46 protein-coding genes and 2 tRNA genes (1 of these 48 running past the window's edge) are annotated in these 57671 nt (G+C 69.1%); 37 read left to right on the plus strand and 11 right to left on the minus strand.

What is annotated here, in order from left to right; all coding sequences use genetic code 11:
- The first annotated feature begins 192 nt into the window (after nt 1-192).
- A complete protein-coding gene (locus tag ADL12_RS25180) occupies nt 193-657 on the plus strand; it encodes an HD domain-containing protein (RefSeq protein ID WP_062705420.1) in 465 nt (154 codons plus the stop codon).
- Between the two features lie 49 nt (nt 658-706).
- Here ADL12_RS25180 and ADL12_RS25185 read toward each other — a convergent pair whose 3' ends face one another.
- Nucleotides 707-1924 carry an acyltransferase family protein gene (locus tag ADL12_RS25185; RefSeq protein WP_062705423.1) on the minus strand — a complete coding sequence of 406 codons (1218 nt, stop codon included), beginning with the start codon at nt 1922-1924 and terminating at the stop codon, nt 707-709.
- 539 nt (nt 1925-2463) lie between these two features.
- Here ADL12_RS25185 and ADL12_RS25190 point away from each other — a divergent pair.
- Both ADL12_RS25190 and ADL12_RS25195 read left to right on the plus strand, forming a co-directional pair.
- The gene (locus ADL12_RS25190) at nt 2464-2658 is read left to right on the plus strand and encodes a hypothetical protein (protein WP_062705425.1); all 195 of its coding nucleotides are present in this window, start codon (nt 2464-2466) and stop codon (nt 2656-2658) included.
- A 79-nt stretch (nt 2659-2737) separates the two neighbouring features.
- Nucleotides 2738-4882: a protein kinase domain-containing protein gene (locus ADL12_RS25195; RefSeq protein WP_062705427.1), complete on the plus strand. Its 2145-nt coding sequence runs from the start codon at nt 2738-2740 to the stop codon at nt 4880-4882.
- Nucleotides 4883-4985: 103 nt separating this feature from the next.
- Here the strand turns inward: ADL12_RS25195 and ADL12_RS25200 are convergent.
- Nucleotides 4986-5056: transfer RNA gene (locus ADL12_RS25200), tRNA-Gly, on the minus strand.
- A gap of 164 nt (nt 5057-5220) precedes the next feature.
- Between ADL12_RS25200 and ADL12_RS25205 the strand changes: the two genes are divergently transcribed.
- The 5 genes from ADL12_RS25205 (at nt 5221) to clpX (ending at nt 10065) form a co-directional block, all read left to right on the plus strand.
- Nucleotides 5221-5297, plus strand: a tRNA-Pro gene (locus ADL12_RS25205).
- 210 nt (nt 5298-5507) lie between these two features.
- Entirely contained in the window at nt 5508-6902 is a 1395-nt protein-coding gene (gene tig, locus ADL12_RS25210; RefSeq protein ID WP_062705429.1) for a trigger factor, read from the plus strand.
- A gap of 363 nt (nt 6903-7265) precedes the next feature.
- Nucleotides 7266-7871, plus strand: coding sequence for an ATP-dependent Clp protease proteolytic subunit (locus ADL12_RS25215; RefSeq protein ID WP_062705518.1), 606 nt, complete (start codon nt 7266-7268; stop codon nt 7869-7871).
- Nucleotides 7872-7920: 49 nt separating this feature from the next.
- Nucleotides 7921-8601: an ATP-dependent Clp protease proteolytic subunit gene (locus tag ADL12_RS25220; RefSeq protein WP_055623850.1), complete on the plus strand. Its 681-nt coding sequence runs from the start codon at nt 7921-7923 to the stop codon at nt 8599-8601.
- A 180-nt stretch (nt 8602-8781) separates the two neighbouring features.
- Complete coding sequence (clpX, locus tag ADL12_RS25225; protein ID WP_062705431.1) at nt 8782-10065, plus strand: ATP-dependent Clp protease ATP-binding subunit ClpX; 1284 nt, start codon at nt 8782-8784, stop codon at nt 10063-10065.
- Between the two features lie 71 nt (nt 10066-10136).
- Here the strand turns inward: clpX and ADL12_RS25230 are convergent, their stop codons facing one another.
- Nucleotides 10137-11105: a hypothetical protein gene (locus tag ADL12_RS25230; RefSeq protein ID WP_062705433.1), complete on the minus strand. Its 969-nt coding sequence runs from the start codon at nt 11103-11105 to the stop codon at nt 10137-10139.
- A 136-nt stretch (nt 11106-11241) separates the two neighbouring features.
- Between ADL12_RS25230 and ADL12_RS25235 the strand changes: the two genes are divergently transcribed.
- From ADL12_RS25235 to ADL12_RS25315, 17 genes are all read left to right on the plus strand, one after another.
- Nucleotides 11242-13893: a valine--tRNA ligase gene (locus ADL12_RS25235; RefSeq protein ID WP_062705435.1), complete on the plus strand. Its 2652-nt coding sequence runs from the start codon at nt 11242-11244 to the stop codon at nt 13891-13893.
- Between the two features lie 196 nt (nt 13894-14089).
- On the plus strand, nt 14090-15592 hold the full coding sequence (folC, locus tag ADL12_RS25240) for a bifunctional tetrahydrofolate synthase/dihydrofolate synthase (RefSeq protein WP_062705436.1): 1503 nt from the start codon (nt 14090-14092) through the stop codon (nt 15590-15592).
- A 9-nt stretch (nt 15593-15601) separates the two neighbouring features.
- Nucleotides 15602-15958, plus strand: a complete 357-nt coding sequence (locus ADL12_RS25245; RefSeq protein WP_062705438.1) for a DUF4233 domain-containing protein — start codon at nt 15602-15604, stop codon at nt 15956-15958.
- 115 nt (nt 15959-16073) lie between these two features.
- Entirely contained in the window at nt 16074-16487 is a 414-nt protein-coding gene (ndk, locus tag ADL12_RS25250) for a nucleoside-diphosphate kinase (protein WP_004001296.1), read from the plus strand.
- Nucleotides 16488-16752: 265 nt separating this feature from the next.
- Nucleotides 16753-17772 carry a rod shape-determining protein gene (locus ADL12_RS25255; RefSeq protein WP_062705440.1) on the plus strand — a complete coding sequence of 340 codons (1020 nt, stop codon included), beginning with the start codon at nt 16753-16755 and terminating at the stop codon, nt 17770-17772.
- Between the two features lie 217 nt (nt 17773-17989).
- Entirely contained in the window at nt 17990-18943 is a 954-nt protein-coding gene (mreC, locus tag ADL12_RS25260; protein WP_062705442.1) for a rod shape-determining protein MreC, read from the plus strand.
- A 13-nt stretch (nt 18944-18956) separates the two neighbouring features.
- Entirely contained in the window at nt 18957-19649 is a 693-nt protein-coding gene (gene mreD / locus ADL12_RS25265; RefSeq protein WP_062705444.1) for a rod shape-determining protein MreD, read from the plus strand.
- 128 nt (nt 19650-19777) lie between these two features.
- Nucleotides 19778-22039: a penicillin-binding protein 2 gene (gene mrdA / locus ADL12_RS25270; protein WP_062705446.1), complete on the plus strand. Its 2262-nt coding sequence runs from the start codon at nt 19778-19780 to the stop codon at nt 22037-22039.
- Nucleotides 22036-23235 (plus strand): rod shape-determining protein RodA, encoded by a 1200-nt coding sequence (gene rodA / locus ADL12_RS25275; protein ID WP_062705453.1) that lies wholly within the window; start codon nt 22036-22038, stop codon nt 23233-23235. The genes mrdA and rodA overlap by 4 nt, the downstream gene beginning before the upstream one ends.
- 156 nt (nt 23236-23391) lie before the next feature.
- The gene (locus ADL12_RS25280) at nt 23392-24897 is read left to right on the plus strand and encodes a CYTH and CHAD domain-containing protein (RefSeq protein WP_062705454.1); all 1506 of its coding nucleotides are present in this window, start codon (nt 23392-23394) and stop codon (nt 24895-24897) included.
- An 88-nt stretch (nt 24898-24985) separates the two neighbouring features.
- The gene (locus ADL12_RS25285) at nt 24986-26920 is read left to right on the plus strand and encodes a TIGR03960 family B12-binding radical SAM protein (protein ID WP_062705456.1); all 1935 of its coding nucleotides are present in this window, start codon (nt 24986-24988) and stop codon (nt 26918-26920) included.
- 29 nt (nt 26921-26949) lie between these two features.
- Nucleotides 26950-27111, plus strand: coding sequence for a hypothetical protein (locus tag ADL12_RS25290; protein WP_159053292.1), 162 nt, complete (start codon nt 26950-26952; stop codon nt 27109-27111).
- Nucleotides 27112-27279: 168 nt separating this feature from the next.
- The gene (locus ADL12_RS25295; RefSeq protein ID WP_062705460.1) at nt 27280-27489 is read left to right on the plus strand and encodes a hypothetical protein; all 210 of its coding nucleotides are present in this window, start codon (nt 27280-27282) and stop codon (nt 27487-27489) included.
- Entirely contained in the window at nt 27473-27970 is a 498-nt protein-coding gene (locus ADL12_RS25300) for a DUF6879 family protein (protein ID WP_062705462.1), read from the plus strand. The genes ADL12_RS25295 and ADL12_RS25300 overlap by 17 nt, the downstream gene beginning before the upstream one ends.
- Nucleotides 27967-28797, plus strand: coding sequence for a helix-turn-helix domain-containing protein (locus ADL12_RS25305; RefSeq protein ID WP_062705463.1), 831 nt, complete (start codon nt 27967-27969; stop codon nt 28795-28797). Before ADL12_RS25300 ends, ADL12_RS25305 begins: the two co-directional genes overlap by 4 nt.
- A gap of 93 nt (nt 28798-28890) precedes the next feature.
- The gene (locus ADL12_RS25310) at nt 28891-29079 is read left to right on the plus strand and encodes a hypothetical protein (RefSeq protein ID WP_062705465.1); all 189 of its coding nucleotides are present in this window, start codon (nt 28891-28893) and stop codon (nt 29077-29079) included.
- Nucleotides 29079-29282 carry a hypothetical protein gene (locus tag ADL12_RS25315; protein WP_079052273.1) on the plus strand — a complete coding sequence of 68 codons (204 nt, stop codon included), beginning with the start codon at nt 29079-29081 and terminating at the stop codon, nt 29280-29282. Before ADL12_RS25310 ends, ADL12_RS25315 begins: the two co-directional genes overlap by 1 nt.
- Nucleotides 29283-29455: 173 nt before the next feature.
- Here ADL12_RS25315 and ADL12_RS25320 read toward each other — a convergent pair whose 3' ends face one another.
- Nucleotides 29456-30040 (minus strand): recombinase family protein, encoded by a 585-nt coding sequence (locus tag ADL12_RS25320; RefSeq protein ID WP_062705469.1) that lies wholly within the window; start codon nt 30038-30040, stop codon nt 29456-29458.
- Nucleotides 30041-30433: 393 nt separating this feature from the next.
- Here ADL12_RS25320 and ADL12_RS25325 point away from each other — a divergent pair, with 393 nt between their 5' ends.
- Together ADL12_RS25325 and ADL12_RS25330 are read left to right on the plus strand one after the other, a co-directional pair.
- Nucleotides 30434-31399, plus strand: coding sequence for a hypothetical protein (locus ADL12_RS25325; protein WP_159053293.1), 966 nt, complete (start codon nt 30434-30436; stop codon nt 31397-31399).
- A gap of 238 nt (nt 31400-31637) precedes the next feature.
- Nucleotides 31638-32576 (plus strand): hypothetical protein, encoded by a 939-nt coding sequence (locus ADL12_RS25330; RefSeq protein ID WP_062705473.1) that lies wholly within the window; start codon nt 31638-31640, stop codon nt 32574-32576.
- Nucleotides 32577-33569: 993 nt separating this feature from the next.
- On the opposite strand, the gene ADL12_RS25340 is transcribed toward ADL12_RS25330, so the two are convergent.
- From ADL12_RS25340 to ADL12_RS25365, 6 genes are all read right to left on the minus strand, one after another.
- Nucleotides 33570-35144: a recombinase family protein gene (locus ADL12_RS25340; RefSeq protein WP_107120021.1), complete on the minus strand. Its 1575-nt coding sequence runs from the start codon at nt 35142-35144 to the stop codon at nt 33570-33572.
- Between the two features lie 232 nt (nt 35145-35376).
- Complete coding sequence (locus ADL12_RS25345) at nt 35377-36849, minus strand: glycoside hydrolase family 32 protein (protein WP_341846379.1); 1473 nt, start codon at nt 36847-36849, stop codon at nt 35377-35379.
- 47 nt (nt 36850-36896) lie between these two features.
- A complete protein-coding gene (locus ADL12_RS25350; protein WP_062705479.1) occupies nt 36897-37769 on the minus strand; it encodes a carbohydrate ABC transporter permease in 873 nt (290 codons plus the stop codon).
- 1 nt (nt 37770) lies between these two features.
- The gene (locus ADL12_RS25355) at nt 37771-38697 is read right to left on the minus strand and encodes a carbohydrate ABC transporter permease (protein WP_244188051.1); all 927 of its coding nucleotides are present in this window, start codon (nt 38695-38697) and stop codon (nt 37771-37773) included.
- Between the two features lie 94 nt (nt 38698-38791).
- On the minus strand, nt 38792-40069 hold the full coding sequence (locus ADL12_RS25360) for an ABC transporter substrate-binding protein (RefSeq protein WP_244188052.1): 1278 nt from the start codon (nt 40067-40069) through the stop codon (nt 38792-38794).
- A 171-nt stretch (nt 40070-40240) separates the two neighbouring features.
- The gene (locus ADL12_RS25365; RefSeq protein ID WP_062705484.1) at nt 40241-41275 is read right to left on the minus strand and encodes a LacI family DNA-binding transcriptional regulator; all 1035 of its coding nucleotides are present in this window, start codon (nt 41273-41275) and stop codon (nt 40241-40243) included.
- A gap of 266 nt (nt 41276-41541) precedes the next feature.
- Here ADL12_RS25365 and ADL12_RS25370 point away from each other — a divergent pair, with 266 nt between their 5' ends.
- Nucleotides 41542-44475, plus strand: coding sequence for a GH32 C-terminal domain-containing protein (locus tag ADL12_RS25370; protein ID WP_079052269.1), 2934 nt, complete (start codon nt 41542-41544; stop codon nt 44473-44475).
- Here the strand turns inward: ADL12_RS25370 and arsM are convergent.
- Nucleotides 44450-45247 carry an arsenite methyltransferase gene (gene arsM / locus ADL12_RS25375; RefSeq protein ID WP_062705487.1) on the minus strand — a complete coding sequence of 266 codons (798 nt, stop codon included), beginning with the start codon at nt 45245-45247 and terminating at the stop codon, nt 44450-44452. The genes ADL12_RS25370 and arsM overlap by 26 nt on opposite strands.
- Nucleotides 45248-45388: 141 nt before the next feature.
- Between arsM and ADL12_RS25380 the strand changes: the two genes are divergently transcribed.
- The 9 genes from ADL12_RS25380 to ADL12_RS25420 form a co-directional block, all read left to right on the plus strand.
- Nucleotides 45389-46501 carry a hypothetical protein gene (locus ADL12_RS25380; protein ID WP_062705489.1) on the plus strand — a complete coding sequence of 371 codons (1113 nt, stop codon included), beginning with the start codon at nt 45389-45391 and terminating at the stop codon, nt 46499-46501.
- Between the two features lie 48 nt (nt 46502-46549).
- Nucleotides 46550-47332 (plus strand): TIGR03936 family radical SAM-associated protein, encoded by a 783-nt coding sequence (locus ADL12_RS25385; protein WP_062705491.1) that lies wholly within the window; start codon nt 46550-46552, stop codon nt 47330-47332.
- Nucleotides 47333-47594: 262 nt separating this feature from the next.
- Nucleotides 47595-51746: an Rne/Rng family ribonuclease gene (locus ADL12_RS25390; RefSeq protein WP_062705493.1), complete on the plus strand. Its 4152-nt coding sequence runs from the start codon at nt 47595-47597 to the stop codon at nt 51744-51746.
- A gap of 257 nt (nt 51747-52003) precedes the next feature.
- Nucleotides 52004-52324 carry a 50S ribosomal protein L21 gene (gene rplU / locus ADL12_RS25395; protein WP_007381993.1) on the plus strand — a complete coding sequence of 107 codons (321 nt, stop codon included), beginning with the start codon at nt 52004-52006 and terminating at the stop codon, nt 52322-52324.
- 14 nt (nt 52325-52338) lie between these two features.
- Complete coding sequence (rpmA, locus tag ADL12_RS25400; protein WP_030961848.1) at nt 52339-52593, plus strand: 50S ribosomal protein L27; 255 nt, start codon at nt 52339-52341, stop codon at nt 52591-52593.
- 117 nt (nt 52594-52710) lie between these two features.
- The gene (gene obgE / locus ADL12_RS25405) at nt 52711-54156 is read left to right on the plus strand and encodes a GTPase ObgE (protein WP_062705495.1); all 1446 of its coding nucleotides are present in this window, start codon (nt 52711-52713) and stop codon (nt 54154-54156) included.
- Between the two features lie 220 nt (nt 54157-54376).
- The gene (locus ADL12_RS25410) at nt 54377-55855 is read left to right on the plus strand and encodes an FG-GAP and VCBS repeat-containing protein (protein WP_062705497.1); all 1479 of its coding nucleotides are present in this window, start codon (nt 54377-54379) and stop codon (nt 55853-55855) included.
- Nucleotides 55856-55987: 132 nt separating this feature from the next.
- On the plus strand, nt 55988-57469 hold the full coding sequence (locus ADL12_RS25415; RefSeq protein ID WP_062705499.1) for an FG-GAP-like repeat-containing protein: 1482 nt from the start codon (nt 55988-55990) through the stop codon (nt 57467-57469).
- A gap of 178 nt (nt 57470-57647) precedes the next feature.
- On the plus strand, nt 57648-57671 hold the beginning of the coding sequence (locus ADL12_RS25420) for an alkaline phosphatase D family protein (protein ID WP_062705501.1). Its footprint extends 1536 nt past the window's final position; only the first 24 of its 1560 coding nucleotides appear in the window; the start codon lies at nt 57648-57650; its stop codon lies off the right edge, out of view.

Here is a 57671-nt window from a genome sequence, read left to right on the forward strand (position 1 = left end):
TTTCGCCTCCCGCACCGGCCGTCGCTTCTCAGCGCCGGTCCGTGCATTTCAGCCCGTCCGGCGTTTGAGGACGAGGCCCGTTCAGGGCCGAAGCGGGGGCCTGGGGGCAGCAGGCCCCCAGGGCGGGGTCGAAGGGGCGGCAGCCCCTGGGGATGGGACGGGTAGGGGCGGCGGGGGCGAGACACTGGACGGGTGACCGAAACCGACCGAACCCCCCTGTCCCTCACAGCCGTGGAGGCCATCGCCCGCGCCGCCCACGCCACCCAGACCGACAAAGCCGGACGCCCGTACACCGAACACCTCCAGGCCGTCGCCGAAGGCGTACACGCACGCGGCGGCGACAACGACCAAATCGCCGCAGCCTGGCTGCACGACGCCGTGGAGGACGCCGCACTGACCGACCACTGGCTGGAAGAAGCCGCGCTGAGCCGTCGCACGAAGGACATCGTGCTGGCCCTCACCAAGCGTCCCGGAGAGCCGCCCGAGACCTACGCCGCCCGCATCCTCACCACTGACGGCGCGCTCCTGGTGAAGCAGGCGGACCTGGCGCACAACGCGAACCCGGCACGCCTCGCGGCCCTCGACGAGGCCACCCGTAAACGACTGACCGAGAAGTACGCACGGATGCGCGCACTTCTCGGTCTGGTAGGCGAGTGACGTCCCGCGAGGGGAACGCTCCCAGTCGGCTCAGGCGTTGACCCTCTGCTCAGGCGTTGACCTTCTCGCGCTGGGCCACGCCCTCACGCTTCTCACGCTCACGGGCCAGCTGCGCCGCGTCCCGCTTGAACGCCCAGTCCATCTTGGGCTCCATCGCGAACCGGAACACCCGCTGCACCGGCTTGGTGCACAGCAGCGTGACACCGACAGCCGCGCAGACGGTGACGAAGATCTCGCCGAGCGGCCGCTGCAGCCAGGCGTGGTCGAACCAGCCCTGGTAGTCCCCGGCCTTCACGAAGAAGCCGTGCAGCAGATAGCCGTACAGCGTCCCCGCACCGAGCGCCGTGAACCACATGTGGCGGCGCGGCACCCACGCGAAGAAGCAGGCCGTCAGCAGCAGCGAGCAGCCGAACATCGCCAGCACCATGACCGGCCCGCTCCACCACGGCGCGTGCAGCTCCTGCGCGGCGTCACGGTGGTAGAACCACGCGGTGTTCATACGCGGCACCGCCCACCAGCCGAAGGCCAGCGCCACCGCACCCACCGGCACGGACAGGATCCGCACCGTGCGCGTGCGCACCATGTGGAAGTGCTCGGGCTTCATGATCAGACCCAGCACGAAGTACGGCAGGAACTGCAGCACCCGCTGCAGATCCAGGTCGTCGCCGATCTCCGGGGCGACCGTCGCCGCCATGGCGAGGCCGAGCGCGATCGGCAGCGGCCAGCGCACCATCTTCCAGATGGGGGTGGTCATCCGCCAGATGAACAGCGCGCACAGGAACCACGTCAGGTACCACGGGTCCAGGAGACTGATGTCCTGGCCCGGGTCCTCGTCGATCCAGCGCTTGAAGAGCGGATACGCCGTTTCGAAGACGATGTACGGCACGGCGACGCCGGTGATCAGCCGCTTCATCCGGCTGGGGCTGGCGTCGAAACTGCGCGAGAAGAAGCCGGAGATGATGATGAACGCCGGCATGTGGAAGGTGTACACGACGGTGTACACGGCCTCAAGGATCCGGCTGTCGCCCTTGATCGGCTCCCAGGCGTGTCCTATGGCGACGAGCACGATCGCCAGGTACTTGGCATTGTCGAAGAACGCGTCGCGCTGCTTGGCATCGCTGGACGCTGGTCTGTTGCTCGCCTGAGCCTTCTGGTTCTGAGCCTTCTGGTTCTGCGGCGAGCGCGGACTCGGCACTCCGTCCGCCGGCGACTGGGCCGGGGGGAGTGGCGCTCTGTTGTGGCCGTGCGGTCGCAGCGAGTCCGTCACAGACCCTCCCGCCGGATGTCGGGGGAGGCGATCCAGGACCTTGCTGCGCATGCGGGGGACGAGGCAGCGTGGAACATCTGAGGCACCCTAGCGTTGTCTGTGTGATTTCGTAAAACCCGCCAGGTCATTCCTGGTTATTGGGCTCGACCACGCGTGTATGACGAACATGCACCCGCTGGCTGCCTGTTGGTCACCCGTCTTGTCCGGATTCATCCGGACTAAGCGGTGCATAGGTGCAGGAGCTGACTCCGGTGGAATGATCGGAGTGCGCAGAATTCGAAATACCCGCGAACACGTTGTGTGCCGATGGAAACGATCCCGCCGAATTCCCTGCGCGGGTGTCCCGTCGGAATGCTGTACGGGCACAACGGGAGAGGTCGCTGCGGGCGGAGGGTCCGCACAGATCCGGCACAGGTGTGGCGAACGAAACGTCACGTGCCGCATAGCGAGGCCCGGTTGGTGGCACGATGGTTCTGGCGGGGGTGCGCGGGGTGCATCCCCGGGCCGGGAGAGCGGACCGACCGAGGGTGTGATCTGTTGTGGCCATTTCGCTGTCAGTGGTGGTGCTGTTGGCGATCATTTTGGTGGTGTTGATCCGTGGCGGATCCCTGAAGGCCGGCCCCGCCGTCGTCGCCGTACTGTTCGGCTTCTTCCTTGCCTCGACCGGCATGGCCGACGACATCCAGCGGTTCCTCAACTCGATAGCCGAGACGATCAACTCCATCCAGTTCTAGGGTCCGTGGGGCGCCCCGGAAGGGGACGGATACCCTCGTTCGTGATCGTCGAACGGTACGGAACGGGGGAACGTACGGAATGGCGCTGCGCGAGACCGACCCGCCGGAGGTGGGCGGCTACCGGATCGAGGACCGCCTCGGCTCCGGTGGCATGGGTGTGGTCTACCTCGCCCGCTCCGCCTCCGGACGGCGCCTCGCCCTCAAGGTCGTCCACGCGCAGTACGCCGACGACGACGAGTTCCGCACCCGCTTCCGCCGTGAGGTTGCCGCCGCCCGCCAGGTCAGCGGCGCCTTCACGGCCCCCGTCGTGGACGCGGACGCCGACGCGCCGCGCCCCTGGATGGCCACGCTCTACATCCCGGGCGAGGACCTCGGCACCCACGTCCGCCGCCATGGCCCCCTGCCGCTGCCGAAGGTGCGTGAACTCGCCGCCGGTCTGGCCGAGGCCCTGCGGGACATCCACCGCGCCGGAATGGTCCACCGTGATCTGAAACCGGCCAATGTGATGCTCGCCGAGGACGGCCCTCGCGTCATCGACTTCGGCATCTCCCGCGCCACCGAGTTCGCGGCCCAGGAGGTCCTCACCCAGACCGGCCGCGTGATGGGCACCCCGCCCTACATGTCCCCGGAACAGTTCTCCTCCCCCCAGGACGTGGGCCCGGCCGCCGACGTCTTCTCTCTCGGCTCGGTCGTCGCGTACGCCGCCACCGGCCATGGCCCGTTCGACAGCCCGAGCCCCTACGAGACGGCCGTACGCGTCGTCGACGGTGACGCGGAACTCGACGACGTCCCGCCCGAGTTGCTCCCCTTCATCCGCCTGTGCCTGGAAAAGCACCCCAAGTCCCGACCGACGCCGGACGAGTTGCTGCTGTTGCTGCGCGACGGCCACGTCCCCGAGCCGAGGCCATTGCCCACGCCTGCGGCCGAGGAGACCCGTCCAGTACGCCGGCCGAAGCGCCGCAGGCGCCTGTGGCTGGCCACCGCACTGGGCGCCGCACTCCTCACTGCCGTCACCGCGACCACTGTCGCCGTCACAGGGGGTGACGAAACCGCCCCGGGCGACCTGCCGACCGGCTGGCAGGCCTGGCACAAGTCGTCGAAGGACCCGAGCGTCGACAAGGAGCCGGTGGGCCCCAGCAACCCGTTCAACCGCTGCGCTGCCACCGGCCGGTCCCTGGTGTGTGCCGGCGACGACGTCATGGCGACCCGCTTCGCCCTCGCCGACGGCCGCAACACCTGGGCCCGGCCCATCGACGAGACGGCGGACGACCTCGGCGCCAGCACCGGGGGCACGATCATCGCCGCCCACAGCGGCCGTGTGTACGTCTACGGCGCCGACGACCGTCCCATCGGCCATGACGGGATGAGCCTGACCCGCTACACGGTTCAGGCGCTCGAAGCCGAGAGCGGCAAGGTGATCTGGAAGACCGTCACCGGCGACGGCCCGGCGGCCTCGGAGCCGGGCACTGACTCCATCGCCATACCCGCCGGCGTCGTCGCCACGTACGGCGACGAGTCGCAGTACTACGCCCTGCTCGGCGCCGACGACGGCAAGGTCCGCTGGAAGCGCCCGCTGCCCGACCCGGACGAGCAGCCCTGCATGCTGCGCGGCGCAGCCGGGCACGCGTACCTGATCTGCACGCTCTACACCGGAAGCGACATCACCGGCACGAGCGTCACGCAACTCGCCCCGACCACCGGACGGCCCAGCTGGACCGTGAAGGCGAAGGGGGGCGATCTGGACCTCGTCGGACAGACGGACGGACGCCTCGTGCTGGTCGGTTGGACCGGCAACCACCGCACGGTGACCCTGATCAACGCCAAGTCACACGTCCTGACGACCGTACGGCTCTCCCCGGCCCAGCCCGAGGAAGCATCCGTCCACCTGGTGGACCGCACCCTGTACTTCATCCTCGAAGGCGGCAGCGTCCGGGCGGTCGACCCGAGCACGGGACGCCAGCTCTGGAAGACCGACTCCACGGTGGAGAGGTCGAGCCGCCCGACCGCTTCCGGCACCCGTCTGTACCTGGCGTCCCCCAGCGGTCGCCTCGCCGCCATCGACCTGCGCACCGGCAAGGTCGTCGCGACCAGCCCGGGCCGCGACGACGGCACCCTCCTCGACACTCCCAGCTACGTCAACGCGCCACCCGTCCTCGTCGGCGACGCCCTCTACGTGGCGTACGGCAGACGCTCCGTCTACACCGTGGACGTACGCGACCTGTGAACCCGCCCCTGGAAACGGTCAGGGAATCGTCAGATGATCGGTCAGGGAAACGATCAGGGCCAGGTCGGGGGGAAACCCTCTGACCTGGCCCTGAGCCGTACAGAGCGGGCGACGGGAATCGAACCCGCGTAGCTAGTTTGGAAGACTAGGGCTCTACCATTGAGCTACGCCCGCACAGGACGCGCCGCAGGTCAGGTGACCGCGGCACTGCAGGCATCGTAGCGGGTCAAGCCCCCTCGACGCACACTCCATTGCCACACGGTCGGCCCAGCGACCGGCTCGGCGAAATGCGGCGGCCCCACTGCCTGCGGGCATGTACCCTACGTGTCGCACCAGCACGGGGTGTGGCGCAGCTTGGTAGCGCGTCCGCTTTGGGAGCGGAAGGCCGTGGGTTCAAATCCCGCCACCCCGACCACGACCGGTCCACACCGGCCACACGCGCGACGACCTCGGGTGATCGCGTCCATTGATCGCCTTTGGGACGTGTCGCCGCTGCCGTTACTATGCAAGCTGCACGCCCGTGTGTCTCTCTGTATGAAGTCACGAAGTCCTCCGGGCGGCGAAATCCGCCGGACCAGTCTGGCTCCGGCAGAACCCAAGAAGTCAGCCACAAGGAGACCGAACCGTGAAGAGCGCCGTGGAGACCCTGAACCCGACTCGGGTTCGGCTCACTGTCGAGGTGCCCTTCGAGGAGCTCAAGGACAGCCTCGACGCGGCGTACAAGAAGATCAACCAGCAGGTCACGGTGAAGGGCTTCCGGAAGGGCAAGATCCCGGCGCGCGTCATCGACCAGCGGTTCGGCCGCGGTGCGGTCCTGGAGGAGGCGGTCAACGACGCGCTTCCGAAGTTCTACACCGAAGCGGTCAACGAGGCCGAGATCGACGTCCTCGGCCAGCCCGAGGTCGACATCACCGAGCTGAAGGACGGCGAGACGCTGAACTTCACCGCCGAGGTCGACGTCCGTCCGGCCATCGAGATCCCGGACTACTCCGGCATCGAGGTCGAGGTCGACGCCGTCGAGGTCAGCGAGGAGGACGTCGAGAAGGCCGTCTCCGACCTCCGCGAGCGCTTCGCGTCGACCTCCCCGGTCGAGCGTGCCGCCGAGGACGGCGACGTCGTCACGATCGACCTGCAGGCCAAGGTCGACGGCGAGGTCCTGGAGGACGGCGTCGCCGAGGGCGTCTCCTACACCATCGGCTCCGGCGAGCTGCTGGACGGCATCGACGACGCCGTGAAGGGCCTGGAGGCCGGTGGCGAGGCCACCTTCACCTCCGAGCTCAAGGGCGGCTCGGCGGCCGGCAAGGAGGCCGAGGTCACCGTCAAGGTCACCCAGGTCGCCGCGCGCGAACTGCCCGAGCTGGACGACGACTTCGCGCAGCTCGCCTCCGAGTTCGACACCCTCGACGAGCTCAAGGCGGACAGCCGCAAGCGCCTCGAGAACATGAAGCAGTACGACCAGGCCACGCAGGCCCAGGAGCGCGTCCTGGAGAAGCTGCTGGACCTCGTCGAGGTGCCCGTCCCCGAGAAGCTGCTCGAGGACGAGATCAACACCCGTAAGCACAACCTCGAGCACCACCAGCTCGGCCAGATGGGTCTCGACCTCGAGAAGTACCTCGAGATCCAGGGCAAGACGGTCGAGGAGTTCGACGCCGAGACCAAGGAAGCCGCGGTCAAGGGCATCAAGACGCAGTTCGTCCTCGACGAGCTCGTCAAGCAGGAGAAGCTGAACGTCAACCAGGAGGAGCTCACCGAGCACCTCATGCGCCGCGCGGCTTCCTCCGGCATGTCCCCCGACCAGTTCGCCCAGGCGGTCGTCGAGGGCGGCCAGGTTCCGCTCCTGGTCGGCGAGGTCGCCCGCGGCAAGGCCCTGGCCGTCGTGGTCGAGAAGGCCACGGTCAAGGACACCAACGGCGAGGTCATCGACCTGGACGACGAGGACGAGGTCGAGCAGGCCACCGAGACGGTGGAGGCCGCCGAGGGCACCGCCGACGAGGCCGGCGAGGAGAAGACCGAGGGCTGAGCCCACGGCACGCCTGATGGACGTATGACGGGCCCCGAAACGCGGCGAGCGTTTCGGGGCCCGTTGCCGTACGCCCCCTGAAGGGGCGCGGGGCTGTGTCGATGTGCGGCTCCGCCGCGTGGGCGCGAGCAACCACACGCAACCCGCGCTCACCCACTGACCAGCGGAGCTACGGCGAGAAATCCGCCCCACCCGGCGGAGTGCATGCGCTGACAGCGAACACCCGCAGAACCGGGATTGCAGCGCAGGGCCACCGCGTTAGGGTCCATGAATATGAGGGCAGGGGAGCCCCCGTTGCCCGCAGAACACGTAAGACGGCCCGGCGCCGTCGTAAGACGAGCAGGTGGATACGTGACGAATCTGATGCCCTCCGCCGCCGGCGAGCCTTCCATCGGCGGTGGCCTCGGCGACCATGTCTACAACCGGCTGCTCAACGAGCGGATCATCTTCCTCGGCCAGCCGGTCGACGACGACATCGCGAACAAGATCACCGCACAGCTGCTGCTCCTTGCCGCCGACCCGGACAAGGACATCTACCTCTACATCAACAGCCCCGGCGGCTCGATCACGGCCGGCATGGCGATCTACGACACCATGCAGTACATCAAGAACGACGTGGTGACGATCGCCATGGGCCTCGCCGCCTCGATGGGACAGTTCCTGCTCAGCGCGGGCACGCCGGGCAAGCGCTTCGCGCTGCCGAACGCCGAGATCCTGATCCACCAGCCCTCCGCGGGCCTGGCCGGCTCCGCCTCGGACATCAAGATCCACGCCGAGCGGCTGCTGCACACCAAGAAGCGCATGGCCGAGCTCACCTCGCAGCACACGGGCCAGACGATCGAGCAGATCACCCGGGACTCGGACCGTGACCGCTGGTTCGACGCCTTCGAGGCCAAGGACTACGGCCTCATCGACGACGTGATCGCCACGGCCGCCGGTATGCCGGGCGGCGGCGGCACCGGGGCCTGAGCCCCGTAGAGCCCCTCAGCCGACCGCCTAAGCCCCTAGGAGACAGACAGTGAACGACTTCCCCGGCAGCGGCCTCTACGCCCGCACCGAGGCCGAGTACACCGGCCCGCGGGCCGAGTCCCGGTATGTGATCCCCCGCTTCGTCGAGCGCACCTCGCAGGGCATCCGCGAGTACGACCCGTACGCGAAGCTCTTCGAGGAGCGCGTGATCTTCCTCGGCGTGCAGATCGACGACGCCTCCGCGAACGACGTCATGGCGCAGCTGCTGTGCCTGGAGTCGATGGACCCCGACCGGGACATCTCGGTCTACATCAACAGCCCGGGCGGCTCCTTCACCGCGCTCACGGCCATCTACGACACGATGCAGTTCGTGAAGCCGGACATCCAGACGGTCTGCATGGGCCAGGCGGCCTCCGCCGCCGCCATCCTGCTGGCCGCCGGTACGCCCGGCAAGCGCATGGCGCTGCCGAACGCCCGTGTGCTGATCCACCAGCCCTACAGCGAGACCGGCCGCGGTCAGGTCTCCGACCTGGAGATCGCCGCCAACGAGATCCTGCGGATGCGCGCGCAGCTGGAGGAGATGCTGGCCAAGCACTCCACCACGCCGATCGAGAAGATCCGCGAGGACATCGAGCGCGACAAGATCCTCACGGCCGAGGACGCGCTGTCGTACGGGCTGATCGACCAGATCATCTCCACCCGGAAGATGAACAACGCCGACGTTCGCTGACGCGGACCCGGTAGTGTCTGCTGCCCCTTGGCACGGTTTGGAATGGTGCACGTCAAAGTGAACCGCGCCAAGGGGGGCCCGAACGGGGGGCCAGGCAAGGTACCGTCGACATAAGGCAGCACCAGGAGCCGCTGGATTCGAAAACGTCCAGTCGTCTCCCAGGCGAAGGGGAAGCACACCGTGGCACGCATCGGTGACGGCGGCGATCTGCTCAAGTGCTCGTTCTGTGGCAAGAGCCAGAAGCAGGTCAAGAAGCTCATCGCAGGCCCTGGTGTGTACATCTGCGACGAGTGCATCGATCTCTGCAACGAGATCATCGAGGAAGAGCTCGCGGAGACCAGTGAGGTCCGCTGGGAGGAACTGCCCAAGCCGCGCGAGATCTACGAGTTCCTCGAGGGCTACGTGGTCGGCCAGGAACCAGCCAAGAAGGCTCTCTCCGTCGCCGTCTACAACCACTACAAGCGCGTCCAGGCCGGCGAGAACGGCGGCGGTCAAAGCCGCGAGGACGCCATCGAGTTGGCGAAGTCCAACATCCTGCTGCTGGGCCCCACGGGCTCCGGCAAGACGCTGCTCGCCCAGACCCTGGCGCGGATGCTGAACGTCCCGTTCGCCATCGCCGACGCGACGGCGCTGACGGAGGCGGGTTACGTCGGCGAGGACGTCGAGAACATCCTGCTGAAGCTGATCCAGGCGGCCGACTACGACGTCAAGAAGGCCGAGACCGGGATCATCTACATCGACGAGATCGACAAGGTCGCGCGGAAGAGTGAAAATCCGTCGATCACCCGGGACGTGAGCGGCGAGGGCGTCCAGCAGGCCCTGCTGAAGATCCTGGAAGGCACGACGGCCTCGGTCCCGCCCCAGGGCGGCCGCAAGCACCCGCACCAGGAGTTCATCCAGATCGACACGACGAACGTCCTGTTCATCGTGGGCGGCGCGTTCGCCGGCCTGGAGAAGATCATCGAGTCCCGGGCCGGCGCCAAGGGCATCGGCTTCGGCGCGACGATCCGCTCCAAGCGCGAGCTGGAGGCCAAGGACCAGTTCGAGGACGTCATGCCCGAGGACCTGGTCAAGTTCGGCATGATCCCGGAGTTCATCGGCCGTCTCCCCGTCATCACGAGCGTGCACAACCTGGACCGGGAAGCCCTGCTTCAGATCCTCGTCGAGCCCCGCAACGCGCTGGTGAAGCAGTACCAGCGCCTCTTCGAACTCGACGGCGTGGAACTCGACTTCGAACGCGAGGCCCTGGAGGCCATCGCCGACCAGGCCATCCTCCGCCAGACGGGCGCGCGCGGCCTGCGCGCCATCATGGAGGAGGTCCTGATGTCGGTGATGTACGAGGTGCCGTCCCGCAAGGACGTCGCCCGGGTCGTCATCACGGCAGACGTCGTTCACTCGAACGTGAACCCGACGCTGATTCCGCGGGATGCGCGCCGCGGACCGGGCGAGCAGAAGTCGGCGTAGCCGCACCGCAGACGTACGAAGGGGCCCCGGTCGTCCGACCGGGGCCCTTTGCGCTGTGGACGCGTGCGGCGTCAGGCCTTGACGCGGACCTCCGCGCGCACCTTCGTGGTGATGTCGATCGCCACGTCCTTGGCGATGCCCGTCGTGGCGTCACTCGGCGACACGAGGGCGATGGTGCTGTAGTCGGCCCAGGCGCAGAACCAGTTGGTCCTCTCCTGCTTGGTCATCAGGTCCTGGCCCTTGGTCGACTGGCACTTCATGACCGCGCCGTCGAGGTCGGCCGCCTCGGGCTCGCCGACCAGTTCGGTCTTGCCGGCGCTGCTGCTGGAGGAGGAGCTCTCCTCGGCGGACTTCTTGAAGTTCGCGAAGAACGCGTCCAGAGCCTTCTCCGGGTCTGCGATCTCGCCGTAGGCGCCCGCGTACGAGATGCCCTTGGCCTTCGCCAACTCGGCCAGATCGGGCGTGGTGCTGTTCGGGTCGCTGGGGTCGTAACTCGAAAGGTCCGCGGTCGAGTAGACACCGAACACGCTGGTGCCGTTCTTGACGCCGCTCTTCTCCAGCTCCTCCGTCGAGTCGCTGCTGGACGTGTCGCCCTCTTTGCTCATCCGCGTGTAGTCGCTGAGCAGCTTCTGCGGCGTAGCCAGCTTGTGCGCCCCGTCGTCCTCGAGGTTGCCCGCTCCGCCACCTCCGCCGCCGAGTACGAAGTACGCCCCGACGGCGATCGCGGCCACAACGGCGACCGCGCCGATGATCAGGCCGGTCTTCTTGTTGCCGCCACCCGGCGCCGGCGGCTGCGGCATCCCGTACGGGGCCTGTCCGTACGGGGGCTGCTGGCCGTACTGGTTCGGCTGCTGGGGCGGGACGCCCGGGGCCTGCTGCGGGTAGCCGTAGCCGGGCTGGGGCTGGGCCGGAGGAGCCTGCTGAGGGTAGCCGTAGCCGGGCTGGGGCGCCTGGGGCTGCTGGCCGTACGGGCCGGGCTGGCCGTACGGACCGGGCTGCTGGGGCTGCCCGCCGTACGGGCCCGGCTGGTTGTAACTCATTTCTGGGTTCCCCTCCAGATGCTTATATGTTCACGACATCCTGGCGCAATCACAGCGCAGGCATGGCATCGGGGTGCCCACCGTTACAGAACAAACGCGTTTCGGGACACGCCCGGGACACCTCTAAACTGGGCGGGTGACCGAGAACGCTCAGCAGCAGCCACCAGCGCCCGACACCGAACTGCCGACCCAGTACGCGCCGGCCGATGTAGAGGGGCCGCTGTACGAGCGCTGGGTGGAGCGGGGTTACTTCGAGGCGGACGAGAAGAGCGACAAGCCGCCGTACACCATCGTCATCCCGCCGCCGAACGTCACGGGCAGCCTGCACCTCGGGCACGCCTTCGAGCACACCCTCATCGACGCCCTCACGCGCCGTAAGCGCATGCAGGGTTACGAGACGCTGTGGCAGCCCGGCATGGACCACGCCGGCATCGCCACGCAGAACGTCGTCGAGCGCGAGCTCGGCAAGGAGGGCAAGTCCCGGCACGACCTGGGCCGTGAGGCGTTCGTCGAGCGCGTCTGGCAGTGGAAGGGCGAGTCGGGGGGGCAGATCAGCGGCCAGATGCGGCGGCTCGGCGACGGCGTCGCGTGGTCCCGTGAGCGCTTCACCATGGACGAGGGGCTGTCCCAGGCCGTCCAGACCATCTTCAAGCGGCTCTACGACGACGAGCTGATCTACCGCGCCGAGCGCATCATCAACTGGTGCCCGCGCTGTCTGACCGCCATCTCGGACATCGAGGTGGAGTACCAGGACGACGACGGCGAGCTCGTCTCCATCCGGTACGGCGACGGCGACGACTCCATCGTCGTGGCGACGACCCGCGCCGAGACGATGCTCGGTGACACCGCGGTCGCCGTCCACCCGGAGGACGAGCGGTACCGCCACCTCGTCGGCCGTGACATCGAGCTGCCGCTCACCGGCCGCCGTATCCCCGTCGTCGCCGACGAGCACGTCGACCCCGAGTTCGGCACCGGGGCCGTCAAGGTCACCCCGGCGCACGACCCGAACGACTTCGAGATCGGCCAGCGCCACGACCTGCCGTCCCTGACCATCATGGACGAGCACGCGGTCATCACGGCCCACGGTCCCTTCCAGGGCCTGGACCGCCTGGAGGCCCGCTCGGCCATCGTCGGCGCGCTGCGCGCCGAGGGCCGGATCGTCGCGGAGAAGCGGCCGTACGTCCACTCGGTCGGCCACTGCTCGCGCTGCAAGACGACCATCGAGCCGCGTCTGTCCATGCAGTGGTGGGTCAAGGTCGGCCCGCTGGCGCAGGCGGCCGGCGACGCGGTCCGCGAGGGTAAGGTCAAGATCCATCCGCAGGAGATGGAGAAGCGGTACTTCGACTGGGTCGACAACCTCCACGACTGGTGTATTTCGCGGCAGTTGTGGTGGGGTCACCGGATTCCGGTCTGGTACGGCCCGGAGGGTGAGGTCGTCTGCGTCGGTCCCGACGAGGAGCCGCCGAGCGGTGAGGGCTGGCGTCAGGACACCGACGTCCTCGACACCTGGTTCTCCTCCGGCCTGTGGCCGTTCTCCACGCTCGGCTGGCCCGAACAGACCGAGTCGCTCGCGAAGTTCTACCCGAACTCCGTCCTGGTCACCGGCTACGACATCCTCTTCTTCTGGGTCGCCCGGATGATGATGTTCGGCCTGTACGCGATGGACGGCACCCCGCCGTTCCACACCATCGCCCTGCACGGCATGGTCCGCGACCAGTTCGGCAAGAAGATGTCGAAGTCCTTCGGCAACGCGGTCAACCCGCTGGACTGGATGGACAAGTACGGCAGCGACGCGCTCCGCTTCACGCTCGCCCGCGGCGCCAACCCGGGCGTGGACGTCCCGATCGGCGAGGACTGGGTCCAGGGCTCGCGGAACTTCGCCAACAAGATCTGGAACGCCACGCGCTTCGCGCTGATGAACGGCGCGACGGTGGAGGGCCCGCTGCCGGAGCCGTCGGCGATGTCGTCGACGGACCGCTGGATCCTCTCCCGCCTGAACTCCGTCGTCGCCGAAGTCGACGCGTTCTACGACGACTTCCAGTTCGCCAAGCTGTCCGACGCGCTCTTCCACTTCGCGTGGGACGAGGTCTTCGACTGGTACGTCGAGCTGTCGAAGACGACGTTCGCCGCGGGCGGCGAGGCCGCGGAGGTCTCCAAGCGCGTCCTCGGCGAGGTCCTGGACGTCACGCTGAAGCTGCTGCACCCGGTGGTCCCGTTCGTCACGGAGACGCTGTGGACCACGCTCACGGGTGGCGAGTCGGTGGTCATCGCCGAGTGGCCGAAGGCTGTGTCTGTTCCTGGCGCTGACGCACCGGGCGGCTTCCGTGACGCGGGGGCCGAGCAGGAGATCGCCGTTCTGCAGCAGGTCATCACCGAGGTCCGCCGCTTCCGCGCCGACCAGGGGCTGCAGCCGGGCCAGCGCGTCCCGGCCCGCCTGACCCTCGACGGCACGGCACTCGCCCCGCACGAGCCGGCCATCCGCCAGCTGCTGCGCCTCCAGCCGGAGGGCGACGCGTTCACGGCCACGGCGACGCTGCCGGTGGCGGGCGCGGAGGTCGCGCTGGACCTCTCGGGCGCGATCGACGTCGCGGCCGAGCGCAAGCGCCTCGCGAAGGACCTGGCGGCGGCCGAGAAGGAGAAGGCCCAGGCCACGGCCAAGCTCGGCAACGAGGCGTTCCTGGCGAAGGCGCCGGACCAGGTGGTGGAGAAGATCCGCGGACGCCTGGCGAAGGCCGAGGAGGACATCGCGCGGATTGCTGCGCAGCTGGAGCGGCTGCCGCAGGCGTAGGCGTTTGTACGGCTATGAAGGCCCCCGGTGCTGGGTAAGCGCCGGGGGCCTTGACGTCCCCAGGGGCGCGGGGCTGTGTCGATATGCGGCTCCGCCGCGTGGGCGCGACCAGCCACAACGCACCCGCACCCGCCGGACAACACCACGCACCCCACTCCTTGGGCGCACTGTCAGTCCCCCTCCGTAGACTGGCCCCGTGAGCGACCAGAACGAGCCCGACCCCCTCGACCCCTTCGAAGAGATCATCGCGGCCGAGACCGACCGCGACCCCGACCTCGCGGTCATCGAGGCCGGCAGCCGCACCCTGCGCACCCAGGGCGGCCCGCCCAGCGCAGACGTGCCCGCGCGCCCCGAAGACCCCGAGGTCGACAAGGCGCTGCGCGAGGTCGAGGCGGAACTCGCCACCCGCTGGGGCGAGACCAAGCTGGAGCCGTCCGTCACCCGGATCGCCGCGCTCATGGACCTGTTGGGCGAGCCGCAGCGGTCGTACCCCTCGATCCACATCACCGGCACCAACGGCAAGACGTCGACCGCCCGCATGATCGAGGCCCTCCTCGGCGCCTTCGAGCTGCGCACGGGGCGTTACACCTCGCCGCACGTCCAGTCGATCACCGAGCGGATCAGCCTGGACGGCGCCGCGATCTCCGCCGAGCGCTTTATCGAGACGTACCACGACATCAAGCCGTACATCGAGATGGTCGACGCCTCGCAGGAGTACCGCCTGTCCTTCTTCGAGGTGCTCACGGGCATGGCGTACGCCGCCTTCGCCGACGCGCCCGTCGATGTCGCCGTCGTGGAAGTGGGGATGGGCGGGTCCTGGGATGCGACGAATGTCATTGACGGTGATGTCGCCGTCGTGACGCCCATAGACCTCGACCACACCGACCGCCTCGGTGCCACTCCGGGCGAGATCGCGGGCGAGAAGGCCGGCATCATCAAGCAGGACGCCACCGTGATCATGGCCCAGCAGCCGGTGGACGCGGCGCAGGTGCTGCTGAAGAAGGCCGTGGAGGTCGACGCGACCGTGGCCCGGGAGGGGCTCGAGTTCGGGGTGGTGTCGCGGCAGGTCGCCGTCGGCGGGCAGTTGGCCACCCTGCGTGGGCTGGGCGGTGAGTACCCCGAGGTGTATCTGCCGTTGCACGGCGCGCACCAGGCGCACAACGCCGCCGTCGCCCTCGCCGCCGTGGAGGCGTTCTTCGGTGTCGGCGCCGCTCGGGCCGAGCCGCTCGACATCGACACCGTCCGCAAGGCCTTCGCCGCCGTCGCCTCGCCGGGGCGGATGGAGGTCGTACGGCGCTCGCCCACCGTCGTGCTCGACGCGGCCCACAACCCGGCCGGTGCGCGCGTCACCGCCGAAGCGGTCGGGGAGGCCTTCGACTTCAGTCGGCTGATCGGGGTCGTGGGCGCGAGCGGCGACAAGAACGTGCGCGGGCTGCTGGAGGCCTTCGAGCCGATCTTCGCCGAGGTCGTCGTCACGCAGAACTCCTCGCACCGTGCGATGGACGCCGACGAACTCGCCGCCATCGCCGTCGAGGTGTTCGGCGACGAGCGCGTGCAGGTCGAGCCGCGGCTGCCGGACGCCCTGGAGGCCGCGATCACGCTGGCCGAGGAAGAGGGCGAGTTCGCGGGCGGCGGTGTGCTCGTCACCGGGTCCGTCATCACGGTCGGCGAGGCCCGGCTGCTGCTGGGGAAGGGCTGAGTCCGGAAGATGCGTACGCTCTGTTCCTCGACCCTGATCGGCGAGTTCTTCGTCATCGGTTTCGCCGGTCTGGTCGCCATGAAGGATCCCGACCTGTCCATGTCGACGGTGTGGACGGTCAGCGGCATTGCGATGTTCCTGTGCGTGCTGCTGTGCGGCCTGGTGACCCGCCCCGGCGGCGTGGCCCTCGGCTGGGCTCTGCAGATCGCCCTGATCGCCTCCGGCTTCATCGTCCCGACGATGTTCATCCTGGGCGTGATCTTCGCGGCGCTGTGGTGGGCGTCGGTGCACTTCGGCAGGAAGGTCGACGAGGCGAAGGCGCGATTCGCGGCGCAGGGTGACAAAACCAGCCCGTCCGGCGCTTGAGCACAAGAGAGCTCCAGGGACGGCACTCGCTCAAGCTGACACTCCGTAACGGACGCCCAGCTCAGCCCTGTAACCTCATCCCACCGCACTACCGGCAGTAAGAAGGAGCCCTCCCGTGACCCAGCGCACCCTCGTCCTCCTCAAGCCCGACGCCGTCCGTCGAGGCCTGACCGGCGAGATCATCAGCCGTATCGAGCGCAAGGCCGGCTGGCAGATCACCGCGCTGGAGCTGCGCACGCTGGACCAGGAGACGCTGGAGCAGCACTACGGCGAGCACAAGGGCAAGCCCTTCTACGAGCCGCTGGTGGAGTTCATGGCCTCGGGCCCGGTCGTCGCCCTGATCGTCGAGGGTGAGCGGGTCATCGAGGGGCTGCGCCAGCTCGCCGGACCGACCGACCCGATCGCCGCCGCGCCGGGCTCCATCCGCGGTGACTACGGTGTGATCGTCCGCGAGAACCTCATCCACGCCTCCGACTCCGAGGAGTCCGCCGAGCGCGAGGTGAAGATCTTCTTTCCGGGCCGCGCGTAGCGTCTGCGGCGGCTGAAAGGGTGTGGGGACCGAAGTCTCCACACCCGAGTGCATATGCGCGGCGATCGAGGGAACGAGTGCCCCCGATGGCCCGTCTCCACAAGCGGGACGACTCGCCATCTGCTGACAATGGCGAAGACCCTCCCGCAGTGTTCGCGAAGGCGCGTCTACGATAGAAGCCTTCACGTCACAGCACCCACTTCGCCGACCTGAAAAGCCATCAAAAGCTCCCAGGAAGGCCAGACGAATCCTGATGGGGAACTCAATGTCGTTCATCGGCCGTGACATGGCTGTCGACCTCGGGACCGCCAACACGCTGGTGTACGTCAGGGGTCGCGGGATCGTACTCAACGAGCCGTCCGTCGTCGCGATCAACACCAACACCGGTGGAATCCTCGCGGTCGGTGCCGAAGCGAAGAAGATGATCGGGCGCACGCCCGGCAACATCGTTGCCGTACGTCCGCTGAAGGACGGTGTGATCGCCGACTTCGAGATCACCGAGCGGATGCTCCGCTACTTCATCCTGAAGATCCACAAGCGGCGGTATCTGGCTCGTCCGCGGGTCGTCGTCTGTGTGCCCTCGGGGATCACGGGCGTCGAGCGCCGCGCCGTCATCGAGGCGTCGTCCCAGGCCGGCGCCCGCCAGGTGCACATCATCGAGGAGCCGATGGCCGCGGCCATCGGCTCCGGCCTGCCGGTCCACGAGGCCACGGGCAACATGGTGGTCGACATCGGCGGCGGCACCACGGAGGTCGCGGTCATCTCCCTCGGCGGCATCGTCACCGCCCAGTCCATCCGCGTCGCCGGCGACGAACTGGACAACGCGATCATCCAGCACATCAAGAAGGAGTACTCCCTCCTGTTGGGTGAGCGGACGGCCGAGCAGATCAAGATCACGGTCGGTTCGGCGTACGACCTCGACTCCGACGAGCACACCGAAATCCGCGGCCGGGATCTCGTCTCCGGGCTGCCGAAGACCGTCGTCATCTCCGCGGCGGAAGTACGCAAGGCGATCGAGGAGCCGGTCAACGCGATCGTCGACGCCGTGAAGACGACCCTCGACAAGTGCCCGCCGGAGCTGTCCGGCGACATCATGGACCGAGGAATCGTTCTGACCGGCGGCGGCGCCCTGCTGCGCGGCCTCGACGAGCGCCTGCGCCGCGAGACCGGCATGCCGATCCACATCGCCGAGGACCCGCTGGACAGCGTGGCGCTCGGCTCCGGCAAGTGCGTCGAGGAGTTCGAGGCGTTGCAGCAGGTGCTGGACGCCCAGCCGCGCAGATGACGTAACTCTTCGATTCCGCCGTACGGGATGATCTCCTCTCGTACGGCGGATCGTTGATATGGAGGCATAAGCTCCCCGAAGAGCCTCGAAACCTCCGCATACAAGCTCTGCATACAACCTCTGCAGACAAGCTCCGCAGACAAACTCCGTATACAGAACCCTTCGGGTTTCCCGGGGGTTTCCGCAATTCCTATGAGGAAGGGCACGGCCGCCGCACGTGAGGGACACACGAGAGAGCCGGCTGCTCCTGGTGCTGCTGGTCGCCATCGCGTTCGCGCTGATCACGGTGGACATCCGCGGCGGTGAGGATTCCCCTGTCGACGGCGCCAGGTCCGCCGCCGCCACGGTTTTCGGCCCGATCGAGAACGGCGTGTCCGCGGCGGTCGACCCGGTCGGCAACGCGGTCGCCGCGGTCCGCGACTCCGGCGAGCGCCACGACCGGCTCGCCCGGCTGGAGCAGGAGAACGCCGCCCTCAAGGCGAAGCTCGGCAGCGACGACCGCGACCGCAGCCGGCTGCGGCAGCTGGACAAGATGCTGAAGATCGCGGGCCAGGGCCAGTACGGCATCAAGGGCGCCGAGGTCATCGCCATAGGAGCGGCCCAGGGCTTCTCCTGGACGATCACCATCGACGCCGGAGCGAACGACGGCATCAAGCGGGACATGACGGTCCTGAACGGGGACGGGCTGGTCGGGCGGGTCACCACCGTGGGCCCGAACACCGCGACCGTGCTCCTCGCCAACGACCCCGACTTCACCGTCGGCACCCGCATGGAGGCCAGCGACGAGCTCGGCTTCGCCTCCGGCCAGGGCGACCGACCGCTGCGGGTCGAACTCCTCAACGGCAAGGCCGAGGTGAAGAAGGGCGACCGCCTCGTCACCTTCGGCTCCCAGGCCGACAAGCCCTTCGTGCCCGGCGTCCCGGTCGGCGTCGTCGCCCGGGTCGACCCGTCCGGCGGCAACCTGACCCGCACCCTGTACGTCACGCCGTACGTCGCCTTCAGCAAGCTCGACATCGTCGGCGTCGTCGTCCAGGCCCCCGCGAAGGACCCACGCGACACGGTGCTCCCCGACAAGCCCGAGCCGACCCCCACGCCTACCGTGACGGTGACCGTCACGCCGTCCGGCGCGCCCCCGGCCGACGGCCAGTACCAGTACGAGCAAGAGCAGTAGGAGCTGAAGCCACATGCGCGTCAACCGGATCCTGCTCTCCTCCGCCCTGGTCGTCGTCGCCCTGGTGGTCCAGGTGAGCGTCCTCGCCCGCCTCCACCTCCCGGGCGCCGTCCCCGACCTGCTGCTCCTCACCGTCCTGGGCCTCGCCATGGTCTACGGCCATGTCGGCGGCGCCCTCGTCGGCTTCGGCGCCGGCCTGCTCGCCGACCTCGCCCCGCCCGCCGACCACGCCGCCGGCCGCTATGCGCTGGTGCTGTGCGTGATCGGCTACCTCGCCGGCCTGGTCAAGCCGGAGAGCGGCCGGCTCAAGTCGGCCACCGGGCCGATGGCGGTCGTGGTCGTCGCCGCGATCGGATCGACCTTGCTGTACGCCCTCGTCGGCGCCCTCGTCGGTGACACCGCCGCCCGCCATGTCGGGCTCGGCAGCCTGCTGTTCACGGCCGCGCTGTACGACCTGCTGCTGGCGCCGTTCGTGGTGCCCGGCATCATGGCACTGGCCCGGCGCGCCGAGAACGACCCGCTCGCCGAGACCAACTCCCAGGCGAAGAAGCCCAGCATCTCCTCCGGCTGGCTCTCCGGCGGCACCGGCCTGCGCATCGGCGGCCAGCGCGGCGGCCTTGGCGGGGTGAAGAGCGGACTGAAGGTGAAGGCCGGGAAGGCGCGGACGGCGCGCGCCGGGCGCATCAAGGGGGTCAAGCGGCTGTGAGGGCAGCGGAGTTCACCGGAACGAGTGAGCCCAGGTGGAACCCGGCCCCGCGGGCCCTACGTTCCTCACTCGTACACACACAGTCGTATCCGCACCGGCACTCGCACTGAGAGGGGGAGGCAGCCGCAGTGACCAACATCCCCGAGACCGGCCGGACGCCACGCGTCCAGATCCGGCTCGTCGTCATCCAAGTCCTCGTCCTCTCCCTCCTCGGCACCCTCGGCGGGCGCCTGTGGTACCTGCAGATCCGCGAGGGCGACGCCTACGCCAAGGAGGCGTCCGGCAACCACGTCCAGCAGGTCGTCCAGCCCGCCGTCCGCGGCTCGATCCTGGACGCGCGCGGCGTGCCGCTCGCCGACAACGAGACACGGCTCGTGGTCTCCGCCTCCCGCACCGACCTGCTGAAGATGGAGGACGACGGCAAGGCCGTCCTCACCAAGCTGGCCGGTGTGCTGGGCATGACGCCCAAGGAGGTCATGGGGAAGGTCCGGCTCTGCGACGCCGAGACACCGCAGCCGTGCTGGAACGGCTCGCCGTACCAGCCGATCCCCATCACCGACGAGGCCACGCCCAAGCAGGCCCTGCAGATCCGTGAGCGTGCCGAGGACTTCCCCGGTATCACCGCCGAGCCGCAGGCCCTGCGCCGCTACCCGAGCCCCGGCGAGGCCAACACCGCCCAGGTCCTCGGCTATCTCTCCCCGGTCACCGACGAGGAACTCCAGCAGGCCAAGGACACCGACTCGCCCTACCTGCGCTCCGACCAGGTCGGCCGCTCGGGCCTGGAGCGCGAGTACGACAAGGAGCTGCGCGGCAAGGCCGGCGTCACCCGCTACGAGGTCGACAACCTCGGCCGGGTCATCGGCCAGGCCGAGGCCGATGCCGCGCAGGCCGGCTCCAACCTCGTCACGAGCATCGACGCCCGCGTGCAGCGGGTTGCCGAGTACGAGCTGAACGACGCGATGAAGAAGGCCCGCGACGCGTGGGACCGCAACACGGGCGAGAAGTACAAGGCCGACTCGGGCGCTGTCGTCGTGATGGAGGCCAAGACCGGCCGCATCGTCGCCATGGCGTCCAACCCGACCTACGACCCGAACGCCTGGGTGGGCGGCATCTCCGCCAAGGACTACAAGAAGCTCACCGGCAAAGCCTCCAACTACCCGCTGCTCAACCGCGCGATCCAGGGCCAGTCGGCGCCCGGCTCCATCTTCAAGGTCGTCCCCACGGCCGCCGCGGTCAACGCGGGCTACTCCTTCGACGGCCCGTACCAATGCTCCAGCTCGTACTCGATCGGCGGCCAGGTCTTCAAGAACTTCGAGTCCAAGGGGTACGGCCCGATCAGCCTCGGCCGCGCCCTGGAGGTCTCCTGCGACACCGTCTTCTACCGCCTCTCGCACGAGGAGTGGAAGCGTGACGGCGGCACCAAGCCGAAGAAGAATGCGGGCGACTGGTTCTACAAGACTGCCCACCAGTTCGGCCTCGGCGCGGAGACCGGCATCGACCTCCCCAACGAGGTCACCGGCCGCATCCCCGACCGCCAGTGGAAGCAGGACTACTGGAAGGCCAACAAGGACGCCTGGTGCAAGTACGGCAAGAAGGGCGGCTCGTACGCCGAGCAGATCGCCTACGAGAACTGCCTCGAAGGCAACCGGATGCGCGCCGGTGACTCCGTCAACTACTCCATCGGACAGGGCGACACCCTCGTCACCCCCATCCAGATGGCCACCATCTACGGAGCCATCTCCAACGGCGGCACCCTGTACGACCCCACCGTCGGCAAGGCGATCGTCAGCGCCGACGGCAAGACCGTCCAGGAGATCGCGCCCAAGTCGCACGGCAGGCTGCCCATAAGCCGGCAGACGCTGGCCGCGATGGACGACGCTCTCGCCGGCGTCGCCACCCGCGGTACCGCCGCCTGGCGGTTCGCCGATGTCGGCTGGCCGCAGGACAAGATCCCGATGCACGCCAAGACCGGTACCGCGGAGGTCTACGGCAAGCAGACGACCTCGTGGTTCGCGACGTACACCAAGGACTACACGGTCGTCATGACGATCTCCCAGGGTGGTACGGGTTCCGGAGCGTCGGGTCCGGCCGTGCGCAACATCTACGACGCGCTGTACGGCGTCTCCGACGACGGCACGATCAACAAGAAGAACGCGCTGCTGCCGACGCCGCAGAAGAGCCTGCCGAAGGTCCGGACGGACGGGACCATCACCTCGCCCAAGGTCGGCAAGGACCCGGCGAAGGAGCAGCGGGCCAGCCAGGAGAACAAGGCCGCGCCGGACGAGCAGCAGCTCGCCGGGACGGTCGCGACGCCGACGGCCGAGAACCGGGACACCCGGCGCAGGCGAGGCAGGAGCCGCAGGCGGGGAAGCCGGAGGGTGCTCACATGACCGGCGTCAACAGCTTCCAGGTCTCCGGGTACGGGCCCGAACGGGCGGGCTGGACCCGCCTGTTCGCCCGCGACTCGCTCGCCCGAAGGCTCGACTGGCCGATACTGCTGGCGGCGTTGGCCCTGTCGCTCCTCGGCACACTCCTCGTCTACTCGGCGACCCGTAACCGCACCGAGCTCAACCAGGGCGACCCGTACTACTTCCTGGTCCGGCATCTGCTGAACACCGGCATCGGCCTCGTCCTGATGGTCGGCACGGTCTGGCTGGGGCACCGCACCCTGCGCACGGCGGTGCCGATCCTGTACGGCCTGTCGGTCTTCCTGATCCTGCTGGTGCTCACCCCGCTCGGCTCCACGATCAACGGCGCCCACTCCTGGATCAAGCTCCCCGGCGGCTTCTCCCTGCAGCCCTCGGAGTTCGTGAAGGTCACGATCATCCTGGGCATGGCGATGCTGCTGGCGACGAGAGTGGACGCGGGGGACAGGCAGTACCCGGACCACCGCACGGTGGTGCAGGCGCTGGGCCTGGCCGCCGTACCGATGCTGATCGTGATGCTCATGCCCGACCTCGGGTCGGTCATGGTGATGGTGGTGATCGTGCTGGGCGTGCTGCTCGCGTCCGGGGCCTCCAATCGATGGGTCTTCGGGCTGATCGGCGCGGGGACGATGGGCGCCATCGCGGTCTGGCAGCTGGGCGTTCTGGACGACTACCAGATCGCCCGTTTCGCGGCCTTCGCGAACCCCAGCCTCGACCCCGCGGGCGTCGGCTACAACACCAACCAGGCGCGCATCGCGATCGGTTCGGGCGGGCTGACGGGCTCCGGGCTGTTCCACGGTTCGCAGACGACCGGCCAGTTCGTGCCGGAGCAGCAGACCGACTTCGTCTTCACGGTGGCGGGGGAGGAGTTGGGCTTCGTCGGCGGCGGGCTGATCATCCTGCTCCTCGGCGTGATCCTGTGGCGGGCCTGCCGTATCGCGCGCGAGACGACCGAGCTGTACGGGACGATCGTCGCGGCGGGGATCGTGGCGTGGTTCGCCTTCCAGGCGTTCGAGAACATCGGGATGACCCTGGGGATCATGCCGGTGACCGGTCTGCCGCTGCCGTTCGTGTCGTACGGAGGCTCGTCGATGTTCGCGGTGTGGGTGGCGGTGGGGTTGCTGCAGTCGATCCGGGTGCAGCGTCCGATGTCTGCGTAGGCCTCCGGCGGTGGGGCCGGTTGGGCGGTGATCGTTGGCCGGGTGGCCGTCCCTGGGGGCTGCCGCCCCTGGCCGCCCCCGGGCTGAGTCGGTTCACCTGGGGTTCATGGCCAGTAGGCCCTGTCGTCCCGTCGTGAGTCCTACTAGATTCAGGTCATGGCGGACACAAAGCGCGAGATCGAGCGGAAGTACGAATCCGACCACAGCGGCCTGCCCGACCTGACCGGTGTCGCCGGCGTCGAGACCGTCGTCGACAAGGGTGTGGCCCACCTGGACGCCACCTATTACGACACCGTGGACGAACGCCTCACCGCGTCCTCGATCACCCTGCGCCGCCGCACCGGCGGATCGGACGCGGGCTGGCACCTGAAGTTCCCCGTCTCCGAGGGCGTCCGGGACGAGATCCGCGCTCCGCTCTCCGACACCCTCCCCGACGAGCTCGCCGCTCTGATCCGCTCCCGGGTCCGGGACGTCGAACTGCTGCCCGTGGTCCGGCTCCGCTCGGACCGTGACGTGCGCGACCTCCTCGACGCGCAGGGACGGCTGCTGGCGGAGGTCAGCGTGGACGCCGTGCACGCCGAGCGGCTCAGTGGCGGCGTCGGGGACGCCCAGTGGACCGAGATCGAGGTGGAGCTCGCCGACGGCGGTGACCCGGCCTTCCTCGACAAGGTGGAGAAGCGGCTGCGCAAGGCGGGCGTACGGCCGTCCGCGTCCTCCTCGAAGCTGGCCCGCGCCCTTGCGGAGACCGCGCCCGAGAAGAAGCGTTCCCCCGCCTCGCTCGACGCCCCAGTGACCGCCGGCGACCACGTGCTCGCGTACGTCCGTGCCCAGCGGGACGCGATCGTCGAGCTCGACCCGGCCGTACGCCAGGACGTCGAGGACTCCGTGCACAGCATGCGCGTCGCCACCCGCCGGATGCGCGGCACCTTCAAGTCGTTCGGCAAGGTTCTGGACCGGGCCGTCACCGACCCGATCGGCGACGAGCTGAAGTGGCTGGCCGGCGAGCTGGGCGTGGACCGGGACCGCGAGGTGCTGACGGAGCGCCTGAGGGCTGCCCTCGACGAGGTGCCTGCCACCCTGGTCTCCGGCCCGATCGCGGAGCGCCTGGACATCTGGGCGAGCGCCGAGCACGGCGGGGCCCGCGGCAAGCTGATCGGCGTCCTGGACTCCCGGCGCTACCTCGCCCTGCTCGACACCCTGGACGCGCTGATCGCGGACCCGCCGCTGCTGAAGGCGGCCGGGAAGGAGCCCCGCAAGGTGATCGCCAAGGCCGTGCAGAAGGACTTCCGGAAGGTCTCCGGGCTCGTCGGGCAGGCGCTGGAGCTGGACCCCGGCACCGACCGGGACGTCGCGATCCACGAGGCCCGCAAGAAGACCAAGCGCACCCGCTACGCGGCCGAGGCGGCCGAGCCGGTCCTCGGCAAGCCCGCCAAGACCATGGTCAAGTCCATGAAGGCCCTGCAGAACCTGCTCGGGGAGCACCAGGACAGCGTGATGGCCCGGCAGACCCTGCGCGAGTTGTCCGCGGTCGCCCACGCGGCGGGGGAGAGCGCCTTCACGTACGGGCTGCTCTACGGGCGTGAGGAGCAGCGGGCGGGGGCCGTGGAGGCCGAGCTGCCCGGGTTCTGGGACGGGATCAAGGACGGGGCGGACGCCCTCTGACCTTCCGGACGGACGGGGGGTGGTCGCGGTCGCGTTACGCTAGATGGTCACCCCTGTCAGTTCAGTCCAGCTCACGAAGGTTCGCGAGATGCCTGCCGAAGTCGCTGCGTCGGTTTTCCCGCAGCTCGAAGCTCTGCTCCCGCATGTGCAGAAGCCGATCCAGTACGTCGGCGGAGAGCTCAACTCCACGGTCAAGCCGTGGGAGTCCTGTGACGTCCGCTGGGCGCTCATGTACCCCGACGCCTACGAGGTCGGGCTGCCCAACCAGGGCGTCATGATCCTCTACGAGGTCCTGAACGAGCAGGAGGGCGTCCTCGCCGAGCGCACGTACAGCGTGTGGCCGGACCTGGAAGCGCTGATGCGCGAGCAGGGCGTCCCACAGTTCACGGTGGACAGCCATCGGCCGGTACGCGCCTTCGACGTGTTCGGCCTGTCCTTCTCCACCGAACTGGGCTACACGAACATGCTGACGGCCCTGGACCTGGCGGGCATCCCGCTGGAGTCGAAGGACCGCACGATCGACGACCCGATCGTGCTGGCCGGCGGCCATGCGGCCTTCAACCCCGAGCCGATCGCGGACTTCATCGACGCGGCGATCATCGGCGACGGCGAGCAGGCCGTGCTGGACATGACGAAGATCATCCGCGAGTGGAAGGCGGAGGGACAACCGGGCGGCCGCGAGGAGGTCCTCTTCCGCCTCGCGAGGACCGGCTCGGTGTACATCCCGGCGTTCTACGACGTCGAGTACCTCTCCGACGGCCGTATCGCCCGCGTCGTACCGAACAAGTCGGGTGTCCCGTGGCGCGTGTCCAAGCACACGGTCATGGATCTGGACGAGTGGCCGTACCCCAAGCAGCCGCTGGTCCCGCTGGCGGAGACGGTCCACGAGCGCATGTCGGTGGAGATCTTCCGCGGCTGCACGCGCGGCTGCCGCTTCTGCCAGGCGGGCATGATCACGCGCCCGGTGCGCGAGCGCTCGATCACCGGCATCGGCGACATGGTCGAGAAGGGCCTGAAGGCGACCGGCTTCGAAGAGGTCGGCCTCCTGTCCCTCTCGTCGGCGGACCACAGCGAGATCGGCGACATCGCGAAGGGCCTGGCGGACCGGTACGAGGAGGACAAGATCGGCCTGTCCCTCCCCTCCACCCGCGTCGACGCGTTCAACGTGGACCTGGCGAACGAGCTGACGCGCAACGGCCGCCGCTCCGGCCTGACCTTCGCCCCCGAGGGCGGCTCGGAGCGCATGCGCAAGGTCATCAACAAGATGGTCTCGGAAGAGGACCTGATCCGGACGGTCGCGACGGCGTACGGCAACGGCTGGCGCCAGGTGAAGCTGTACTTCATGTGCGGCCTGCCGACGGAGACCGACGACGACGTCCTGCAGATCGCGGACATGGCGATGAACGTGATCGCCAAGGGCCGTGAGGTCTCGAGGTCCAACGACATCCGCTGCACGGTCTCGATCGGCGGCTTCGTCCCCAAGCCCCACACGCCGTTCCAGTGGGCGCCGCAGCTGAGCGCGGAGGAGACGGACGCCCGCCTCGAGAAACTCCGTGACAAGATCCGCGGCGACAAGAAGTACGGCCGCTCGATCGGCTTCCGCTACCACGACGGCAAGCCCGGCATCGTCGAGGGCCTGCTGTCGAGGGGCGACCGCCGCATCGGCTCGGTCATCCGCGCGGTCTACGAGGACGGCGGCCGCTTCGACGGCTGGCGCGAGCACTTCTCCTACGACCGCTGGATGAGTTGCGCCGACAAGGCGCTGGCCCCCTTCGGCGTCGACGTCGACTGGTACACGACGCGCGAGCGCACCTACGAGGAGGTCCTGCCCTGGGACCACCTCGACTCCGGCCTCGACAAGGACTGGCTCTGGGAGGACTGGCAGGACGCCCTCGACGAGACCGAGGTGGAGGACTGCCGGTGGACGCCTTGCTTCGACTGTGGGGTGTGTCCGCAGATGGATACGGCTATACAAATCGGCCCCACCGGCAAGAAGCTGCTCCCGCTCACGGTCAAGAAGTAGCCGTGACCAGCGGCGACGCCATCCAGCGGATGGCTGAGGCGCTTGCCGACATCCCCGAAGCGGACCGCGCCGAAGCCCTGCGAGGGCTCGGTGCGAAGGAGCGCGAGCAGGCTCCCCGTCCCGCGCGGCGCACGCCGCTCCCCGCCCCTCGGCGGGACCCGGGCATCGTTTCGGCGGTCGAGTGGGTGTAGGGCGTAGAGAGGCGTTCGGACGACCTGTCCGGGCGCCTCTCGGCGTTCCCAGGGGCCCGGTTTATGCGACAACGCGCATAGTCGCGTTTCCGCATAGACGGCGTACCGGCCTCGCTCGTACGGTCGTGGCGACCGGCCCGCAAAGGGCTCGTACGAGGGGGGTTCGGCATGGCGCGCGAAGAACTCACACGGCTCACCGGCAACACCAACGGCGGCAACTGCGGACAGGGCGACTGCCCGAACGTCTACCGCACCGCCTCCGGCTCGTTTGTCGTGCAGGGCGACGTGTCCACCGCCTTCACCCCACCCGCCGGGGAAGGGCTCGTGGAGATCCCCGAGGAAGTTCTGAGGGAGGCCGTCCGTGCTCTTGGATGGTGAAGCCTGGGCGGACAAGTTCAAGAGGTTCCAGACCGAAGCCTGGCGGCTGGAGACCCTGCCGCAGTACCTCGTACCGCAGGAAGCGGAAGAGTTCGCCGCCTTCAAGGCGGGGGCCCGCTTCCCGGGCCCGTACGAGGACGCGTGGATGGCCATGGTCCGCACCCGCAGTGTGGGCCGCGTCCACATCGTCACGCGGCCCCTCACGGACTACCTACGGTTCGAGTTCGAGCGGTACTACCAGCACCAGGCCCCGGCAGGGGAAGACATCCGCATCCTCGACATCACCGACCGGCCGAACCCGCTCCCCGACGTCCAGGACTTCTGGATGTTCGACCGCTCGACGGTCGTGCTCATGCACTACCACCCGGACGGCAGGCAGATCAGCCGTGAACGGTACGAGGGCGACCCCGCTCCGTTCATCGAGTACCAGCGGATCGCCGTAGAGGCGTCCGTGCCCTTCCTGGAGTACATCCGTACGTGAGTGTCGAACCCGAGGATCTGGGCCAGTCAGGCGATGAACTGGCGGCTCTGCTGAAGGCCGTACGCAAGCGGTCCGGGCTCACCGGAACCCGGATCGCTGCCCGCTGCACCATGTCCCAGTCCAAGATCAGCCGTATCGAGAACGGCAAGGTCCGCCCGTCCCTGCTGGACGTGGAGCAGTTCCTCCGTGCCTGCGACGCGCCTCCGGCGCTCGTCGCGCAGGTCATGGCGCTGGCCAGGTTGGCGAACACGGAGTGGCAGGGCGCCCGGGGTATGCGCCGCAAGGGCCTGGACAAGAAGCAGCTTGAGCTCGCCGGCCTCGACGCGTCCTCGACCGAGTTCCGGTTCTTCCTGCTCTCGATGATCACGGGACTTCTCTCGACTCCCGAGTACATCCGGGCCAGCCTGGCCCACATCCCCGGTGATCATTCCAAGACGGTTGCCAAGAAGCTGGAGCGGCAACAGGTCCTCTACGACCGCTCGAAGCGGTTCACGTTCCTCCTCACCGAGCAGGCCGTCCGCTGGCCCCTGGTCGGCCCCGACGCCCTCGCGGTCCAGACCGACCACCTGGCCTCGCTCACGCACCTCCCGAACGTCCGCCTCGGCGTCATCCCCATGACGGCGCCGACCGGCCCGGCGCCGCTCAACACGTTCACGATCTACGACGACCGCCTAGCCACCGTGGAACTGTCGTCAGGGGTCATGGTCTTCCGCGATCCCCGGGACGTGATGGGCCACCTCGAAGAGTTTGGGCACCTGGAGGCGCGGGCCATGTTCGGCCAGGAGGCACGCACCTTCCTGGGGGAGTGTGCTGACGCCCTCCGGTGATCTTTAGTCCGGGACGCGCATGATCCGCCTACAGCGCCGCCGGCCCGTGAAGGATTCCGCACTGAACGCCAGGCGACAGCGAAAGGTGCGGACATGGCCACGGCACTGGACCGGGTGACGGAGGAGTACGGGACCTACGCCCCGAAGGGCTCGACCTGTCTCGTCTGCAAGCAGGAGATCAAGCGGTCGGAGCGCGTCCGGCGCGGCTACCTGCGCCCCGAGGGCGAAGGTTCGAACGACATGACAGCGGTCTACCACCACAGCCCGAAGTGCCCGGCCTGATGGTCACGCGAAAAGACATCGGGCACCTCGTCCAGGACGGGCACGGTCGTACCGGAGTACTGACGGACGTGATCCCGGACTATGAGGACGCCGCCAAGATGCCCGCCGATCGCAGGAAGCAGCGTATGGCGTTCGTACGCCCCAAGGGCGGCGGCGTGGAGTGGCTGGTTCTCCCGAACGACGTCAGCCGCTTACAGCCCTGAGACTCCCGCCCCCACCGTACGGACACCGACACGCGCGGCGGGGGCGGGGCACCAGCACACCCAAGCGAAGGGACATCTGTGCCGGCCGCTCGTTGCGGCCGTCAGACGGCGTCGTGCATCTGCGTACGACAACGGCCCCCGACGTAGAGCCAGGGCTTGCCTGAACTCCTGCTTCAGGCGCTCTCTCCGAGGTGCCGGTACAGCGTGGCTCGGGAGATCCCGAGGGCCTTGGCGATGGCGCTGACGCTCTCCCCCTTGGCCTGCCTGGCGCGAGCCACGGTGAGTACGTCCTCGTCCACCACAGATGGCCGGCCGCCGGTCCGGCCTTGTGCCTTGGCCGCGTCCAGTCCGGCCCGCGTGCGCTCCTTGATGAGTGACCGCTCGAACTCCGCCATGGCCGCGATGATCTGGAAGAACAGGCGGCCGTCGGCCGACGTTGTGTCGACGGCGGAGAGCGCACCGTCGAGCACGCGGAAACCTATGCCGCGCTCGCGCAGGCCGTCGACGATGGACACGAGGTCGATGAGCGACCGGCCGAGACGGTCCAGCTTCCACACGCACAGGACGTCGCCCGGTCGGGCGTAGTCCAGTGCGGCCGTCAGTTCCGGCCGGTTGGTGTTCTTGCCGCTGGCCTTGTCCTCGAAGATGCGGGCGCATCCTGCAGCAGTCAGCGCGTTGCGCTGAAGCTGCGCTTCCTGGTCGTCGGTGGAGACGCGAGCGTACCCGATGAGCTGGCCAGTGATCGTGTTCGTCGTCACGACACAGACTGTCTCAGAACTCGTCTCAAAAGATCAAGTTCGAGGTGGAGGTTTCGAGACGGGTTTTGAACAGGGCTGCGCCCCCGTGAGGGGGGCTCTGCCTGTCATCTCACAAACCTTGGTTTCTGAGATGCTCCTCTGCGGGGGATGGGTGGCGGACCGCTCTCGGGACAGGGCTCAGAGTGGGACGAGACCTTTCTCGGTCGAAGCCTGGAAGGGCCGCGCAGAAGCGTCGGTAGGATGTGCCGACTTTGAGGGGTGTCGGTGAAGGGTGTGGGCGTGTTCTGTACCGGATGCGGGCGTGCTGGCATGCCCGATGAAAGCTACTGTGCTCAGTGCGGTAGGCCCTACAACCGCTCGCGTACGTTTGCCCACTCGCTCTCTGCTAGGCCGATGTCCAAGCTCCGCTTCGCTGCGTCTGGACTGAGTGTCGGCGCCGCAACGTGCGTGATCGTGGCGATATGTGCGACGTATTCGTTCGTAGGCGCTGACGCCCACCCCGCCACGCTGCACGACTCGGACGGCACACTGGCATTCAACATCGCCTTCGTCGCTCTTCTCTCGCTGGCCGGACTCCTGACTCTGCCGCGTACCACCGTCCGCCTCGGGCTGGGTCTGGCTGTTGGTACCGGTTTGGTCCTTCCAGGCTTGTTCGTGGCTGACATCGTCGGCATGTTCCGTTCCGGCCCGTCTGGCGCCTCGGACTACGTCGCCCCGGGTGTTGGGTTCTACTGGGGCGTCATTTCCGCTGGACTGGCGATCGGGGCGGCCGCCTCGGCCGCAGCCACGCTTCGTCGAGGCGCCGACTTCCAGTTCGCCCCGACCCGGGCGAGCGCTCTATGGGCGGCCCTCGGGCTGCTGTGCGCTGCGGCCTGGCTCGTTGGCACGTGGCTCCCCTGGCAGAAGCAGGAGCTCGCGTTCACGCCGGCCGATGGTACGCCCCAGACGCTCACGTACGGGCCCTGCTGCTCACTGTCAAACATGCCCGCACAGTGGGCGATACAGGCCGTCGTCGTTGCCGTGCTTATCGTGGTCGCCTGTCTCGTGTCGGCCTGCCTCCGGTCGGCCGCTATCACTTCGGGAATCCTGCTGGCAGCGTGTGTCTGCTCCGCCAGCAGCGTGCTCTCTGCGCTCTGGAGCAAGCCGTACACCCTGGCGGAGCTGGCGCCGGGCCTTGAAGTGAGCGAATACCAACTGACCCAGGTGAAGGCGGTCGTCTCGTTGCATCGTCTTCCTGGCGTTTGGATCACTTCCGCTGCAGCCCTCGGACTGCTCCTCCTCGCGGTGGTCCGAGGGCTCCATGCCGCCGCTACCGCACCGCAGGCCACTCGAAGCGAAGAAGCGACGGCCGAAGCCTGAGCTGGCCAGCGGGGTGGGGTATGACCCCATGCGCTCTCATTGGCGGACCGCCGTGTCTTAGCAGCTCGGATTCTGCCACGGTTCCAAGGCCGTTGGCCGACCCCCGGGACGGCTGGCTCACGCAGTTTCCCCAGGTCGCAGGCACATTGCAGCATTGCCCCGTCGATGTCGCCATGAAAACTTCGCCCTCAACTCGACTGCCCTTCGTCAGCATTGAAGCCTGAACTACGCTGCCGCCATGGCAGACCTGATGCGTCCAGACCCGTCCCTTCCGCGGTTTACAGACGTGTTCCTTCCGGTGTACGCAGACCAGTTCCTTCTGCACGCCCTCGAAGCGGGCGCTGGCGACCTCGACGAGGTTCTCTCCACTCAGCCGGTAGTGGAAGCGGCAGGTTCGGAAGCACAGGCCATCGCCGTGGTCTCCGTGCTCCGCGCGAGGGGCTGGATGGTCGCAGAGATCACCTACGCCAGCGGCTTCGTTGAACTCGTTCGCCTGACGCCCAGCGGGCTCACGGAGGCTCGAAGGCTCAAGGCCGAATCGACCCGACGGAGTTCTCGAAGGTCATACACCCGCATCGCCGTGTTGCGCTGGGTAGACGACACTGCCCCAGCGTCCGGATCTGCCGATCTTCAAACCTTCGTGTTCTCGCCAGCCAGTTGGTTCTGCGGGGGCCAGCTCGCATGGGACGAGATCCACGAAGCTGTGCAATACCTACGGGAGAAGGGGCTCCTCGAACGGTACGGCGGACGGGAGCTGGCTCTGACACCGATGGGTCAAGACTGTGTTGAGGCAGGTACAACTGTGGAGGTATTCATGCAAGGTCAGCAGAACACGGGTCCCACCCAGAACTTCTTCGGCGCCGTTGGAGCGGTGAACAGCACCGTGCACGGAGGGCAGGTCATTGCTGGCAACAACGCCACGGTGAACAGCGGTATAGACGGGGCGGCACTGGCCCAACTCATTACCCAGCTTCGAGCCGCCACGTCCGACCTCGACCTCACCGCGGAGGAGGTCGAGGCGTACGAAGCGGACATCGTGCGGCTTGGGAGCACCGAGGACCGTGAAGAGCAGCGAGGTATCTGGCAGAGCCGTATCGCGCCGAGGCTTGGTTCGGGAGTGCAGGCCGGGAGTGCCCTGGCCACGATCATCCAGTTCGGGATGGCTCTCTTCGGGTAAGAGCACTGGGTAGACAAGTGGCGAGGGACTCCACCGGCTCGCTGATGCACTTGGGGGGCGCTGCCGCGCCCCTGCTTTCCTTGCCGTTGTGGCATCGGCTTCCGTGTCGGCACCAACAGAGGCCGCCCAGCCACCGGAGGCAAGACAGATAAGAGAAGAGGTGAACGTTTCCCCAGGTCGGAGGTCATGTCGGTACACGCGTGGCGTGTGCGGGCTACACGCACAGCGTGTGCTCACCGATCCGGGTGAAGGCGACAGGGGACGGGTGCCCCCTTTCCCTTCTGGAACAAGTGGGGAGGCAGGACGAGGCACGCCGCCCCCGATCGGGGCGAGACGAGGTCCAGCTTCTTGGCGCGCGCTATCGCGTTGTTCGTGCTCTGATCGGACAGTGGGTTTCCGTCCTTGCTCAGCAGGGAGGCCAGTCTCCCCGGCCCGAAGCTCGCATGGCCCTGGCGGTCCGCCCATCCGAGTGCGGCGAAGTGCACGCGATACGCGAGCTGGTGCCCGGGATTCTGCGCCATGCGGCGGTACTCATGCTGAGAGACACCGCCCCAAGGGCGGTTAAAGCCGAAACTGATGGACACTGGTCGCACCCCCTTCCTGCGGGGCGTGGCCGCAGTCGTGCGTCTCTCCCTCGACGAGGGGTGAGGTGCAGACCTCACAGGTCCAGACGACTTCGATCGTGATGTTCAAGGGCTGGCGACTCCTGGCGCTGGCCGAGGGCAGCACGGAGCCGCGCCTCAGCGTTGGGTGGAAGTCGCGCAGTACCGTCCTGCGCTTCGGGATGTCCTCGACGTCCCTGCGAGCCCCTCGGGATCGCGGCCCCTCACGGAGTGGCCAGCTCTACCGCCGCTGAACGGCGGGAGCTACGGTGTCCGCTCCCAGAAGGAGCGGGAGAGTCTTCCTATCCGGAGTCCGGGCCGGCCGTCAAGCTGGAACACCTCCGGGCCTGGCTGACCGAGCCGCCCGGAGATGCCTGTCCCGGCTCCCTTGTCAGAGCCTTGCGGCGAAGTCGTCGCCCTTGATGACCAGGCGTTCGCGTACGTCGCGCGGGATCTTGAGCCGCAGGTGTACGGACGGGGCGCGCACCCCCTTGACCTTCGTACGGGTCACCTCGCACATGACGCCCACGCGGCGCAGGTCTTCGGCCATGGCCTCCATGCCGCCCGCTTCCCACATCTCCCGGAAGGTCTTGCCGTTGTGCACGAGGACCCAACGGTCTTGCGTGGTCTCGGGATCGATTGCGCTCAACTCTTCCGTGAGCTTGTCGAGCGTCTTCTCCGCCCGCTCGCGAGTGAACCGCGTCTTCGAGAAGCGGCCTTCTGGTTCGAGCTCCGCCATGTAGTAGGAGATGGCGTCTTCGAGCCGCTTCACTTCGGCGCGCGCCTCGGCCCCCTTCGCGTACTCCCGGACCTGGACAGGGAATTTACCGAGGACGCGGAGCACGTCGCCCACGAGGACGTCGTAGACATCCTGCGGGTTGGGCGCGCCGAGGCCGCCGCCCTTGCACTTGCCGCAGCGCAGGTAGGTGTAGCTCCGGCCGTTGCTCATGTTCTTTTGCACGGTCATGTTGGTCGAGCAGTCGACACAGATCAGGACTCCCAGGAACTGTGTCACTCCGCCCGTCTGTCGGGTGGGCTGGTTCTTGCCCCGGCGGTCGAGTGCTGCTTGCAGGGTCTCGAACTCCTCCTCGGTGAAGATCGGAGGGCCGACTCGTATCGGCTTGCCGTCGTTGCCGAGGACGAGTCTGCTCCGTCGCTTCCCGCCCTGCTTGTTTTCCTCGACCCGGTACCCCATGAGTGCGGGGTTACGAAGGCGGCGGAGGAGGGTCGACGTGGTGAGTCCTGCCGACATGAGGCCGGAGCGGACGAGACAGAGGGCCATGCGTCGAGCGGAGACGCCCCGGAGCGCCATGCGCCGGGCCCAGTGCAGTGCCTTGTGTGCGCTCGGCTCGATGGCGAGTGCCGGCTTGCCGTCCACTTTCGTCGTGACGTAACCGTACGTCGGCTTGCCGACGAGCCACGAATCCTGCGTGCGGGCGTAGTCCCACAGCGACGTGACGCGGGTCGACGTGTTGGCTGCCTCGATCTCCGCGATGCCGCCGATGAGCGTGACCATGATCCGGCCCACGGTCGTGCTGAGGTCGATCGCGTCGTTCTTCGATACGAGGTTCTTCCCGTACCGCTCGCACCACTCGATCATCGTGGACAGGTCCGTCATGCGACGGATGAAGCGGTCGAGCTTCCAGAAGAGCAGAGCGTCGAACTCCGGGGCCCGGTTGTTGAGCCACTCCCCAAGCTTCTTCCGCTTCCACGGCGGAACCTTCGTCGCCGACACGTTGAGATCGGAGGCGACGCCGACAACGCGGTACCCCTTCTCTCTGGCCAGGAGCCGCAGGTCGAGTTCCTGCCGCACCGGCGATGTCGTGTCTTCCGTAAGTACGGACAGGCGGACGGAGATGAGCGCGCGCGGGGCGTCCTCGGGGAGCAGGGCCTCCGCCCGCTTCAGATCCTCCAGGAGAGCCAGGTCTGAGGCGGTCCACTCGCTCTCGATGTCGTACGTCTTCATGGTCGCGGAGCGTACAGGCCAGATGTGGAGCTGTCTTCCTATGGCCGCAGATGGACACGCACATCCAGATCCGCCCGACCGGCAAGAAGCTGCTGCCTCTGACTGTCAAGAACGCTGCGCCGGCTCCCAGCGGGCACTCGCATTGAGGTGAGTGAGTCGTTCCTGTGAGTGCTTCGTTCCTGTGAGTACCTCTGAGCCCCCTCTTGATTCGAGGGGGCTCAGTTGTGTCCGGTCAGGAGCTGGTAGCCGCAGCCGCAGCCGGATGCCGTCGGCTCGCGGCGTAGCGCATGGTGTACGGCCGCAGGTTCCAGGCCCCGACCGAGTAGCCGAGGCCGCCGGTGCCTCCGGTACGGGCCTCGATCTGCCAGGGTGCGCCGCCGGTGGGGTAGAAGCGCAGGGTCAGGGTGCGGCCCGACGGCAGGTAGAGCTCGGCGACGGAGCGGTCCACCACCAGGCGCAGCTCGACCGGGACACCGGACGCAGCCGTCGCCTCGGGGCAGGGGATGCGGAAGGTGCCGCCGTGGGCGCGTGGGTCGAGGGAGGCGTGGTCGCGGTCGACGACGAGCTCGCCGGCGTCCGGGTCGATCCTGATGTCGAGGTACTCGGCGCCGTCGGCGGAGGTGACGAGTCGTAGTCCGGCTGTCGTGTCGGCGGCGCGGGGTTCCAGACGGGCCGTCAGGTCGAAGCTCGGGCTCACTGTCCCCAGGACGGCCGTTGCGGTGGTCCTTCCGGTTGCGGTCACCGCGCGTTCGTCGCGCAGCGCGAGGAGTTCCGCGGCCGGTTGCTGTCGTAGGGAGCCGTCCTCGGCGAGTGTCACCTCGCGGGGCAGCGTCAGCAGGCCGGCCCAGCCGGACTCACGTACCCACTCGGGGTCGCGGGCCTCCCAGGACCAGCCCCACAGCAGCCACCGCCCGTCGGGGGCGGGCAGCAGGGCGGGGGCGTAGAAGTCGGGGCCGTGGTCGAGGAGGGAGGGGGCTTCGGCGAGGAAGCGGCCGTCCTGCTCGCGGCCGGGGTAGACCACGGTTCGGCGCGGTCCGAGTTCCGGGTCCCAGGCGCCGATGAGCAGCGCGCCCCGTCCGTTCGCGTGCAGGTACTGGGGGCACTCCCAGCCCAGTCCCGTGTCGGCGCCCGGGGCCACCGGCTGCGGGACGCGGGCGAGGAACGGCCCCCGGTACTCCCACTCTTCGAGGTCCGCGGACTCGTACAGCAGAGCTGCCGCCCGGCCGTTCGCCTGGGCGGAGCCGACCAGCATGCGCCAGCGGTCGGCCTCGCGCCAGACGTACGGATCGCGGTACATGGTGGCGCCGTCGGGCGGCTCGGGGATGAGCAGGCTGCCGCGCGGTGTCCAGGTGACACCGTTGTCCCGGGACTCGGCGGTGGTGACCGGCTGGGCCCAGCGGTCGGTGCGGAAGGCGGAGTAGAAGGCGATCAGGCGGTCGCCGTCGGAGACGGCGTTGCCGGAGAAGCAGCCGTCGGCGTCGTCCGCGCCGGGGGTGGGGGTCAGGGCGACGGGCAGTTCTTCCCAGGTCAGCAGGTCGGGGCTGCGGAAGTGGCCCCAGTGCATGTGGGCGTGCTCGGGTCCGTAGGGGTTGTACTGGAAGCACACGTGGTAGTGGCCGTTGTGGAAGGCCAGCCCGTTGGGGTCGTTGATCCAGTTGCTGGGCGGGCGCAGGTGCGCGACGGGCAGGTGGGGGTCTGCGGGCATGACGGACACGCAGCGGTCCTTTCGGGTGGGGAGGCGGAGGAGCGCGGTCAGCCCTTGACTCCGGTGGAGGCGATGCTGTTGACGAACGATCGCTGGAACGCCACGAACAGGGCGAGGATCGGAACGGTGATCATGGAGGAGTACGCCATGATCTGGCCCCAGCCGACGTTGAGTTGGAAGAAGTAGGAGATGCCGACCATCACCGGCCGCAGTTCCTCGCTCTGCACGACCATGAGCGGCCACAGGTAGGAGTTCCAGGCGGGCAGGAAGGTGAGGATGGCGACGGTGGCGATCGCCGGGCCCGACAGCGGCATGACGATGCGGCGGTAGATGGTGAACCAGCCGGCGCCGTCCACGATCGCCGCCTCGTCGATCTCCTTGGGGATGCTCTGGAAGTACTGGTGGAAGAAGAAGATCGAGAAGGCGTTGGCGACGAACGGCACGATCTGGACCTGGTAGGTGTCCATCCAGCCGGTGGTCCACTCCAGGTGGAAGCCGTTGACGCGGAGCAGCGGCAGCTGGTTGACCCACCACACCAGCGGCAGTGCGAAGGTCTCGAACGGCACGATGAGGGTGGCGATGACGGCCGTCAGGACCAGCTTCCTGCCGGGCCAGCGCATCCGGGACAGGGCGAAGGCGGCCATGCTGTTGACGACGATGCCGAGCACCACGGTGATCGAGGAGATCAGCACCGAGTTCAGCAGGAATTGTGCCGCCGGGACCCGCTCGAACACGCCGGTGTAGTTGTCGAGTGACAGGGCGCCGACCGGCAGGAAGGCGCGCAGGGAGCCCAGGTCGCCGAAGATCTGGTCGTCCGGCTTGAACGACGAGACCAGCATGAACAGCAGCGGCAGCGCGAAGATCAGGGCCAGGGCGACACGGCCGGCGTGACCGGCGAAAATCCGCAGGAAGGAGGTCATGTCAGTCCTTCTCCCGGGTCAGGAAACGCTGGACGAGGGACACGGACAGCACGAGCACGAAGAAGACCAGGGAGATCGCGGCCGCGTACGCCGTTTGCTGCTGGTCGTAGCCGGTGTGCACCGCCTGGTGGACGACGGTCGTGGTGGAGTCGAGCGGGCCGCCTTGGGTCATCACCCTGATCTGGGTGAACAGGCTGAACGCCGCGATGGTGATGGTGACCAGCACGAACGTGCGGGTGGCGCGCAGTCCGGGCCAGGTGACGTGGCGGAAGCGGTGCCGACGGGTGGCTCCGTCGAGGTCGGCGGCCTCGTAGAGCTCGGCGGGGATCGTCTGCAGGCCGGCCAGCCAGATGATCATGTGGAAGCCGACGCCCTGCCACACCGACATCAGGATGATGGCGGGCATGGCGGTGGCCGGGTCGCCCAGCCAGTCCGGGCCGTCGACGTGGCCGAGGGTGAGCGTCGAGATGATGTGGTTGACCAGGCCGTCCTGCCGGTAGAGGAACGTCCACAGCAGGGACACCACGACCATCGAGGTGACGACCGGCAGGAAGTAGACGGTGCGGAAGAAGTTGACGCCCCGCACCTTCGCGTTGACCAGGAGCGCCAGCAGCAGGGCGAGCCCGGCCTGGAGCGGGACGACGACGGCGGCGAAGTAGGCCGTGTTGCGCAGGGACTTGTAGAAGACCGGGTCCTGGAAGAGCAGGGTGAAGTTCCTCAGCCCCACGAAGCGGGCCGGGGTGGGCGAAACGAGCCTCGCGTCGGTGAAGGCCAGGGCGAAGGCGAGGGCGACCGGTACGACGAGGAAGACGATCAGCAGCACGACGGCCGGGGTGGCCATGCCGACGGCGGTCAGGCTCTCACGGCGGCGTGCGCTGGTCGTTCGGGATCGCCGGACCGGACGCAGCCGCTCGAGGGCTGCGATCATGGTGGTCACGGTAGCTCCAGGGGGAGCCGGTCCGGTTCGGGCGCGCGACCCCCAAGAGGCAGCGCGGTCGGGGCCCGAACCGGACCGGGGCGGGTCAGCCGGCGTAGTAGTTGTTCGTCTTCAGGTTGTTGTCGATGTCCTTCGCGGCCTGGCCGAGCGCGTTCTCGGGGTCGGCGCCGGACAGGATGTCCTGGGCCGCCTTCTCGAACTCGGTGGAGATGTACGGGTAGGCCGGGGTGACCGGGCGTACCACCGCGTACTTGCGCGCGAACTGGACGAGGACGTTGAACTTCCCGCCGGCCTGGTAGCCGTCGACCTGCTTCGCGGCGGCCTCGGTGCCGGGGAGGGTGCCGGTGGTCTTGGCGTAGTCGACGAAGTACTTGGTCTGGCGGGAGAACTTCAGCCAGGCCTGCGCGCCGTCCTTGTTGGAGCAGGTGGAGCTCATCGCCCACTGCCAGGAGGCGCCGCCGATCCTGGGCCCGTCGCCGAAGTCGACCGGTGGGATGATCGCCAGGTCGTCGCCGAGCTTGTCGGCGTTCTTGGCCGCGTTCCAGCTGCCGTCCCACTGGATGGCGCTCTTGCCGGCCAGGAAGTCCTTGTTGGGGTCGGCGCCGGACTTCTTCGCCATGTAGCCCTTGGACACCAGTGAGCGGAACCAGGTGGCCCACTGCACGGAGTTCTTGCCGTCGAGCGTGCCCGAGGCGGTCTTGTAGCCGTCGCGGTCGATCAGGTCGCCGCCGAAGCTCTGCACCTGCGGGGAGTACGCGTACGACCACCACTCACCGGTGCCGCCGGTGCCCATCTCCAGCGGGTACTCGAACTTCCCGCTCTTCTTCAGCTCGGCCAGTGCGGAGTCGAACTCGGCCTTGGTCCAGGGCTTGTCGATGGTCGGGATGCGGATGCCGTACTCGTTCAGCACCGACTTGCGGGCGAAGAACGCCAGCGAGACGTCGTAGAAGCCGAACCCGTAGACCTTGCCCTGGTAGCGGCCGACGGTGCTGGGCAGCTGGTCGGAGAGCGGGACCTCGCTGCCGGAGACGTCGATCGGGGCGAGGTAGCCGCCCCAGGCCCAGTTCGCCACGTTGGGGCCGTCCACGTCGAGCAGGCAGGGCAGCTTGCGGGCCGAGGCGGCCGCCACGACGGAGTTGTTGTAGTCGCTCTGCGGGAACGCCTGGAGCTTGACCTTGTACTTGCTCTGGGAGCCGTTGAAGTCCTTGATGATCTTCTTGACGACGTCCAGCTCGGCCGAGTTGCCGGCGTTGTGCGTCCACAGGGTGAGCGTGTCGCCGTCGGCTCCGGACGTGCTGCCGCCGGTGCCGGACGCGCATCCGGCGACCAGCGCGGTCGCCGCCGCGACAGCTACACTCGCCACAGCGAGGCGCCTGGTTCTGAACACCACGAGGTTCCTCCATCTCACTGAGACGGGTCTTGCCGGACCCGCCTTGGCGACCGGTTGCGACGGTCGCTGTTCTTGGTGGTCGTCCCGCCGCCCGGAGGGTCTTCAGCTCCGGACGGCGGGACAACCGTTTTCGGGTGCCCGGTGTCAGCCCTCGGCGGGGGCGCCGATGGAGGCGCGTTCCCGCAGTGGCATGGGCACACGGTGTACGACTGCTTCGAGCGGACCCTTGCGGAGAATCAACTCCACGGCGAGACGGCCGAGTCGGTGGTGCGGCAGCTTCAGGGTGGTGAGCGCCGGGCGCAGTACGGACGCGATGTCCTGATCGTCGAAGGAGACCACCGACACGTCGCCGGGCACCGACAGACCCGCCTCGCCGAGTGCTTGGTACGCGCCGAGGGACACCCGATCGGTCAGGCACACCAGCGCCCGTGGCCGGTGGCCCGCCGCGAGCAGCGCGGAGACCTCCCGGTGGCCGTCCGGCGTGTTCCAGTCGCACTCGACGACACCGTCCAGGCGTGCGCCGCCCTCCCGCAAGACCTCTTCCAGGCCGCGCATGCGCTCGTTGCCGGCGATGATCCCCTCGGGCGTGGCCGGCACGGCCTGGTGGCCGCCGATCGCCCAGATGCCCTCGCGGTGACCGGCCGCGAGCAGGGCACGGGCCGCGTCCCGGCCGGCCTCCAGCTCGTCCGGCACGACGGACGGGGCGTCGAAGCCGGGGGCCAGGCAGTTCAGCAGCACGACCCGGCGTCCGAACAGCTCCTTGGGTGGAGTGACGTACCGGGTGAACATGGACGCGTAGATCACCGCGTCGACCTGGCGGTCCAGTAGCGCGTGGACGAGTGACGACTCGGCGTCGCGGTCGCCGCCCGCCTCCGTGATGAACAGCAGGTTGTCCCGCTCCCGGGCGGCCTCCATCGCGCCGCGGATCACCTCGCCCGCGAACGGCGTCGTGGTGATCCGGTCCGACACGAACCCGATGGTCTGCGTCGACTTGGTTCGCAGGCTGCGCGCGGTGACGTTGGGGCGGTAGCCCAGCTCCCGGGCGGCCTGAAGCACCTTCTGGCGGGAGGCGTCGGAGATGCGCATGTCGGTGCGGCCGGACAGGGCGAACGACGCGGTCGTCGGCGAGACGCCCGCCTGGCGGGCGACGTCGGCCATGGTCACGCGGCGTTCAGGCATCGGCGGCTCAGCTCCGTTGTTAAATCGGATTAGCAAGTTGCGACGAGACTGGGGCGCGCGTCGTCCGATGTCAACACTCCGGATATATCGAATGAGAAACGGTGCGGTTATGTGCCGTTTTGTGCGGTCTCCATGTGGCGCTGAGGTAAAACGGCATGCATTAGCTCTTGCGTTAGCAGGAGCGGCGCGCGAACGATGCCGAGCCATCCGGTTAAACCGATTTGGCACGGCATCAGGCCCTGCCGCGCATCACACAGGAGTCAGCCATGAGGAGAAGAACGGCCCTCACTGTCGTGTCCGCCGCCATCGGCGGCGCCGTCGCACCGCTCTCCTTCACCGCCACCCCCGCCGCTGCCGAGGAACAGCGCGGCCCTCAACCCCCCACCGCCCGCTGGGACTTCGACGAGCGCACCGGCACGCTCACCCGCGAGGCGGTCTCCGGCTCCGCCGACCCCATCGACTACGTCTTCGACGACGCCCGCTACAAGCCCGACAGTGATCCCGTGCGGCGCCGCGGGGTGCGCGGCCGGGCGCTGTACTTCGACGGCTACTCCACCGTCGTCACCGCCGACGGCCCGGGCAAGCTCGATCCCGCCGGCGGCATGACCGTCGACGTGTGGATCGCCCCCTACGCCTACGAGCACGGCATCGACGGCAAGCCCCAGGCCCTGGTCAACCAGCACGACCCGGATGCGAAGACCGGATTCCTGCTCGGTCTGCGCCGCTTCGGGCAGATCGTCTTCCGACTCGGCTTCGGCACCGACCTGATCGAGGTCGGGGGAGCCCAGGACCAGCCGGCCGCCAAGGGCCGATGGACCCACGTCGCGGCCACGTACGACCCGGCCGCCCGCCAGCTGCGCCTCTACCGCGACGGCCGGCCCATCGGCACGGCCACCACCCCGGACAGGCCCCCGCACCTGGCGGCCGCCGAGCCCCTGCTGATCGGGCGGCACAACCGGCCCACGCTGATCAACGGCGAGTTCCACGCCAACATGTACATGGGCCTGATGGACAGCCTCGTGATCCGCCCCGGCGCCCTGGACGACGCGACCGCGCACAAGGAGCACGCCGAGCAGGTCGAGGCGCTGCCCGGCCGTCTCGTGCCCCGCCCGGACGTGACCCTCGACCGGACCCGTTTCGACGGCGACCGGCACCGCCCCCAGTTCCACTTGCTGCCGCCCTGGCACTGGATGAACGAGCCGCACGCGCCCGTGTACTTCAAGGGCAAGTACCACATCTTCTACCAGCACGATCCGCTCGGCCCGTACTGGGGACAGATCCACTGGGGGCACGCGGTCAGCACCGACATGGTGCACTGGCGGGACATGCCCATAGCCCTCGCGCCCGCCGCCGACTCGGTCGGGCCGGACGGCTGCTGGTCGGGCTCGGCGTACGTCGACGGCGACCGCGGCCCGGTGCTCTTCTTCACCGGCGGCGACGACCGGCTGCCGTACCGCCAGCGCACGGGGACGGCCGTGTCCTCCTACCAGGCCGACGGGGACACGGATCTGCCCACCTGGACGATGAGGTCCGAGCCGGTCACCGAAGCCCCGGCAGGGCTCCCGGCCGGCCCCGGCACCGCGTGGGCGGAGAACTTCCGCGACCCGTTCGTCTGGGAGGAGGACGGCGTCTGGTACCAGCTGGTCGGCAGCGGCATCGTCGACTACAACGGCACGCAGGTCACCAGGAAATACGGCGGCACCGCCCTCGTCCACACCGCCCGCAGGCCCGAGGGCCCTTGGACGTACCGCGGTCCCCTGCACTGGAACGACCTGACCGCGGTGCCCGAGCCCGGAGAGGCGTGGGAACTGCCGGTACTCCTCCCGCTCCCCGGCCCCAAGGGCGGGCGCACCGGCAAGCACATCCTGCTGGTCAGCCCGTGGTGGGAGGCGTTCCACCCGAACGCCGTCAAGCACACCTACTACTGGATCGGCACCTTCGACAAGGATGCGTGCCGCTTCGTACCCGACCACGAAAAGCCCCGCGAGTTCGACTTCGGCGAGCACTTCACCGGCCCCTCCGGCTTCGTCACCCCCGACGGCCGGTCCGTGCTCTTCAGCATCGCCCAGGACCGCCGCAGCGAACAGCAGCACGCCCAGTCCGGCTGGGCGCACAACGCCGGCATGCCCGTCAGCGTCTCGCTGCGCCAGGACGGCCGCCTGGGCGTCGAACCGATCACCGAGGCGTCCGGCCTCCGCGGCAGGCGGCTCGCCGGGATCCGGCAGACCTCCGTCGAGGAAGCGAACCGGCAGCTTGCCGGGGTCTCGGGCGACCTGCTGGACATCAGCACCGTCATCGAGCCGCGCGGCGCCCGGAAGATCACCCTGGCGGTCAGGGCATGCGCCGACGGCACCGAGGAGACGCTGCTGTCCTACGACACCGCCGAGCGACGCTTCTGGATCGACCGCGGCAGCTCCAGCCTCGACCCGGACGTACGCAAGGGCGTGCACGGCGGAACCGTCGACCTGGACGGCGGGAAGCTGCGACTGAGGGTCCTGCTCGACCGCTCGATGCTGGAGGCGTACATCAACGGGACCAACAGCCTCACCAGCCGCGTCTACCCCACCAGGGAAGACGCCATCGGCCTGCGACTGACCGCCGAGGGAGGCGCCGCCCAGGTCCTGGAGCTGGACGTCTGGCGCATGAACGGCGCCTACGACACCGCAGTCGCCCCGGCCGCATACGACCCGCCGCGCCCCGCCGACGTCGATGCCCTTCCCAACCACGACTTCGCCTCGGGGGATCTCACCGGCTGGACCGTCGTCTCCGGTACGACATTCAGCGACGCCAACGTGACCACCCGCCCCGACTGGGGCTGGGGCGGACCCTTCTGCCAGGCAGAGACCGATGAGGACCCGGCCGGCCACCACCTGTGGGGCTTCAACCCGAACGCGGGCGGCGACGACGCCACGGGCGTGCTCCGCTCCGCCACCGTGGTCCTCGGCGGAGACGGCGTGGTCGACCTTCTCGTGGCCGGCGGCCATGACCCCGACCGGCTCTATGCGGCCGTGGTCCGCGCCGGCGACGGCAAGGTGCTGGCCAAGGCGACCGGCCGCGGTGTCGAGCAGTACCGCCGTGTGGTCTTCGACCTGTCCGCTCACCTCGGCGAGCGGATCTACGTCGAGATCGCCGACCGGTCGACGGGCGGCTGGGGCCACATCAACGTGGACGACGTCAACGTGCCTGTCCGCCGGGAGTGACAACTCCAGCCCCACGACGAACGCGTCGAGGCTTGGTCGCCCGCACGATCGCGGAGTGCATGCCGTCGGCGACGGGGTGCGTGGGTGTGATCTCGACGTCGGTGAATCCCGCTGCTTCGAGACCCTCGCGGTACTCGGTGAAGGAGAGGGCGCCCGCGATACAGCCGGCGTAGTCACCCCGCTCCCCGCGCTGGGCCGCAGTCAGTGAGTCGTCCGCGACCACGTCAAAGACGCCGATGCGGCCGCCGGGCTTGAGGACACGGAAGGTCTCGGCGAAGACGGCGGGCTTGTCGGTGGACAGGTTGATCACACAGTTCGAGATCACGACGTCGATGGTGTTCGCGGGGAGCGGGATCGCCTCGATGGTGCCTTTGAGGAACTCGACGTTGGTCGCCTTGGCCTTCCGGGCGTTGGCCAGGGCGAGTTCGAGCATCTCGTCGGTCATGTCGAGGCCGTAGGCCTTGCCGGTGGGGCCGACGCGGCGGGCGGAGAGCAGGACGTCGATGCCGCCGCCGGAGCCGAGGTCGAGGACGCGCTCGCCGTCGTGGAGGTCGGCCACGGCGGTGGGGTTGCCGCAACCGAGAGAGGCGGCGAGGGCCTCGGCGGGCAGGGCGTCGCGCTCGTCGGCCGCGTACAGGGTGGAGCCGAAGTTCTCGTCCACCTCGACTGGTTCCGGCCCGCAACAGGCGGTGCCACCCGCGGTGACCTGCACGGCTGCGGCGGCGTAGCGACGGCGGACCGTTTCGCGGAGGTCGGTGGTCTGATCGGACATGACTCACTCCAGGTGACGTTCATTGATGAAAGCCTCCGCCTTGTATTGGTAAACGTCAACATAGAGGCATGTCGAAACAAGAGTGCGATCTCCACCCCTGACACCTGCATCCGCCCGGGCCGTTCCGGCGTCTACGACGACATGGACCTCGAAAAACCGCCACCGCAGCGCCAGGACCCCGAAGGGTGCTTGGTCGTCGCGATCCGTATCCCGGTGCGGATCGTCGTGCTCGTGCTGGTCGTGCCGGTGCGGATGGCGTGGGACGCGCTCGTCGTCGGTGGGCGCTTCCTGAACGACGCGGTACTCCGGCCGCTGGGGCGGGCGTTGCTGTGGCTCGGACGGGCGGTGTTCGTCTGGCCGTTCGTGGCCTTGTGGCGATACGTCGTAGTGCCCGTCGCGAAGGGGCTCGCCTGGCTCGGGAATGTGCTCGTCGTCGTACCTGCGGTGTGGCTGTACCGATACGTGCTGACTCCAGTGGGGCACGCGTGCGCGTGGCTGGCGCGAGGGATCGGGGCCGGGTTGGCGTGGCTCTACGCGCGCGTGCTCACGCCGGTCGGGCATGCGGTGATGTGGGTCCTCAGGGGGCTCGGAACGGTACTGGCCGCGATCGGGCTCGGCGTGTTCGGCGTGGTGGCGTGGCTGGTGCGGTACCTCCTCGTCGTCCCTGCCGTGTGGGTGTACGAGTGGATCCTCGCGCCGGTGGGGCGGGCCATCGCCTGGTGTGCCCGGGGCCTGGTGTGGGTCGTGAGCACGGTCGTCACCGGGATCGGTGTCGCGCTGTACTGGACCGCGCGCGTGCTGTTCGTGCTGCCCGCAGTGGGCCTGTACCGGTGGGTGCTCACGCCCGTCGGACGGGTGCTCGCCGTCATCGGCAGGGAGATATGGGACGCGCTCGGGCACGCGTGGCGGATCGCAGGGCGGATCTCGTTCGCCGTCGGACGGTTCCTCGCGAACCTCTTCCGGTGGATCTTCGTGGAGCCGGTGCGCTGGGTGTACCGGACGGTGCTCACGCCGGTCGGGCACGTCGTCCGGGACGCCGTGCTGCGGCCCGTCGCCGAGGCCGCCCGCAGTGTGGGGCGCGCCACCCGGCAGGCGCTCACCGCCACCCGAGAGTCCGTACGGCAGGCGCGGGCCGACTTCCGGCGGATGCTGTTCGGGGAGCCGAAGCAGCGGGAGGCGGTGGCCCGGCGGGAACCTCCGGGCCGTGAGACACGTACTCTTGGTAGCAGTACGACCGCTCTCACGAAGGACTGAACGACACTGGGCAAGCGACAGCCCGAAGGCCCGCCGCCCGCACCCGCGGTGCAGCGCATCCGACTGCGCTACACCAAGCGCGGCCGCCTCCGGTTCACCAGCCACCGTGACTTCCAGCGCGCCTTCGAGCGTGCGCTGCGCCGTGCCGAGGTGCCGATGGCGTACTCGGCAGGGTTCACGCCGCATCCGAAGGTGTCGTACGCCAATGCCGCACCCACCGGCACGGGCAGTGAGGCGGAATATCTGGAGATCGCGCTCACCGAGGCGCGCGATCCGGAGCAGCTGAGAGTGCTCCTCGACGAGTCGCTGCCCGCCGGGCTCGACGTCACCGAGGCGGTCGAGGCCCGGATCTCCGGGCTCGCCGACCGGCTCACGGCGTCCGTCTGGGAGCTGCGGCTCGACGGCGTGGACCCGGCCGACGCCGAGCGCGCGGTCGCGGCCTTCAACGCCGCCGGGACCGTCGAGGTCCAGCGCATGACCAAGAACGGCGTGCGCACCTTCGACGCCCGCCCGGCGGTCGTCCACTTGGAAAGCACCGACGGAACAGAAACACACAGTTCGGCAGCTGATAGGCCGACCGACCAGCCCTGTGCGATACTGCGGCTGGTTGTTCGGCACGTGACGCCTGCCGTACGACCCGACGACGTCCTGTCCGGTCTCCGCGCCGTGGCCGACCTGGCGCCGCCGGTCCCCGCAGCGGTGACCAGGCTGGCGCAGGGGCTGTTCGATGAAGAGACCGGCACGGTGACCGACCCGCTCGCGCCCGACCGCGAGGCAGCGACGGCCCCAACCGAGGCCGAGACCGCTGCCGCCGCGACGGCGCCGGCGTAAGGAAGGTTCCGCGTAGGGACGGACGTCGAAGCGCCGCCCTCGTACTCGGGAGCCACCTGGGTCGGGCAGCGCACCGACCAGAAGACTTTCGCCAGGCCGTACGCATTCGGTGTACGGAACCGGTGAGACAGGACACAGAGAGCTCCCGTGCGGCGCCCGCGCCCCGGACGGCGGCAGTCGCGCATCGCGCGAGCCGCGGACGTCACCGGCATATCGCCGGACCAGGTGCGGCGCCCGGGAGCCTGACGGGAGAAACGCCCGCATGCTCGAACCGACCGAACCCACCGAGGGTTCCGAACTGACCACCCCCAGCGACACCCTGCCGCCGCGCCGTAGGCGTCGCGCCGCGTCGCGCCCGGCGGGGCCGCCTTCGGCTGCCGCCGAGGCACAGCCCGCAGAGGCGGTCGAGCCGGCCATACCGGTCGCCGAGACCGCCGATGTCGCGGCACTGGGTGACGAGGCCGAGAAGGCAGAGGAGAGCATCGAGGCCGAGGCCGAGGTGACTCCCGAGGCTGCAGCAGCCGAAGAGACCGAAGTGTCTGAAGAGATCGAAGAGACGGTGCAGGCCGCGCCCGCCGGTCGTACGCGTCGGCGCGCGGTGCGTCGTGCGTCCGCGCCCGCCGGGGCGCCCGCCGCTGTCGAAGCGGCCGAGACCGTCGTGCCGGTGGCTGCCGCGGCGTCCGTCGCCGAGGAGAGCCCGGCCGTCGCCGAAGCGCCTGCGGCTGAGAGCGCCGAGGTGACCGAGGAGGCCGCGCCTGCCGCGCGTACGCGTCGGCGCGCCGTGCGCCGTGTGTCGGCGCCTGCCGGTGCTCCGGAGAAGGCGGAGGACGCCGAGACGGTTGCCGAGACCGTGGTCTCCGCCGCCGAGAGCCCTGCCGCCGCCGAGGTGCCTGCCGGTGCTGAAGCGCCTGCGGCTGAGACCGCCGAGGTGAGCGAGGAGACAGCGCCGCGTCGTACGCGTCGGCGTGCCACGCGTCGGGTTTCCGCGCCTGCCGGTGCCCCGGCCGCTGAGGCTGCGGTGAGCGCCGACGTCTCCGCCGAGGCGGAGGAGCCTGTCGAGGCTGCTGCGCCTGTTGCGGCTGCCGACTCCGACGAGGCGGCCGAGGCTGCCGCCCCGCGTCGGGCCCGGCGTCGCGCCACGCGGCGTGGGTCCGCGCCCGCCGAGGCGTCCGAGGCCGTAGTTGCCGAGGCTCCGGCCGAGACGCCGGTGACGGCGGAGACTCCCGTGACCCCCGGTATCGAGGCGGAGACCGCCGCGGTCACCGGTGTCGGAGCGCCCGCCGAGGCACCCGAGGCCGAGGCCGACGAGGAAGTCACCCCCCGCCGTCGTCGTCGTGCCGTCCGGCGGGCCGCCGCCGGGTTCGCCGCGCCCGCTCAGGCCCCCGCCGCCGAGGCACCCGAGGCCCCGCGCCCGGCGCGGCCCGCCGTAGCCGTGTTCCAGGCGCCCGTGTTCACCGAGCCGCAGTTCCAGACGCCCCAGCGGGCCGCCGCCGAGGCCGCCGCCGAGGCGGAGACCGAGGACGTCGAGGAGTTCCCGGAGGAGCAGGCGCCCGCGTCTCGGCGTCGTCGCCGCCGCCGGGGCGGCGCGTTCGGCGAGGAGGTCGAGGCCCAGGGCGTCGAGGCCGCTGCCGAGGACGAGACCGAGGAAACCGAAGAGGCCGCCGAGGACGTCGTCGAGAGCGAAGAAGCCGAAGAGGCTGAAGAGTTCGAGGAGACCGGGTCACGTCGGCGTCGTCGGCGTGGTGGCCGGCGTCGTCGTCGTGGTGAGGCCGCGGAGGCCGAGGGCGGTGACGGCGAGGAGCTCGCCGCAGCGCAGGCCGCGCAGGACGCCGAGGACACCGCCGAGCAGGAGGAAGAGGACGCCGAGGACGAGGGCGCCGAAGAGGGCGCCGGTTCCAGCGCCAGCAGCAGGCGTCGCCGTCGCCGTCGTCGTCGCGCCGGTGACTCCGGTGTCGACGCCGAGCCCGGCGAGGGCGACCCCGAGCGCACCGTCGTCAAGGTCCGCGAGCCCCGTCCCCTGCGGGAAAAGGGTGCCGAGCCGTCCGACGAGGTGCAGTCCATCAAGGGCTCCACGCGTCTGGAGGCCAAGAAGCAGCGCCGCCGGGAAGGCCGTGAGCAGGGCCGCCGTCGCGTTCCGATCATCACCGAGGCCGAGTTCCTCGCCCGCCGCGAGGCCGTCGAGCGCGTGATGGTCGTCCGCCAGCACGGCGACCGCACGCAGATCGGCGTCCTCGAGGACAACGTGCTCGTCGAGCACTACGTCAACAAGGAGCAGTCGACCTCGTACGTCGGCAACGTCTACCTGGGCAAGGTCCAGAACGTGCTGCCGTCGATGGAGGCCGCCTTCATCGACATCGGCAAGGGCCGCAACGCGGTGCTCTACGCCGGTGAGGTCAACTTCGAGGCGCTCGGCATGGCCAACGGGCCGCGCCGCATCGAGTCCGCCCTCAAGTCCGGCCAGTCCGTCCTCGTCCAGGTCACCAAGGACCCGATCGGACACAAGGGCGCGCGTCTGACCAGCCAGGTCTCCCTCCCGGGCCGCTACCTCGTGTACGTCCCCGAAGGCTCCATGACCGGCATCAGCCGCAAGCTGCCCGACACCGAGCGGGCCCGGCTGAAGACCATCCTCAAGAAGATCGTCCCCGAGGACGCGGGCGTCATCGTGCGCACCGCCGCCGAGGGCGCGAGCGAGGACGAGCTGCGCCGCGACGTCGAGCGGCTGCAGGCGCAGTGGGAGGAAATCCAGAAGAAGGCCAAGAACGGCAACGCGCCGACGCTGCTGTACGGCGAGCCGGACATGACCGTCCGGGTCGTCCGGGACATCTTCAACGAGGACTTCTCCAAGGTCGTCGTCAGCGGTGACGAGGGGTGGGAAACCATCCACGGATACGTCTCGCACGTCGCGCCCGACCTGGCCGACCGGCTCCAGAAGTGGACCTCCGAAGTCGACGTCTTCGCCACGTACCGGATCGACGAGCAGCTCGCCAAGGCGCTGGACCGCAAGGTCTGGCTGCCCAGCGGCGGTTCGCTGGTGATCGACCGGACCGAGGCGATGGTCGTCGTCGACGTCAACACCGGAAAGTTCACCGGTCAGGGCGGCAACCTCGAGGAGACCGTCACCAGGAACAACCTGGAGGCGGCCGAGGAGATCGTCCGCCAGCTGCGGCTGCGCGACCTCGGCGGCATCATCGTCATCGACTTCATCGACATGGTCCTCGAGTCCAACCGGGACCTGGTGCTGCGGCGCCTGCTCGAGTGCCTGGGCCGGGACCGTACGAAGCACCAGGTGGCGGAAGTGACCTCGCTGGGCCTGGTCCAGATGACCCGCAAGCGGGTCGGCCAGGGCCTGCTGGAGTCCTTCTCGGAGACCTGCGTCCACTGCAACGGGCGCGGTGTCATCGTGCACATGGAGCAGCCGACGGCCGTCGGTGGCGGCGGCAAGCGCAAGAAGCGCGCGCGTGCCGGTGCCGGTCCCGAGCACGTCCACGAGGCGGCCGTCGCCCTCGAGCCGGTCGAGACGGCCGAGGAGGAGGCGGAGACCGAGATCGAGGTCGCTGCCGAGATCGCCGAGCCCGCGGCGCTGCCCGAGCCGGCCTTCGCGCCGGACGAGGAGCTGTACAGCAGCATCGCCGAGGCGGAGGCCGCGGCCGGGCGTGGCGGTCGTTCGCGGCGCCGTGGCGGTCGGCGCGTGTCTGCTCCGGCGGGTACGCCCCGGAAGCCCGAGGCGGTTCCCACGGCTCAGGACGTGACCGTCGCCGAGGAGGTGGCGCGTCCGGTGCAGCCGGAGCCTGCCGCCGAGGCGAAGGCCGAGCCCGTGGCCGTGGAGGACGTGGTCGTCGAGGCCCCGGCCGCGGAGGCCCCGGCCACCGCACCGGTCGCCGAGGAGGCCGCGCCCAAGGGACGTACGCGTCGTCGTGCGACCCGCAAGGTGTCCGCGCCCGCCGGGTCGCCCGCGGGGGCCGAGGCCGCCGTGGTCACGGTCAGCGAGGCCGCGTCCCCGGCGCCCGAGCCGGAGGCCGAGGCCCCGGCCGCTGCTCCGGCGGAGCAGGCCGAGAAGGCTCCCGCCGAGGCGGCCGCACCGACCGCTGCTCCGGCCCGTCCGCGGCGTCGTGCCGTGCGCAAGGCCACCGCGCCGACCGCGCCCGAGGAGACGGCCGTCGTGGTCGTCCCCGCGGCGGAGGCTGCGGAGGCCCCGGCCGCCGTGGAGGGCGTCGAGGAGACGGCTCCGGCCAAGAAGACGGCCCGTAAGACGGCCAAGAAGGCCACGGCGAAGAAGGCCGCCACCAAGAAGACCGCGGCCAAGAAGACGGTCGCCAAGAAGACGACGGCCAAGAAGGCGGCGAAGACCGCCAAGACGGCCGCGGCCAAGTCGACGGCGAAGAAGACCACGGTCTCGGCCGCCACCGACGAGTGATGCACGACTGATGCACGACAAGTGATGCGCGGTGCGGCCGGTCCCTGTGACCGGCCGCACTCCGTTGGAGCCCGGCCCGGTTTGACCCCCTTGGCTGCGGCCCCGTAACCTTGACCGTCGGCGTGTCCGTGGATATAGGCACGCCACATCCCCGTAAACCTCTTCCTCCGGAGCGCAGGGTGCTCTGGAGAGGCCGCCCGCGTGCGTGGTGGCTGGACTTCGGGGGTGCCGTTTCCGAGCGAGAGAGTGAGATCCGCGTGTACGCCATCGTGCGCAGCGGTGGTCGCCAGCACAAGGTTGCTGTCGGCGACATCGTTGAGGTTGACAAGATTTCCACTGCCAAGGTTGGCGACACGGTCGAGCTCTCGACCCTGCTCGTTGTCGACGGCGACGCTGTGACCAGTGACCCGTGGGTGCTGGCCGGCATCAAGGTCCAGGCCGAGGTTGTGGACCACCACAAGGGTGTGAAGATCGACATCCTTCGCTACAAGAACAAGACCGGCTACCGCCGTCGTCAGGGCCACCGCCAGCAGTACACGGCGATCAAGGTCACTGAGATCCCCGCGGCTGCGAAGTAAGGGACTGAGGAGAGATGGCACACAAGAAGGGCGCATCGTCCACCCGTAACGGTCGCGACTCCAACGCTCAGCGCCTCGGCGTGAAGCGCTTCGGCGGTCAGGTCGTCAACGCGGGCGAGATCCTGGTCCGTCAGCGCGGCACCCACTTCCACCCCGGTGCGGGCGTCGGCCGTGGCGGCGACGACACGCTGTTCGCGCTGAACGCCGGTGCGGTGCAGTTCGGCACCCACCGTGGCCGCAAGGTCGTGAACATCGTTCCGGTCGCCTGATCGGACACTTTCGCGAGGCGGACCTCACTTCCCAGGTGGGAAGGCGGGTCCGCCTTTCGCGTGTTACGTAGAAGACAAAGCCGTACGAACCTTTATCTGTGCTGGAGGCACCTCACCATGACCACCTTCGTGGACCGCGTCGAACTGCATGTCGCCGCGGGTAACGGAGGCCACGGCTGTGCCTCCGTCCACCGTGAGAAGTTCAAGCCGCTCGGCGGGCCCGACGGCGGCAACGGCGGGCGCGGTGGGGACGTGATCCTCACCGTCGACCAGTCGGTCACCACGCTGCTCGACTACCACCACTCCCCGCACCGCAAGGCCACCAACGGCAAGCCGGGCGAGGGCGGCAACCGGTCGGGGAAGGACGGGCAGGACCTGGTCCTTCCCGTGCCGGACGGCACCGTCGTCCTCGACAAGGCCGGCAATGTCCTCGCCGACCTGGTCGGGCACGGCACGTCGTACGTCGCCGCGCAGGGCGGCCGGGGCGGGCTCGGCAACGCCGCGCTGGCGTCGGCGCGGCGCAAGGCGCCGGGGTTCGCGTTGCTCGGTGAGCCGGGGGATCTGCAGGACATCGTCCTGGAGCTCAAGACGGTCGCCGACGTGGCGCTGGTCGGGTACCCGAGCGCCGGCAAGTCCTCGCTGATCTCCGTGCTGAGCGCCGCCAAGCCGAAGATCGCGGACTACCCCTTCACGACCCTCGTGCCCAACCTCGGTGTGGTGACCGCCGGTTCGACCGTGTACACCATCGCCGACGTCCCGGGGCTCATCCCGGGCGCCAGCCAGGGCAAGGGCCTGGGCCTGGAGTTCCTGCGGCACGTCGAGCGGTGCAGTGTGCTCGTGCACGTCCTGGACACCGCGACGCTGGAGTCCGACCGCGACCCCGTCTCCGACCTGGACATCATCGAGGCGGAGCTGCGGGAGTACGGCGGGCTGGACAACCGGCCGCGGATCGTCGTCCTGAACAAGATCGACGTACCGGACGGCAAGGACCTCGCCGAGATGGTGCGGCCGGATCTTCAGGCCCGTGGGTACCGGGTCTTCGAGGCGTCCGCCGTCGCGCACATCGGGCTGAAGGAGCTGTCGTTCGCGCTGGCCGACCTGGTCGGCAAGGCGCGGGCCGCGAAGCCGAAGGAAGAGGCGACGCGGATCGTGATCCGGCCCAAGGCCGTCGACGACGCGGGCTTCACCGTGACGCGCGAGGAGGCCGGCGGCGAGCTGCTGTTCCGGGTGCGCGGCGAGAAGCCCGAGCGCTGGGTGCGGCAGACCGACTTCAGCAACGACGAGGCGGTCGGCTACCTCGCCGACCGGCTCAACCGGCTCGGGGTCGAGGAGGAGCTGATGAAGGCGGGGGCCCGCTCCGGTGATGGCGTCGCCATCGGGCCCGAGGAGAACGCCGTCGTCTTCGACTGGGAGCCGACGCTGGTGGCGGGGGCGGAGATGCTGGGTCGCCGGGGTGAGGACCACCGGTTCGAGGCGCCGCGGCCCGCCGCGCAGCGCAGGCGGGACAAGCAGGCCGAACGGGACGACGCGGAGCAGGAGTTCGACGACTTCGAGCCGTTCTAGAGCGTCCTTCGCGAAGGCGCGTTAACGGCGGGGAAAGCCGGGGCGTACGGCAGGGCAACCTACCGTCGACCCGGTGAGTCGTACTGGGCGGTGCGGACGGGGATCTTGGGCCTCTCCGCCGTCAACTGCCCGTGCGACAACCGGAGTAGACGTGCCCTTGCCTGCCTCGCACAGAACACGGCGCGCCGATGGGGGTCCCCTCGCTCGAGCGAAGTCGAGCGTGGGGGCGATCGCGGTCGCCCTGCTCTCCGCCGTCTGCGGTGCTCTGCCCGCGGCCCAGGCCCAGGCCCAGGAGCAGGAGCAGGAGCAGGAGCAGCCGCAGTCGGGCGCGGCGGCGGGTGTGCGGCAGGACTTCAACGGCGACGGCTACGACGATCTCGCCACGGGCTCCCCGTTCGCCACGGTCGGCGGGAAGAAGGCGGCCGGTTACGCCGCCGTCGTGTACGGCTCGGCGCACGGGCTGGACCTCGCGAGCAAGAAGGTCATCACGCAGGCGTCATCGGGGATTCCCGGTACGCCCGAGGCGGACGACCGCTTCGGCGGCCCGCTCATCACCGGCGACCTGGACGGCGACGGCTACACCGACCTGGTGGTGCCCGCGACCGGCGAGGAATGGACCTGGGGCGGCCAGACGCGTACGGGCAGTCAGACCGTGCTGTGGGGTTCCGCCGCGGGCCTGACCGGCGGAACGATCCTGCAACCGGAGCGCGCCTTCGCCTCCCACTACAGCATTCCGGGCGACTACGACGGCGACGGCCACACCGACCTCGCCCTGCCCGGGGGCGTGCGGTTCGGCCCCTTCACCCGGGAGGGCCTGCCCGCCCGGACCCAGGCCGGCTCCGTCCACGCATACGACGACTCGCTGCTGGACATGGCGGCCGGGGACGTCGACGGTGACGGCCTCACCGATCTCGTCTCGCTGACCATGCCGGCCGACTGGGAGCCGGGCGACCAGAGCTCGGGCCACAGCCTCAACTACCTCCACGCCACGCGGAACGGCTTCGAACCGCTCACCGTGCTGCGGGACGGCCAGGGCCACAAGATCGAGGGCGGCGAGGACATCGAACTCGGCGACGTGAACGGCGACGGCCGTGACGACCTCGTCTTCGGTCGGCCCCGCCCGGCCAACAGCAACGAGGAGCCGAGCGACCCGAGCCAGTACGGCTCCCGGATCGGCGTCGTCCTGGGCACCGCGCAGGGCCTGCCGTCCGGGGATCCGCGCATGATCCACCAGGACACTCCCGGTGTACCGGGCGTCGGCGAGGCGGGCGACCTCTTCGGCGCGTCCGTCGAGGTGGGCGACGTGAACGGCGACGGCTACGCCGACATCGTGGCCGGCAACCCCTACGAGGACTTCGCCGGAGTGGACGACGCGGGCACGGTCGCCGTGATCCCGGGCGGGGCGTCCGGCCCGACCGGCGCCGGTTCGAAGGTGTTCAGCCAGAACACGACCGGTGTCCCCGGCACCGCCGAGCGCCGTGACTACTTCAGCGAGGCCGTCACCCTGCTCGACGCCGACGGCGACGGGCGTGCCGACCTCGTCGTCGGCGCCCCCGGCGAGAACACGAACGCCGGCTCGGTGTGGGCGTTCCGCTCCACCGCCTTTGGGGTCACCGCCACGGGATCGCTCGCCTTCGGTGCCAAGGCCCTCGGCACGACCCCGGACGGTGCCCGACTGGGGGCCGAGTTCCCGCACTGACACCGCGAGCGGCTCCTTCTCGTCCGGCGCGACCACCATGGGCCTGCCCGCGACCGACGCCAACTTCGGGGCCGCACTGGCCGACTGACATCCCCCCACGGACATCCCCCCACGAAACGACAGGAGACCACCATGAACAGGCGCAGGACAACGTGGCGTACGGGCCTCGCCGTCGTCCTTGCGGTGACCGGGGTCGCCGCCCTGCCCGCCGCCCAGGCGGCCGGGGAGACCCCGTCGGTCACCATGAAGCTCCAGGACGACTTCAACGGCGACGGCTACTCGGACGTCGCGATCGCGGCGCCCGAGGCGACCGTCGACGGTAAGACCAAGGCCGGGTACGTCGCCGTGCTGTACGGGTCGGCGAACGGGCTCCAGACCTCGTCCAAGCAGGTCATCAGCCAGAACACGACCGGCGTCACCGACTCCGCCGAGAGCGGCGACCTGTTCGGCAGCGCGGTGAGCAGCGCCGATCTCGACCAGGACGGGTACGCGGACCTGATCGTCGGCGTCACCGGCGAGGACTCGGTCGAAGGGGGCGCCGAGACCGGACTCGTGCAGGTCGTCTGGGGTGGCGCGAACGGGCTGTCGGGCGGGGCGCCGCTGGCGTACGGGCACCACACCTACGACCGGCTCAGCGCCCGCGGCGAGCTCACGGTCGGTGACGTGAACGGCGACGGGGCGACGGACCTGGTCGTCGTGGAGAGCCTCACCCGACTGCGGGTCGTCAAGGGCCCCTTCGGGCGGGACGGTGCCACGAACGGCGGGGAACAGACCGTCCGTGACGACTCCGACCCCCGCTTCCTCGACCTGGCAACCGGTGACGTGAACGGCGACGGCATCGACGACGTCGTCGGAACCATGCACGACGGCGACGAGGGCGACGCCCGCCGCATCACCTACTGGCAGGGCACGCCGGACGGGCTCGGGGAGAAGACCGTGCTCCTCGACAGCAGGGGTTGGCGAGTACAGGGCGGCGAGTCCCTCGACCTCGGCGACGTGAACGGGGACGGCTACGACGACATCGTGGTCGGCCGCTACGACGGCGCCGACAGCGACGTGTCGACCCCGATCCCCAAGGGCGGCCGGGTCGCCTTCGTGCCGGGCTCCGCGAACGGGCCGGTGGGTACCGAGGCGATGTACGTGAACCAGGACAGTGCCGGTGTTCCGGGCGCCGCCGAGCAGTACGACCGCTTCGGCGCGGACGTGTCCGTCGCGGACGTCAACGGCGACGGCTACGAAGACGTCGCGGCCGGCGTGCCCTTCGAGGACTTCAACGGGCTGACCAACGCAGGCGGCGTCGTCGTCCTGCGCGGCAGCGCCGCCGGTCTGACCGGCACCGGCGCCACCGGGTTCAACCAGGACACCATCGGCGTGCCGGGCGCAGCGGAGAGCTACGACGTCTTCGGCGCCGCCACCCACCTCGTCGACGCCAACCACGACGGCCGCGCCGAACTCGTCGTCGGTGCACCGGGGGAGAACACGAACGCCGGGTCGGTGTGGGTGTTCAAGTCCACGTCGTCCGGGGTCACCGCGACCGGCTCCTTCACGTTCGGCGCCGGGACCCTCGGCACGGTCGCCGCGAACGCGAAGCTCGGGTCGAGCTTCAACTACTGATCAGTTACTGATCAGACATCAGACCCGTTGTGGCAAGGGCACGTTCCCGTGCCGCAACGGGTTTTCTGTTGTCTCCCTGTTTGTCATGCACGCGAAGTATGCCGTTCAACGGGTGGTCCGCCCAGAAGCGTGAGCATCCGAAGTGTCCAAGAGGCCCGCGAGACAGGGGAGTTCGTCGATGACCGGTGTTATCGGATCCGTA

The organism is Streptomyces regalis, from assembly GCF_001509475.1.
Lineage (GTDB): Bacteria > Actinomycetota > Actinomycetes > Streptomycetales > Streptomycetaceae > Streptomyces > Streptomyces regalis.

Bases quoted from the DNA above. Each gene is read 5' to 3' on its own strand.
- ADL12_RS25195 (WP_062705427.1), top strand. From the start codon at position 2,738: ATGGCGCTGCGCGAGACCGACCCGCCGGAGGTGGGCGGCTACCGGATC.
- ADL12_RS25215 (WP_062705518.1), top strand. From the start codon at position 7,266: ATGCCCTCCGCCGCCGGCGAGCCTTCCATCGGCGGTGGCCTCGGCGAC.
- ADL12_RS25230 (WP_062705433.1), bottom strand. From the start codon at position 11,105: ATGAGTTACAACCAGCCGGGCCCGTACGGCGGGCAGCCCCAGCAGCCC.
- ADL12_RS25245 (WP_062705438.1), top strand. From the start codon at position 15,602: ATGCGTACGCTCTGTTCCTCGACCCTGATCGGCGAGTTCTTCGTCATC.
- ADL12_RS25255 (WP_062705440.1), top strand. From the start codon at position 16,753: ATGTCGTTCATCGGCCGTGACATGGCTGTCGACCTCGGGACCGCCAAC.
- mreD (WP_062705444.1), top strand. From the start codon at position 18,957: ATGCGCGTCAACCGGATCCTGCTCTCCTCCGCCCTGGTCGTCGTCGCC.
- rodA (WP_062705453.1), top strand. From the start codon at position 22,036: ATGACCGGCGTCAACAGCTTCCAGGTCTCCGGGTACGGGCCCGAACGG.
- ADL12_RS25280 (WP_062705454.1), top strand. From the start codon at position 23,392: ATGGCGGACACAAAGCGCGAGATCGAGCGGAAGTACGAATCCGACCAC.
- ADL12_RS25285 (WP_062705456.1), top strand. From the start codon at position 24,986: ATGCCTGCCGAAGTCGCTGCGTCGGTTTTCCCGCAGCTCGAAGCTCTG.
- ADL12_RS25290 (WP_159053292.1), top strand. From the start codon at position 26,950: ATGGCTGAGGCGCTTGCCGACATCCCCGAAGCGGACCGCGCCGAAGCC.
- ADL12_RS25295 (WP_062705460.1), top strand. From the start codon at position 27,280: ATGGCGCGCGAAGAACTCACACGGCTCACCGGCAACACCAACGGCGGC.
- ADL12_RS25310 (WP_062705465.1), top strand. From the start codon at position 28,891: ATGGCCACGGCACTGGACCGGGTGACGGAGGAGTACGGGACCTACGCC.
- ADL12_RS25315 (WP_079052273.1), top strand. From the start codon at position 29,079: ATGGTCACGCGAAAAGACATCGGGCACCTCGTCCAGGACGGGCACGGT.
- ADL12_RS25325 (WP_159053293.1), top strand. From the start codon at position 30,434: ATGTCCAAGCTCCGCTTCGCTGCGTCTGGACTGAGTGTCGGCGCCGCA.
- ADL12_RS25330 (WP_062705473.1), top strand. From the start codon at position 31,638: ATGGCAGACCTGATGCGTCCAGACCCGTCCCTTCCGCGGTTTACAGAC.
- ADL12_RS25340 (WP_107120021.1), bottom strand. From the start codon at position 35,144: ATGAAGACGTACGACATCGAGAGCGAGTGGACCGCCTCAGACCTGGCT.
- ADL12_RS25345 (WP_341846379.1), bottom strand. From the start codon at position 36,849: ATGCCCGCAGACCCCCACCTGCCCGTCGCGCACCTGCGCCCGCCCAGC.
- ADL12_RS25350 (WP_062705479.1), bottom strand. From the start codon at position 37,769: ATGACCTCCTTCCTGCGGATTTTCGCCGGTCACGCCGGCCGTGTCGCC.
- ADL12_RS25355 (WP_244188051.1), bottom strand. From the start codon at position 38,697: ATGATCGCAGCCCTCGAGCGGCTGCGTCCGGTCCGGCGATCCCGAACG.
- ADL12_RS25365 (WP_062705484.1), bottom strand. From the start codon at position 41,275: ATGCCTGAACGCCGCGTGACCATGGCCGACGTCGCCCGCCAGGCGGGC.
- ADL12_RS25370 (WP_079052269.1), top strand. From the start codon at position 41,542: ATGAGGAGAAGAACGGCCCTCACTGTCGTGTCCGCCGCCATCGGCGGC.
- arsM (WP_062705487.1), bottom strand. From the start codon at position 45,247: ATGTCCGATCAGACCACCGACCTCCGCGAAACGGTCCGCCGTCGCTAC.
- ADL12_RS25380 (WP_062705489.1), top strand. From the start codon at position 45,389: ATGGACCTCGAAAAACCGCCACCGCAGCGCCAGGACCCCGAAGGGTGC.
- ADL12_RS25390 (WP_062705493.1), top strand. From the start codon at position 47,595: ATGCTCGAACCGACCGAACCCACCGAGGGTTCCGAACTGACCACCCCC.
- rpmA (WP_030961848.1), top strand. From the start codon at position 52,339: ATGGCACACAAGAAGGGCGCATCGTCCACCCGTAACGGTCGCGACTCC.
- obgE (WP_062705495.1), top strand. From the start codon at position 52,711: ATGACCACCTTCGTGGACCGCGTCGAACTGCATGTCGCCGCGGGTAAC.
- ADL12_RS25415 (WP_062705499.1), top strand. From the start codon at position 55,988: ATGAACAGGCGCAGGACAACGTGGCGTACGGGCCTCGCCGTCGTCCTT.